The organism is Neorhizobium sp. BT27B (genome assembly GCF_050455485.1).
Taxonomy (GTDB): domain Bacteria; phylum Pseudomonadota; class Alphaproteobacteria; order Rhizobiales; family Rhizobiaceae; genus Neorhizobium.
Genome location: NZ_JBCIYT010000003.1, coordinates 223,320 through 280,048, shown reverse-complemented (window position 1 = coordinate 280,048; position 56,729 = coordinate 223,320). Strand labels below are relative to the sequence as shown.

Here is a 56,729-nt window from a genome sequence, read left to right as displayed (position 1 = left end):
ATGTTCGACCTCGGCATCCGAGACGAACGGACCATGCACACGCGAAATGCGTCCACCGCCGGCCATATGCAGCATGTCGCCCTGGCCGAGCAGGTTTTCCGCGCCCTGTTCGCCCAGAATGGTGCGGCTGTCGATCTTCGACGTCACCTGGAAGGAGATGCGCGTCGGGAAGTTTGCCTTGATCGTGCCGGTAATGACATCGACCGAGGGACGCTGCGTCGCCATGATCACATGGATACCGGCGGCACGCGCCATCTGCGCCAGACGCTGAACGGCACCTTCGATTTCCTTGCCAGCCACCATCATCAGGTCGGCCATCTCGTCGATGATGACAACGATATAAGGCATCGGCGCGAGGTCCATCTCCTGTTCCTCGTAGACGATCTCGCCATTGTGGCGGTCGAACCCGACCTGCACGTTGACCTTGATCACCTCGCCGGCCTCACGCGCCGCAGCGGCGCGCTGGTTGTAACCGTCGATATTGCGAACGGCGAGACGCGACATCTTGCGATAACGGTCTTCCATCTCGCGCACAGCCCATTTCAGCGCGAGAACTGCCTTCTTGGGGTCTGTGACGACCGGCGTCAGCAGGTGCGGGATGCCGTCATAAACCGACAGTTCCAGCATTTTGGGATCGATCATGATCAGGCGGCATTCTTCCGGGCGCAGCCGGTAGAGAAGCGACAGGATCATCGTGTTGATGGCAACGGACTTGCCCGAACCGGTCGTGCCGGCCACCAGCAGATGCGGCATCTTTGCGAGTTCGGCGATGACCGGCTCGCCACCGATCGTCTTGCCGAGGCAAAGCGCGAGGCGATGTTTGGTTTCCCAGTAATCCTCGCACTCGATCAGTTCGCGGAAGAACACGGTTTCGCGCACGGCATTCGGCAGTTCGATACCGATGACATTGCGGCCGGGCACGACGGCGACGCGAGCAGACAGTGCCGACATCGAACGGGCGATATCGTCTGCGAGGCCGATGACGCGGGAAGACTTCACACCCGGTGCCGGTTCGAATTCATAAAGCGTGACGACCGGACCGGGACGCACGTCGATGATCTCGCCCTTGACGCCAAAATCTTCGAGAATGCTTTCGAGAAGGCCGGCGCTCTGCTGCAGCGCGTCGGGCTGCATGGCCTGACCACGCTCGCCGCGCGGTTCCTGCAACAGGCTGATCGGCGGAAACTCGTATTCGGCAAGGCTCGGACGCACGGTCTGCGCACGGGCCGGCGTGGCGGCCGGAACGGTGATGGTCACATTGCTCGGCGTCGGAACCGGTGCAGCAACAGCCGCCTGAGCCGTTTCAACCGCAGCCTGGACTGCGGCAACCTCGGTCACCGTCTCCACCACCGGGGCAGCAGGCGTCGGCTCGGCAGCCGGAATGATCGGCGCCGCATAAGCCGGCACACCGAAAGCAGAACCGCCAAAAGCAGAACCGCCAAAAGCATGCGCACCGAAGGAAGGGCCGCCAAACGAAGGTCCACCGAAAGCAGGTGCCGCGCTGAAGGCCGTCACGGCGGGAGCGGCAACCGGTTCGGCGGCAACCGGCGCCGGCTGCACGAAAGCCGTCGTCCGGGTGAGCGGCGAATGCGTTGCCACCGGCGTTGCGACGGCGGAAACCATCGGCTGCAGCATGGCTGCGGCCTGCATAGCACCGGCGCGCATCATCGGATGCGCATTGGCAACAATCGGCGCCACAGGCACGGCCTGCTGGTTGGCGGGCACGGGCATGGGCATCGCTGGCGCAGGTGTGGCCTGCACGGTCGGCTGCGTCGCATGGCTTACCGGGCCTTCGATCGCCGCCTGCAGAAGCGGCGGCAGCGACTGCAGTTCGGCAGCAACTTCGGCGTGCCTGGCAGTCGCCACTTCGTGGTAGAGCGCAACGACCGAACCCGCAGGTGCATAAAAACGCTTGGAGTTCAGCAGCATCAGCATTTCCGGCGCCATCACGGGCTTTGCCGGCTGTGGTGTCTGCACGATCACCGGCAGCGGTGCCGCAGCAACCGGCTTTTCCACCGGCGTGGCGATCTGGTGGCCATGCAACGCATCCGACATCGGCGGGATTTCGGCGACATCGAACGGCATCATTTCCCAGAAGGCGAAATCGGAAACGGCAACTGGCGCCGCCGTCTGTTCCGTTGCAGCTTCAGCCTGCGGTACCGTTACGGCAGCAACGGGCGCGACAGCCATCGGCGCCACATCGTTTGCCACCAGCGAACCGGCCGGGGTCGGCATGCTCTGCACGAGGCCGCGACGCATGGCGGCGGCCAGCTGCTGCAATCCGGCAATCGTATCGACCGAACCGCTGGACGAGAATTTCGGATGCATCGCAGGCGTCTGCGGCGCTACTGCGACATATCCATCAAAACCATCCGGCATCAGGATCGAGGGCGCGGCGACGGGCGCAGTGGTGGCGACCATCTGCTGCACATCGGCCTGCGCCGGACCCTGAGCCGGGACCTGCTGGGACGCAGGGATCTGGGAAACGGGACCACTGATCGGCGTCATCGGCACCGGCGTCGTGACAGCCGCAGCAACGGGACCGGAGACCGCGGGCACACGCCGCGGCACGATCAGCGGTGAACCCGTTCTGGGCAGAGAATTGCGAAACGCTTCCGCCGCGGCAGCCTTTGCGGCCACCTCGGCAGCCAGCCGTTCAGCTTCGCCGTCCACGACCGGAGCGGCAGCGACCTTGCGGGCAGCGTGTTCGCCTGCACCTTCGATCGAAAGCTGGGCATAGGCATCCGGCATCACGGCCGCCGCCGGCTCATGCGCATCGGCATGGCGCAGCGACAGAGCCGTTTCCGGGGTACGGGTAAACCGCACATTCGGCGCCAGACGAAACGCCTGCTGCCAGGCCTCATCCTCCTTGGCGCGTGCGGCATCGGCAGAAGCCGTCGCTGCAGCAGCAGCGGCCTGCCGCGCCTGTGCGGAGAGCTGAACCGGCGCCTGCATGCGGGCCAGAAGATCTTTGCGCGCCTGGGCTGCCGCATAGACCGCCTCCCGCTCCGCCAAGGACGTTGCGGTTTCCACGGGCTGCGATCCGCCGTCCTCGGCGATGTCTTTTTCGTTTTTCTGGGATGGATTTGTACGAGAAAACTGCATGGGCACCGAACGAAGGACAGGAGGGGCACGAACGGATAAGAGATAGAAAATAAAGGTTAACAGGTCCTTTCGGACACCCCTCGTCGTGCCATCCCGGCACCCCTCAAAGCATGAGGAAATCTACCCTATTCGTCACGCATGCATCTGATTTCGTTGACACAAAACAGGTCAAAAAATCATTTTACGAAACTCGGTCAGGTAAACGCCGCCCTCAGCGCTCGGCGTAGTCGGAGCGCACGATGCCATAGCGCTGCAGCTTGTCGTAAAACGTCTTTCGCGGGATCTTCAGGGCCGCAATCGTCTGCTGCACATTGCCGCCGAAAGAGGTCAGCGTGTCGCGGATGATCTCCGCCTCGTGCGCGTCGACCCGTTCGGGCAAGGACATAATTGTGCCCCCTCCCCTCTCCGAACTGGCACCGCCCGAGAGCGGTACCGGCTCCAGCCCCAGCGTGATGCGTTCGGCAAAATGCGAAAGCTCGCGCACATTGCCCGGCCAATGGTGATCGGCAAGATAGCGCGTGACGGCGTCGGACATGGCCGGCACATCGCGCGAAAAGCGCCGCGCCGCTTTCTCGGCAAAATAGTGAAACAGCAGGACGATATCCTCACGCCGCTCCCGCAGCGGCGGGATAGACAAGGACACCACGTTCAGCCGGTAATAAAGATCCTCGCGAAAGCTCGCCCGCTGCCCCGGATCACCGAGATCCACCTTGGCCGCCGCCACCACGCGCAGATCGACCGGCCTTATATCGTTGGTGCCGAGTGGCGCCACCTCGCGCATTTCCAGCACACGCAGCATGCGCACCTGCGTCGACATCGGCATGCTCTCGATCTCGTCGAGGAACAGCGTGCCGCCATCGGCATGCTCGATGCGTCCGACGCGCTTCTTCTGCGCCCCGGTAAAGGCACCCGGCTCGTGGCCAAAAAGCTCGCTCTCGATGATCTGTTCCGGCAAGGCGCCGCAGTTCAGCGCCACAAAATGCCCCTGCGCACGCCTGCCCCATTGATGCAGCAGGCTGGCGACCACTTCCTTGCCGCTGCCGGTTTCTCCCGTCACCAGCACGTCAACATCGGTATCGGCGATCTGCTTCAGCGTCTGGCGCAGCCGCACCATGACGGGCGTCTGGCCCAGCAGCTGCGGCCCCGCCCCACCTTCCGCCGCCACCTGTCGCAGATGGCGATTCTCCATCGTCAGCCGGCGTTTTTCAGCAGCCCGGCGAATACATTGTATCAACCGATCGGTGGCAAACGGTTTGGCGATAAAATCATAGACCCCGTCCTGAATGGCCTTCACCGCCATCGGGATATCACCGTGCCCGGTCATCAGGATCACCGGCAGTTCCGCATCCATATCCCGCACGCGCTCAAAGAGTTCCAGACCATCCAATCCCGGCATGCGGATATCCGAAACGATGACACCTTCGAACCCGGCATCAAGCCGCGACAGCGCGTCGGCAGCGGAGGTAAACAGCGCCGCCTCGAAACCCGCCAGCTCAAGCGTCTGTGCGGTGGCGCGCAACAGATCGGCGTCATCATCGATAAGGAAAACCTTCTCCGTCCTGCTCATGGTTTTTCCTCTTCAATCAAATCGTCCACCACCGCTCGCGCCAGAAACACGGTGAAACAGGTATGGCCCGGCGCGCTTTCCACCTCGATGCGGCCGCCATAATCGGAAACGATATCCTTGGAGATCACCAGCCCGAGCCCCAGACCGCGATCCTTGGAAGAATTGAACGGCTCGAACATCGCCGCCAGAATTTTTTCCGGCACACCCGGCCCATTGTCGGAGACGCGGATCGCCACACGCTCACCCGCGACTTCGGTGGTCACAGTGATATGGGCGTCACCCTGCCCTTCAACTGCTTCAAGCGCATTGAGGATGAGATTGATAAAAACCTGCTCCAGCCGCAGCCGGCTGCCCATCACTGCAAGACCTTGCGGCGGCGGAAAGATCGTCAACGTATCCAGTCGCCCGGTAAAACGACTGCGCACCAGCATCAGCGCACCATCAAAAACGTCCTGCAGCAGAACCGGAACCGCTTCCGAGCGCCCTTTTCGAGAAAGCGCCTTCAAGTCTTCGGTAATCGCACCGATCCGCTCCGTCAGCGCTGCAATCAGGCCAAGATTTTCCACCGCATTTTCAGTTTTCCCACGCGCTAGAAAAACCTTGGAATTGTCCGCATAGGCGCGGATGGTCGCCACTGGCTGGTTGATTTCATGCGCCACGCCAGCCGCCACCTGCCCCAGGATCGCCAGCCGGTTGGCTTGCACCAGATCCTGTTGCACCGCCTGCAATTTGCGATCGGTCGCCTCGTGGTCGGTGATCTCTGCCTGCAGCCGGTCGCGCGCCAGACTGAGATCGATGGTGCGCGCCGCCACCCGCTCTTCCAGCTCCTCGCGCGCCCGCTGTTCACGGGCAATCGTCATCACCGTCACCTGACGGCGCCGCAACAGCAGCCCCGCCAGCGCCACCAGCGCGACCCAGCCCAGAAGCGCCGTCAGCCGCGCCTCGCGCATGGCGTCGGCAAGCGGCAGCCGGATCGGCATCAGGTATTCAAACCGCCACGGCGTCGAGGCGATTGCCGCAGTGATGCGCAAAAAGTCCTGCGGGCCCGCCTCGCCCGGCATCACTGCCCACATGGTCGCGGCCGCGTCGCCCACCATCTTTTCGCGCGAGAATGGCAAAGGCAGAAGCGGCGCATCGCCGAATTGCAGGCTTTCCCTGATAGCGCCGAGATCTTCCGGATGCAGCGGCTGCGTCGTCATGAACCGCCAGGACGGCACGCTCGAAACCAGCACGACATGGTTGGTATCAACCACGTAGGAAGGCCGGCCGGAATTGCGCCACTCAGCCTCCAGCTGGTCGAACTCCATCTTGGCGACCACCACGCCGAGCGGCGCATCAACCGGCCCCACCCGCTGTGATATATAAAGCCCCGGCCGCTTGCTGACGCTGCCGAGTGCAAAATGTTCGGCGGAACCATCCTTCATCGCCCCGGAAAAATAGGCGCGAAACGCATAGTCGTTGCCGACAAAGCTGGTCGGTTCGCGCCAGTTGCTGGAAGCAATCGCAATACCGTCGAGCCCGACCACATAGATGACCGAGGCGTTGGTCTGCACCACCAGATCTTCCAGCTTGGCATCCAGCAACTCGCGCCGCTCCGTCGAACGTGATCCGTTCGGATCGGTCAGAGCATCGCGCACATCGCGGTCACCGGCCAGCAGCAGCGGCAGCGCCCGCGGCCGCTCCAGCGAGGCGCGCAGCAGCGCCACCTTCAGGTCCGCCTCGGTGCGCCCCTGACGCTCCAGACCGGCCAGCGCCGAAACCTTGCTGTAATGCTCGACGACTAGCCCCAACGCGAGACCGAAACACAGAGCGGAAACGGCAAAAATGGCCCATGCCCGGCGGAACTGTCGGCGCAACATGGTCTCGGTCTCGAAGCGGACTTGTTTTGACATGCCGCAAATGAGCATGAATTCGCACAGTCATCAACAGAAAGTGCGGATATCCGCACAAATTCGAGATAAAAAACTGACAGACCGCCATTTGATCACTATCATTTCAATAACTTAATCGATTGAAACGAAAACTGGCACGCCCCTTGCTGCTGTCCTTGCATTCTATCAACTGCTGCCCCGGGTAGGAACCGTGAGCGGGGCAACTGGAGGACATCATGGATATCCAAGCACCCACCGCCGGAAAGGCGGAGGCATTGCCATTCTATCGGCACCTGTATTTTCAGGTCGTCGTCGCCATCATCGCCGGCATGTTGCTCGGCCATTTTTACCCGGAATTCGGTGCCAGCCTGAAGCCTCTCGGTGACGCCTTCATCCGTCTGGTGAAGATGATCATCGCCCCCGTCATCTTCCTCACCGTCGCCACCGGCATTGCCGGCATGTCCGACCTGAAGAAGGTCGGTCGCGTCGCCGGCAAGGCGATGCTCTACTTCCTCTGCTTCTCGACGCTCGCCCTCATCGTCGGCCTGATCGTCGGCAACGTGCTGCAGCCCGGCGCCGGCATGAACATCGATCCGGCCTCGCTCGACGGCAAGGCAGTCGCATCTTACGCCACCAAGGCGCATGAAACGACGATCACCGGCTTCCTGATGAACATCATCCCGGAAACCATTGTCGGCGCGTTTGCACAGGGCGATATCCTGCAGGTCCTGTTCTTCTCGGTCCTGTTCGGTATTTCGCTCGGCATGGTCGGCGAAAAGGGCAAGCCGGTTCTGGACTTCCTGACCGCGCTCACCACCCCGATCTTCCGCCTCGTTGCCATTCTGATGAAGGCCGCCCCGATCGGTGCTTTTGGCGCCATGGCGTTCACCATCGGCAAATACGGCATCGGTTCGGTCGCCAACCTCGCCTACCTCATCCTAACCTTTTACATCACGGCCCTGCTCTTCGTGCTGGTCGTGCTGGGTGCGGTCGCCAAATATAACGGCTTCTCCATCCTGTCGCTGATCCGCTATATCAAGGAAGAGCTGCTGCTGGTTCTCGGCACCTCCTCTTCGGAAGCGGCCCTGCCCAACCTGATGCAGAAGATGGAACGCGCCGGCTGCAAGCGCTCGGTCGTCGGCCTGGTCATCCCGACCGGTTATTCCTTCAACCTCGACGGCACCAACATCTACATGACGCTGGCAGCCCTGTTCATCGCCCAGGCAACCGGCATCGACCTGTCGCTGACCGACCAGATCCTGCTTCTCTTGGTAGCGATGTTGTCGTCAAAGGGTGCCGCCGGCATCACCGGCGCCGGCTTCATCACGCTGGCTGCCACGCTGTCGGTCGTCCCGTCGGTCCCGGTCGCCGGCATGGCACTGATCCTCGGCATCGACCGTTTCATGTCGGAATGCCGCGCACTCACCAACCTCGTCGGCAACGCGGTCGCCACCATCGTGGTTGCCCGCTGGGAAGGCGAACTGGACAAGGACATGCTCGACAAGGCGATGTCCGGCCAGCTCTCCGGCGAACCGGCGCCTGCAGCATTGCAGCCCGCCGAATAATACGGTCCTCCCAAGACCCGCATGAGAAAAGCCCGGAGCAGCGATGCTTCGGGCTTTTCTTATGATTAGACATAGCGCTGCCATTGCCGATGCAGTGCTGTGCTGTTCCGTTCAATCGTTGAGATGCACGCTGTAATGCAGCGTCGTTCCGGCCACGGTGTAAGTCGCCGTGCCTGTGGACCCGGCAACATACGTCACCGATTCATCGCCATCATTTTCCTTGCCCGCGACGGCATGGACCTTGACGTTGACTGGGGCATTGTTGGGAACACCAAGCGTCCCAAGGTCGGGCGTCTCCCTGGTTTGATTGATCGGATAATTTCCGCTGTTCCAGTCAACCGTGAACCAGTGCCCCTTTCCATCACTCCAACGGATCTCGAAGTTCAGGACGAAGCCGGCATTATTGACGACATAGATTTTGGTTATTGGTTGGGCCATGAGGTGCTCTCCGCTTCAGTTATTGATTGTGTATGCGCACAACAAATAATCATAGGTTGCATAAAATATCAACAGCAACCTTAAGAAGAAAAACAGGATCAAACGACGACGAAACCACCTTGCACATCCCGCCTGCCGCCATGTAGCCTCATGCTGCACCGCCGAAGAGAGCGGGAAACAAGGACAGGCCGACCATACGGCCGACGGGAACCAGCCATGACCGAAACCATCACGCTCGACTTCGCGGAACTGTCGCCGCGCGACCGCTACAAGATCATGATCGGCACCATCGTGCCGCGCCCGATTGCCTGGGTCACCACGATCGGCACGGACGGCCGCGTCAACGCGGCACCGTTCAGCTTCTTCAATTGCCTGAGCTCCGATCCGCCGATCGTTGCGCTCGGCGTGGAATATCGTCAGACCGGCGCTTCCAAGGACACCGGCCGTAACATCCGCGACACCGGCATATTTTCCGTCAACATCGTTTCGCACACACTGATGGATGCGATGAACATCACCGCCGTGCCTTTTGATGAAACAGTGGATGAAGTGGCCGAAGCCGGCCTGACATTGCGGCCGGGCTCAAAAATAGCCTGCCCCAGCATTGCCGAGGCCCCGGCAGCCCTCGAATGCCGGCTGCATTCCTATCTCGATGTCGGCAATTCGCGGGAAATCATCGTCGGCGAAATCGTCGCGGCCCATCTGCGCGCCGACATGGTCAACGAGCGCCTGCATATCGATCCGGCCATTCTCGATGCGGTCGGCCGCATGGGCGGACACGGCTACGCCACGACGCGCGACGGTTTTGATCTGGAGACGATGGATGAGGCTCGTTATCGCGGCGCGGCGCATCTGCGGCCGCAGATGCCGCTGGCACCGGTCAGGGAAGCGGGCGAATAGCCCGTTACCCCACCAGCACCTTGGCGATCTCGCTCGCCAAATCTTCCTGCGAATACGGCTTTCCAAGCCGGCCGACATTGATGTCCATGCCATCCGGCAGATCGGTATAACCGCTCGCCAACAGGATCGGCAGGCCGGGAACGATCTGGCGAGCCTGTACGGCAAGTTCTGCGCCATTCATGCCGGGCATGGAAAAATCGGTGATCAACAGGTCGATGCGGTCGCCGCTATCGATGGCCTTGCCGAGCAGTTCAAGCGCCTCGCGGCCGGAATGCGCCTCGATCACCTTGTGACCGAGTTCCTCCAGCATATCGACGGATGTCATGGCGATCAGCACGTCGTCATCGACCATCAGAATCCGTCGTTGCGGCTGCAGGTCGCTCATATCCGATTACCCCCGGGGCTTATCTGTATTCTTTTGGTTATACCGCCCCGCAGTGCACACCGGGCATGAATTCGTAGCACAAGCACGCCACCCGCAGCCTGTCCAGCAGAACAGATAGCGTGGGGTATTATTACGACAAGATTGAGGACATTACAGAATTTTCTTCGTCCGATACCGCACACGGACCACAAAAAACAGACCCGGCAGCATCGCAACCGGGTCGTCATCTGATGGATAAGCCTGAACTCGATGCCGACCGCTATTTCTCGTCGGCGCCACTGCCGGGACGTGTGGCGGAAACCGGATCACTGGCCGGAAACGTGTCTTCCAGACCCTCGTCCAGTTCACTTTCGGGCTTGGTCCGGGCTTGCGCCTTCTTTTCGTCCTTCAGCGATTTCACCGCCGCGGACGGTGCCTCGTTGGAATTGCTGTGTTCCCTCGGCATGATGGCCTCCATTATTGTCTGTGACACGACAACGTTGGGAAAGGATCGTTGTTCCTCAGGCGAAACCGGCTACCAGAGGTCGGCGTGGCGGTTCACATCCTTGTAGAGCAGGTAACGGAAACGTCCCGGTCCGCCGGCATAACAGGCCTGCGGGCAATAGGCGCGCAGCCACATGAAATCGCCGGCTTCCACCTCGACCCAGTCGGAATTCAAACGGTAGACCGCCTTGCCCTCCAGCACGTAAAGTCCGTGCTCCATGATATGGGTTTCCATAAAGGGAATGGTGGCGCCCGGTTCGAAGGTGACGATGTTCAGATGCATGTCGTAACGTACATCGGACGGATCGATGAAGCGCGTCGTCGCCCAACGGCCTTCGGTATCCGGCATGGCGTGCATTTCGCAGTCGTCTTCGTGGGAGAAGATTGCCGGCGGCGCTTCCAGCCCCTCCACCACCTTGAACACCTTTCGCACCCAGTGGAACCGCACGGCCTCGGCACCGTCATTCCTGATCGTCCAGGCGGAACCGGCCGGCAGATAGGCGAACGAACCGGTCTTCAACACATGTCCCGCACCATCGAGCGTGATGGTCACACCGCCGTCCACGACAAAGATCGCAGCCTGCGCACGCGCGTCCGGCTCGGGACGAACACTGCCGCCGCCGGGCTCCACCTCGACGATATATTGCGAAAACGTCTCGGAAAATCCGGTCATCGGCCGCGCCAGAATCCACGCCCGTGTCTTTTCCCAATGCGGCAGAACGCTGGTGACGATGTCGCTCATCACCGTCTTCGGAATGACCGCATAGGCCGTGGTGAACACCGCCTTGCTGGACAGTGTCTGCGTCTGTGGCGGCAGGCCACCCACGGCGGAAAAATAGCTGGAAGATGTCATGCGCTGCACCCGTTATTATCGATGCTCAAGGTGTAAGCACCACATCCGGGTTCGGCAATGGGGAATTGAGCGCAGATCGCGGTTCAGCAGAGGTCCCAGATCGGGCCTTTGACCACGTGCTTGGGCACGTCGCGAGCCGTCTCGCGCGGCTTCGGCATATGGATATCGCCGGCACCGATCATCCTGTAGAACTGGTCGACGCGACGGCGCTGCAGGCTCTCGAGCTCGCTGACACGATAATGGTCGGCCGCAGAGATCAGAAACGTCGCAAATTCCGGCGTGCCGATCCCGTCCGCCTTGCGCATCAGCGCGATCAGCGGGTCATGGACGGCCTGGCATAGCGTAAGATCTCTGGACATCAGGGCAACTCCTATGGCCCGGCCTATACACATGTCATGCGACAGCTTTGTTGCAGTTTCCACATTTTTTCCGAGATGCCCGGATTGCCGGCGAAAACCGCACAAACGCGGTCGTATGACGGTTCCATGACGAAAATGGAAGGAAACTGGAAACCCCTGTAATTTGACTGACAAGCAAGCTCGTTAAGACGCCCCTCAACAGATGCGTGGCGCCATGAAGGCCGCCCGCCGGAATGTTGGAGTTTGCCCTATGAAAGTCATCCAGATCACCGATACGCACTTGAGCCCCATGAAGCCGCATTTCAACGGCAATTGGGCGCCTCTGCTGCAGTGGATCGAGGCGGAAGAGCCGGACCTGATCATCCATACGGGCGACCTTTCCGTCGATGGCGCGGACCACGCCAACGACCTCTCCTTCTCCATGGACCTGATGCGCGAAACCTCGGTTCCGATGCTGATCCTGCCCGGCAATCATGATGTCGGCCACCTGCCCGGCTCGCCGCAGCCCGTCAATGCCGAGCGTCTGAACCGCTGGCGCGACATGGTCGGCCGCGACTACTGGTTCCACGATGCCGACACCGACAATGGCAACTGGCGTTTCATCGGCCTCAATGCCCTCCTGTTCGGCCAGGGCGATGACGCCGACGGTGCGGAAGAAGAAGCCCAGTTCGTCTGGCTGAAGGAAGTGCTGGAAAGCCGTGGCGACCGCCGCGTTGCGATGTTCTCCCACAAGCCGCTATTCGTCGATGAACCGCAGGAAGGTGATACCGGCTACTGGGGCCTGCGCCCTGCCCAGCGCGGCCGCATGTATGACCTGATCGCAGCCCACGACGTTGCCCTCTTCGCCAGCGGCCACCTGCACTGGGCATGGGAAGGCAAGTTCGAAGACACCGCCATCGTCTGGGGTCCGGCCGCCGCCTTCATCATTGATACACTGGAGCGCGAAATGCCGGGCGAACGCCTGATCGGTGCCGTCGTCCACGAATTCGGCGCAACAGTCACCAGCACCATCGTCGCTGTTCCGGGCATGGTCGCGCATGTCATCGATGACGTGATCGAGGAGGTCTATCCGCAGAGCGCAAAGAAGGCCGCGACCCAGGAAACGAACGAGGCCGCCGAATGAGCGCGCTTTCCATCAAGAACGTCACCAAGTCCTTTGGTGAGAACCACATTCTGAAGGGCATCAGCCTGGAGGCGGAAGCCGGCGAGTTCATCGCGCTGGTCGGTCCCTCGGGCTGCGGCAAGAGCACGCTGCTGCGCATCGTCGCCGGTCTTGAAGGCGCCGACAGCGGTGAGATCGTTGCCGGCGGCCGCGACCTGACGCGCCTGGTCGCGGCCGAACGCAACGTCGCCATGGTGTTTCAGTCCTACGCTCTTTATCCGCATCTGACCGCCGGTCAGAACATCGCCGTGCCGCTCGCCATGCGCAACCTGACCTCAATGCAGCGCCTGCCGGTCATCGGCTCGATGCTGCCGGGCCAGCGGGAAATCCGCAAGGATATCATGCGCCAGGTCACCGACATGGCCCGTTCGCTGAAGATAGATCACCTGGTCGACCGCAAACCCGGCCAGATGTCCGGCGGCCAGCGTCAGCGCGTCGCCTTGGCGCGGGCAATGGTGCGCCAGCCCGGCCTGTTCTTGATGGACGAGCCGCTTTCCAACCTGGACGCCAACCTGCGCGTCCATGCCCGCGGCGAAATCGTCGATCTGCACCGCCGCGCCGGCGTACCGACGCTTTACGTTACCCACGATCAGGCGGAAGCCCTGTCGATGGCTGACCGCGTCGCTGTGATGATGTCCGGCAGCCTGCTGCAGCTCGCAGCGCCGGAAGTCATCTATGACGATCCGGCCCATATCGAAGTGGCAAAGTTTGTCGGCCAGCCGCGCATCAACACCATTGCCAGCCGCGTCGATGCCGATGGCGCCGTCACGCTCGGCACATGGCGTCTGCAGCCGCATGAAACGCTGGCGCCCGGTTCCGATATCACCGTCGCAATCCGCTCGGAATTCCTGTCGATCGCCGACATGGGAACGCCCGGCCTGCCGGCCCATATCGAGCGCCTCGAGTTCCTCGGTTCGGAAGTGATCGTCTACACCAAGCTCGACGCCATCGGCGAAAGCATGGTCGTGAAACTCGCGCCTTCGGAAGCCAAGGGCCTTGTCGCCGGCAAGCCGGTGACGATCGTGCCGCAGGGCGAACGCCTGATGGTATTCGGTGCCGATGGCGCCCGTCTGCGCGCCGATCTCAACTTCACCACCCTGCTGGAGCGGGCGCATGGCTGACATGACCGCCATCTCCCTGCCCGTGGAAAAATCACGGCCCATCGTCAACGTCAGCGAACGTCACGAAGCCCGCGTTGCCTGGATGCTGGCGGCGCCTGCGATGATCCTCATCATCCTGTTCATCGTCGCGCCGGTTATCGCCGTCATCACGCTCGGCTTTACCGATTTCGAACTCGGTTACAGCACCTTCAAGTTTGTCGGCTTTGAAAACTACGCCGAACTTTTTGGTGACCGCACGTTCCGCCAGTCGCTTTGGAACACGGCCATCTACACGGCCATCGTCGCCCCGGCCTCGATCCTGCTTGGCCTCGGCGTGGCCTTGCTGATCGAAAGCGAAACGGTCGGCCGTTCCTTCTTCCGCACGGCATACTTCCTGCCGGTCGCCTCGCTGCTGGTCGCCATGGCCACCGTCTGGCAATACCTGCTGCATCCCACCATCGGCCCGGTCAACAACCTGCTCAACCTGATCGGCCTGCCCGGCCCCAACTGGCTCGGCTCCGCCGGCACGGTTCTCTACAGCCTGTCGATGATCGGCGTGTGGCAGACGGTCGGTTTCAACATGATCCTGTTCCTCGCTGGCCTGACCGCCATCCCGCGCGACTTGTATTCCGCCGCCGAAATCGATGGCGCAAAGTCCTCCATCGACCGGTTTTTCCTCGTCACCCTGCCCATGCTCGGCCCCACCACCGTCTTCGTCACCACGATCAGCGTCATCAACGCGGTCAAGGTTTTCGAGACGGTCAAGACACTCACCGAAGGCGGCCCCAACAAGGCCTCCGAAGTCCTGCTCTTCACCATCTATCAGGAGGGCTTTGTCTACCTGCGCGTCGGTTACGCCTCGGCCATGACCGTGGTTTTCCTCGCCGTGCTGGTGGTGATGATGTTCGCGCAATATCGCCTCGTCGACCGGAAGGTACATTACTGATGACCCAGACCTTTACTCTCGGCCGGGCCATCCGCCTCACCCTCCTGTCGCTCGGCGCGCTCATTTTCCTCGCGCCCTACATCTTCATGATCTCCACCGCCGGCAAGGGCCAGAGCGAGATCTTCACCTCGTCGCTGTCGCTCATCCCGACGCAGTTCTTTTACCTGGAAAATTTTGCCAAGGCATTTGGCCGCGTGTCGATGGGCACGCTGCTGTGGAACGGTGTCGTCGTCTGCGGCCTGATCTTCGTCTTTCAGGTCGTGATCGCCATCCCTTGCGCCTATGCCATGGCCAAGCTGAAATTCGGCGCTGCCCGCTTGCTGATGGCGCTGGTCATGCTCGGCCTGCTGGTGCCGATCCACGCCACCTCGCTGCCGCTCTACGTCGCCTTCGACAGCGCCGCCCTGCTCAACAGCTACACGGCTCTCGTCGCACCATTCTCGATCTCTGTCTTCGCGATCTTCCTGTTCCTGCAGTTCTTTCGCGCCATGCCGGACGATCTCATCCATGCCGCCCGTCTGGACGGCATGTCGGAACTCGGCATCGTGATGCGCGTCATCGTGCCCAATGCTTGGCCGGCCATCACCGCCTTTGCGATCTTTTCCGTGGTTGCCCACTGGAACGACCTCTACTGGCCTCTGATCGTCGTCTCCAATCAGGCTTACGCCACACCGCCACTCGGCCTTCTGTTCTTCCGGGCAGCCGAAGCCGGCGACGACTACGGCGCGCTGATGGCCGCCACCTTGATCATCACCCTTCCCCTCGTTGCGGCCTTCCTTCTGGCTCAGAAACGCTTCGTCGAGGGCATCACCATGACCGGTCTGAAGGGATAGCCCGAACAACCGGTCGCCTCACCTCCCCCGCTTTATCCTCCCACGGAGAAATGCAATGAAGCATTTTGCAAAACTTCTCTCGGCCGCCGCCATCACCATGGCAGCCGCTTTCCCGGCACACGCCGAAACCACGCTGACGGTTCACTACCCGATGCCCGGATTCTTCAAGGACGTCATGGACAAGGTGTCCAAGAAGTTCATGGAAGAAAACCCGGACATCAAGATCGAGTTCGCAAACCCGTCGCCGACCTATGAGGAAGGCATCCAGACGATCATGCGCCAGGCAGGCACGTCCGAAATGCCGGACCTGACCTTCATCGGCCTCAACCGTCTGCGCATGGCCGACGAGCGTTCGATCCCGGTCGATCTCGCGCCGTTCATCGCCAAGGACAAGGCCTCGATGGCCGAACAGGGCTTTTCGGACACGATCCTGAAGCTCGCCCAGGTCAACGGCAAGCAGGTCGGTCTCGCTTTCGCAACGTCCAACCCGATCATGTACTACAATGCCGATCTGGTAAAAGCTGCCGGTGGCAATCCTGACCAGCCGCCGAAGACATGGGACGAAGTGATCGCCCTCGGCGCCAAGATCAAGGCGCTCGGCAACGGCGTCGACTCGGTCGATTTCCGTTGGCAGGGTGACGACTGGATGTTCTCGGCGCTGCTGTTCGGCGCTGGCGGCACCATGCTGTCGGAAGACGAAAGCAAGGTCGCTTTCAACGGTCCTGAAGGCCAGAAGGCTTTTGGCGTCCTGTCGCGCCTCGTCAAGGAAGCCGGCATGCCGGTCTTCACCAAGGCTGCCGGTGAGCAGGCCTTCGTTGCCGGCAAGGTCGGCTTTGCCTTCCAGACCACCGGTGCTCTTGCCAACACCATCAAGAACGTTGGCGGCAAGTTCGACCTGCGCACCGCCGAAATCCCGCTTCTCGACCCGGTCAACGGCAAGCTGCCGACCGGCGGCAACGCCGTCGTCATCCTGACCAAGGACGCCGCCAAGCAGGACGCCGCCTGGAAGTTCGCCAAGTTCGCAGCCGGCCCTTACGGCGCATCGGTTGTCGTTCCCGGCACCGGCTACGTTCCGAACAACGAACTGGCCGCCAAGTCGCCGGAATATCTGGGTGATTTCTACGCCAAGAACCCGCTGTTCCAGGCTGGCCTGAAGCAGATGCCGCGCATGGTTCCGTGGTACGCCTTCCCGGGTTCCAACGGCGTGCGCGTCACCCAGACGATCGTCGACAACTCTTCGCGCGTCGTCGACCAGTCGGCCAAGCCGGAAGAAGCTCTGGAAGATGCCGCCAAGGAAGTGAAGCGCCTGCTGCCACGCAGCTAAAACCGGTATCGTGACAAAAAGCCGCCGTGCAGGAGACTGTGCGGCGGTTTTTCTATGAAAGGTCAGATCGCCCGAACCGTTCCGCCCGGTCGCATCGTGAATGGGATATCGAGATGCCGCGCCGGCGCATGATTTTCGGCAATATCCAGCAGCAGCGACGCCGCCGCAGCCCCCATGCTGACATCCGGCATCTCGATCGTCGTCAGCACCGGATCGATCAATCGGCCGATGGCAATGCCATCAAAACCCGCAACCGACACATCACCCGGAACAGAAAGCCCCTCGCGCTTCAATGCGCCAATGACGCCGAGCGCCAAAAGATCGTTTGAAGCGATGATCGCCGTCGGACACTCCGCCCGCAACGCCTCGCTGAGATCCAGCCGGTCGTATTCGATAAATCCGATCTGCAGCGCGGCCTGCACCTCCAGCCCCGCCGCGTGCATGGCCGCCGCGTGACCCTCGTATCGATGCCGCGCTCGGTCGGATGCTGCAAAACTTCCGGACACGAACAGGATCCGGTGATGGCCATGCGCGATCAGATGGCTGGTGATCATCCGGCTTGCGGCAAAATTGTCGGCGGTGACGGCGGCGGCAAAATGCGGCGTCGGCCGATTGTGCATCAGCACTGTCGGCGGCATGTCTGTGACCGGTGGCCGGTAATTCGCCGCATCGCACAGCGTCAGGATCAAGCCCGTCGGCCGCTCGTTGAGAAGCGCCGTGATGGCATTGGCCTCCTGCGCCGGATCGTAATTCGACTGCGCGATCAGCACGCCATGACCTGCCACCAGCATGCGGTTCTGGATGATCGAAACGGACGTGGCAAAGACAGGATTGGTGATGCTGGGAATAAGCAGTCCCACGACAGGCCGTCGCGCTGCCCGGCCCGCCACAACGGTGGAGGTGCGATAACCCAACTCGGCCGCGGCCCGTAAAACCCGTCTTCGGGCAATCTCGCTGACCGCGCCCTTGTCGCTCAATGCACGGCTGGCCGTTGCCACCGAACAGCCGGCGCGTTTCGCGACGTCTTCCAATGTTGCCATGCTCGTCCGCTCCGTCCATCGCCTCAAGGCGCGTGAGGATTATGAAGATTATGCAACAGTTTTACGACAGCACCAAAAGGCTCACTCTTTCGGCATGATCGCATAAAGCCGGAAAAAACGCGCCGCCCGCCGCTTCTCATCGGGATCGCGCATCACGGAATCCCAGGCCATCAGTAGCGCCTCATGCAAGGCCAGGCCGACGAGATGCGCCACGGTACTGCGTTCATCGATGCTGCAAATTTCATCCCGGATCTTTTTCAGTCCGGCCACCACACCTTCGATATCCTGCATGTCAAAGCCCCCGATGTGTTCCCCACAAGCGCGAGATTACATACAATCCAAGGCTGCATTCGGTATAATTAGCTTTAAAGTAAAGCGTTAACGTGAGCATAAGAGAGATGCACCCACCCGCGCAAAGTGGGGATTGGAAATCCAAAAAATCAGCAAAGACAGATGGATAACGGCGCCTTCAAGGAACGCTCACGGTAGATCGTGTGGGTTACGCAGATCTGGGAAAGTCGTCGAAGAGGGTACAGAGCTAACGGGCCGCAGGCTGCGGCCCGTTAGCCGGAAAATCAGTTCTGGTCGATCGAAAGCGTCATCGTCACCGAGATCGAATAGGTGTTCTCGCCGGCGGCGACAGCAACGCCATCGGATTCGGCCTTCATCATCGCCATCCGCGGTGCAGGTGATGGCGGCATGAAACGATCGCCCCCCTCGCTGATATCGACCACCTTGCCAACCTTCACGCCGGCGGCTTCGGCAAGCGTACGGGCTTTCTCCATCGCCTCGGCCACAGCCTTTTTGCGTGCCTCGGTGCGAGCAGCCGACGGGTCATCATTGGTAAAAGTGATCTGGCCGCCCTGATTGACGCCAAGCTTTACCGACTGATCGATAATGCCGCCGAGCGCCTTCAGGTCGCGAATCTTGACGGTGACACCGTTCTGCACCTCGTAACCGATGATTTTTGGCGGATCGACGCGGCCGTTTTTCGGTTCGTTCTGCTGGTATTGCGGATAGATGGAAAAATTGCTGGTCTGCAGATCCTTGTCGGCGATACCCGCCGTTTTCAGCGCCGCCAGAACCTGATTCATGGCGCTGTTATTGTCGGCGAGTGCCTTTTCAGCGGTCTCGGCATTGCGCGCCACGGTGAGGTTGATGATCGCCATATCCGGAGCGATCGAAGCCTCGCCGGTGCCGGAAACACGGATGACCGGCTCGCGCGCTGGCCGCTCCTGCGCAGAAACGGAACTGGTGGCGAACGGCACGACAAACAATGTCGCGGCGGCGAACGCGAGGGAGAGACGGCGGCCTGTCGTTGAGGACATCGGGGCATCAGAAGGGTTGGCAAGTGCGCGCATAAAAACGGTCCTTTCCGGATAAGAAGTCATTGCCTGCAACTCAGTGACGATCGATTGTGAACCTATTGCGGCGATGGCTTGTGACGTGTGCGGAATTAAGTTAGAGCGATTGCCGCGGAAGGCGAACCATTGCGCCACCGCGAGCCGTCCTGACGGCTGGGCCTGTAGCTCAATGGTTAGAGCCGGCGGCTCATAACCGCTTGGTTGGGGGTTCGAGTCCCTCCGGGCCTACCAATTTCCAAAAAAATGCCGCTCTTCGCCAGTCAGGGAGACGGAAACGAAGAGCGGCTGCATTCCATCAACGGGCGACGGAGATGGAATTCTTGAAGACCATCCGGCCGATTGTTATCGGCGCACGACCGGGCAGCCACGCTCATTGGCGAAGACGATCCGGTCACGGCCGCCGCGGTCAAATCCCTCGACCACAACGACACGGCGTGAGGTATCGACAACCCGGGCGCGGCGCAGGCCCATGCGGCTTGCCTTTTCCTCGGCCAGCCACGAATCACAACGATCACGACGCGGAGGCGGGCCACCACGCCAGTCGCGCGGCGGAGGACCATCGCGCCAGTCACGCGGCGGCGGGCCGCGGTCGCGATCATGATACTGAACATAGACACCGTAATCCGGGCCTGCGGCGGCGGCACCCGTCAAGGTCGCGCCAAGCGAAGTCAAGGCGACCATGGCTGCAAGACCAGCCTTCACAAGAACATGGGTCACGTTTCTCTCCAAAAATTGAAAGGATCCGGTTATCCGGAGACGGTCTCAGATTATGAGCCGGGACCTGAACAGGTTCCGAAGGCAACGTTCATCTGGTGTTCAGGATAAAACTTAGGTCATGCCGACAGATGCAGCACCACATCGCGGCGATGCGGACGCTCGCGGTGTTCAAACAGATAAATGCCCTGCCATGTGCCAAGCGCAAGCCGGCCGCCAGAGACCGGGATACCGATCGATATCACCGTCAATGCCGCCTTGATATGGGCCGGCATATCATCCGCTCCCTCTGCCGTGTGGCGCATCCAGCGCATGGTGGGATCGCTGGACGGCGGCGCTATCCGATGGAAAAATTCCTTGAGGTCGTGCTGAACATCGGGATCGGCATTTTCCTGGATGAGCAGCGAGCAGGATGTGTGGCGAACGAAGACCGTCAACAGGCCAACGTCCACTCCACTGCTTGCGACAAAAGCTTCAACGTCACGGGTGAATTCGTAAAGCCCCTGCCCGCGTGTGGAAATGCTGATCGTCGTCTGTGGCATCCGTGCTCGTCTCCTGTTGTGGCTCCCAAATAGGCGAGCGCTGCCATCCGGGAAAGGATGAACGATGATTTGCTGTCGCCAATGTTACACGCTGGAGGAATCGCACAAAACCCGGCCGCAGAAACCTGCCGGCAGATGGCATTTCCAGAAGCGTCGGTGTATGTCGGGTGCCTTAATCTCCGGTTGCTGAACATGATCCTGTCGCCCCTGCGCTTTGCCTCCCTATTCACCCTCGGCCTGCTGACATCGGCGAGCCTTGTTGTCGGCGACGATGGCACAGTTTCGCATACACCGGCAAAACCGCTGCAGATTGCGGTCGCCAAGCCTGCGATTGCCCCGCAAGCGTCTTCGGCACCGCTCAAAGGCCCTTCGCTCGTCGAACCTCAATTGCATGTTGCCCGTTCCGGCGATCCCAAACGGCCGCGCATCGCACTGACTTTTGATGCCTGCATGGGAAAAACGGACGACCGCATCCTATCTGTTCTGGTGTCCGAACGGATACCGGCGACCATGTTCGTCACCGCCCGCTGGCTCAAGACAAACCCTCAGGCGCTGGCGATACTGAAACAACATCCCGACCTGTTCGAGATCGAAAACCACGGTCAGAATCATGTTCCGGCCGTCGATATGCCAGCCTCGATTTACGGCATTGCGGCAGCCGGTTCGAGTGATGCGGTGGATCAGGAAATCGCCGGCGGCGCCGATGCCATACGAGCGGCCGGCCTAACGCAACCACAATGGTTTCGAGGCGCCACCGCCAAATACGACATATCCGCCATCCGTCAGATACGCGGCATGGGCTACAGGATCGCCGGCTACTCGCTGAATGGCGACGGCGGCTCGCTGCTGGGCGCCGCCATGGCTGAGAAGAAGATCGCTGCGGCCAGGGATGGCGATGTGGTGATCGCTCATATCAACCAGCCGACACACGCCGCCGGTGAAGGCGTGGCGCGGGCAATCCTCACCTTGAAGACGCGCGGTGTCGAGTTCGTGCGCCTGCAGGATGTCGATACCAGCGGCGATCATCAATCGACGCGATAGCAGCGCGGCTCAAAACGGTGACGGAAGGCGACGCTTTTTCCATTCGTTTTTTGGAATGGCCGCCCCGACATCATAGGCAAACGAAACAACCTTCATCGCATCCTTGTCGACCTCGCAGCGAAAGCTCACGTCGTACCATTGCGAGCGCGTGCTGAAAGCCGTTTGCACGTCGATAACATTGCCCGTCCTGAGGTGCGGTTTCGGCAAACGGCTTGCGAGATAACGCGGAGCACCGTGTGCCAGCTGCGCACCCAGTTCCGAGTTACAAAGCTCTCCAGCGCGTTCGCCGCGTGACATGGTTCCCAAAGCGATCGTTGCCATCGGATTGTCGGTGACGCTTGTTGAAAAAAGCTTTTTCGCCTTCCGCAATTGAGGCTTGGCGTCGCTGACAGCAGCCTCGGCACCTCCCGAAACCCCACCACCTGCCTTGTCCGTGTCGTTGGGCTTGGCTGGCGCCATATCGGCCTTCACAGCGTCATCAACCACGCTCGCCAGCTTGGGCATTCCCTCCGTCTCGGATGCGGGAAGACCAAGGCCCACATCGGGCAATGCGATATCCTCCGGCACCGGCGGACCGGCAGTTTTTTCCGTCGCCTCTACGTCCGCCTTCTGCTCCGTATCAGGCGGCGACGGAGATGGCTTTTGCTCGGCGAGATCAGGCACACCGCCACTTTTCGTGTCGGACGCGACATCCGCCTCGGCCTGCTCCGATGTCGTATCCTCCGTTGCGGCCTCTTCCTTCGCAGCGGAGCCTTCGACTGATTGTTTCGGCCCTGAATCCTTTTCGCCGAATTGAAAGACCGGTCGAAAATTATCCAGCGGCGGACTGGCTTCCGGCGCCTGTGATGTATCGGCGGCTTCCTGCGGCGGCGCGGGTTGCTCTTCGGCTTTCTGCTGCGGCTCTTCGGCCGCTGGCGGCGGCGGTGGTGGTGGTGGTGGTGGCTCTCCCTGCTCCGCTGGCTTTTCGGGCGGAGGCGCTGCCGCCTTTTCCTGCTCCGGTGCCGGCGGCGTTTCGGCGGGCTTGGGCGCTTCCGCCTCTTGCTCTTCCGGCGGCGGTACGATCTCGACGCTTACCGTCTCCTCGGCTTCCGGTCTGGGCAGATCGAGCGGCAGGCCGACCAGTATGACAAAGGCGATTGCGGCGTGGACGAGGAAGGAGGCGAATATGCCCCAGCCCCACATGCCTTGCCGCTTCTGCTGATTTTCCGTCATGTCACCGATGTAGGATGGAAACCTGGCCCGATCGAGTCCCGGTCTGATCAAAAGCCGATGAGTGTGGCAGTTTTCCAGCAAAGAACGAAAAACGGACGAAGCCGCAATAACTTATACGGATAGGATTTCCAGCAGACACGCGGCAGCTTGATAACAAACCGACCATACGGTATGTTTTCAGAATGTCAAAAGCTCACAGACGCGAAAAACAGCCGGATGCGGTACGCCGCTCCCTTCTCGATCAGGCGGCCCGCCATGCCGCCGAAGACGGTCTCGCCGCGATCACGCTGCAATCCGTCGCCGATGCCGCGCACGTCACCAAGGGTGGCCTGCTGCATCATTTCCCCAACAAGCAGGCTCTGATCGAGGCCGTTTTCGAAGATCTGCTCGGCACGCTCGATGAGGAGATCGATCGCTTGATGGCAGCCGATCCCATCTCCCATGGAAGCTTCACCCGCGCCTATATCGATGCGTTTTTCCAGGTGGCGCGTCAGGGCGACAATGGCCCATGGGCGGCACTTTCCATTTCCTGCATGACCGATACGAAACTGCGCACTCTCTGGTCGAAATGGATGCGGGAACGGCTGGTACGTCATGCGGCAACCGATGACGATCAGAAGCTTGCTCTCGCACGTTACGCCGCCGACGGCATCTGGCTGGCCAATCTGACGGAAATATCCGGTCTCCCGTCGGGCGAGCTCGACAAATTGCATTTTCAACTCAAGACGATGACGGTATCGCCATGAACCCCGCCCTTCTGACCTACGGATCGCTCGCAGTCGCCATAGCACTGGAGGTGGTTGGCACGACATTGCTGCAGCAAAGCCAGCAATTTACCCGCCTTTTGCCGACGCTCGGCATGGCGCTGTGCTACGGCGCCGCCTTCTATCTCCTGTCGATCGCGCTGCGGACAATTCCAGTCGGCATTGCCTATGGCATCTGGAGCGGGCTTGGCATCGTGCTGGTATCTGCCGTCGGTGTTTTTCTGTTCAAACAGACGCTGGATCTTGCAGCCATCATCGGCCTCGGCCTGATCATCGGCGGCGTCGTGGTCGTCAATGTGTTTTCAAACAGCGTTTCGCATTGATTGCGGGAAATCCCGGCTGGGCGTATGATCCGTTGCATGTGAACCCGGAGGGCCCAATGGCAGCCGTCTCTCTTGCAGAAGCCCAGGAAAAACTGGGAGAGTTGATCGACCGCGTCAGCAATGGCGAAACCGTCGAGATCTTGCGCGATGGCGAAACCGTTGCAAGATTGAGCCCGCCTGAGCGCGTAGTTGAACCGGCGCGCAAAAAGGAACCGATAGATTTCGAGCGGCTTGAAGCGCTTTGGAAAGACATGCCGAAGCAAACCGAAGATGCAGGCACCTTCGTGCGCCGAATGCGCGACGAAGATCGCTATTGACGCCCTATCTGGACACCTCCGTCATCGTAGCGCTGCTCACCGGCGAAACATCGGCGGCGAGGATAAGATTGTGGATGACCAACCGCACCTCCTCGACCATCATGATCAGCGATTGGTCGCTGACAGAAGTATCATCCGCCTTGTCACTGAAACAGCGCACAGGACAGATAACGGCGCAGGCAAGCGATGCTGCACGCAAACAGTTTCAAATATTCCTTGAAAGCTCATTCGAGATTCTGCCGGTTTCAGGGCAACACTTTTACAAAGCAGCTCGATATTGCGATCGACATGATCTCGGCCTGCGCGCCGGCGACGCCCTGCATCTGGCAATCGCCGTCGAAGCACATGCTGAACTGATCACCCTCGACAAACGCTTCGCCGCCGCCGCCCAGACATTTGGCGCCCGCTACACACTTCTCTGACCACCCCACGATTAGCCAAAGAAAAACCCGGCAACCTTTCGGCAGCCGGGTCTTTTGATGTTTTCGTTTAGTCAGCAGATCAGCTGTCGAGGAACGAGCGCAGCTTGCGCGAGCGGCTCGGGTGCTTCAGCTTGCGCAGCGCCTTGGCCTCGATCTGACGGATACGTTCGCGGGTAACCGAGAACTGCTGGCCGACTTCTTCGAGCGTATGGTCGGTGTTCATGCCGATGCCGAAACGCATGCGCAGAACGCGTTCTTCGCGCGGTGTCAGCGATGCCAGAACGCGGGTCGTCGTTTCGCGCAGGTTCGCCTGAATGGCGGCGTCGATCGGCAGAAGCGCGTTCTTGTCCTCGATGAAGTCACCCAGATGGCTATCCTCTTCGTCACCCACGGGGGTTTCGAGCGAGATCGGCTCCTTGGCGATCTTCAGGACCTTGCGGACCTTTTCGAGCGGCATGGCCAGCTTTTCGGCCAGCTCTTCCGGGGTCGGTTCGCGGCCGATCTCGTGCAGCATCTGGCGCGAGGTACGAACGATCTTGTTGATCGTTTCGATCATGTGCACCGGAATACGGATCGTGCGGGCCTGGTCGGCGATCGAACGGGTGATCGCCTGACGGATCCACCATGTCGCATAGGTCGAGAACTTGTAACCACGACGGTATTCGAACTTGTCGACCGCCTTCATCAGGCCGATATTGCCTTCCTGAATGAGGTCGAGGAACTGCAGGCCGCGGTTCGTGTACTTCTTGGCGATGGAGATGACGAGACGAAGGTTCGCTTCGACCATTTCCTTCTTGGCGATACGCGCTTCGCGCTCGCCCTTCTGCACCATCGACACGATGCGGCGGAATTCCGAGATCGAGATACCGGTTTCCGTCGCGAGATTCTGGATCTCCTGACGGATGTCACGGATCGTGTTGTTCTCAGCCTTCGCGAATTCCTTCCAGCCACGTGCCACAAGGTTGGCGATCGACTTCATCCAGTGCGGATCAAGCTCGGCACCCTGATACTGTTCCAGGAACGAGTCGCGCTTGACGCCGTAGGATTCGGCCAGACGCAGAAGACGACCTTCGTTCTGCATCAGGCGCTTCGAAATGTCGTAGAGCTGCTCGACAAGGCTGTCGACGCGGTTCTGGTTCAGCGACAGCGACTTGACGGCCGTGATCAGCTGATCCTTGAGTTCCTTGTAACGACGCTCCTGACCGCTCGAAAGCGTACCGGTGCAGGAAAGGCGTGCCTCAACCTGCTGGTCCTGCAGCTTGCGCAGCTTCTTGTAGGTGTCAGCGATGACGTCGAGGGTTTCCATGACCTGCGGGCGCAGTTCGGCTTCCATGGCGGCAAGGGACAGGCTCGACTCGTCGTCGTCCTCTTCCTCTTCTTCGCCCGGCATGTCGCCGCCGACATTGGTCACGTCGTCGTCATTGGCCGGATAACGCGCTTTGCGGGTCTTTTCCTTCTCTTCGGCAGCCTTGCGGTCGGCCTCGATCTTTTCCGGGCTCTGGAACTGCGGAGCAGCCTTGGCTTCGGGACCGGAATAGGTCGTTTCGAGGTCGATGATCTCGCGCAGCAGCGTCGTGCCTTCGTTGAGTTCATCGCGCCAGATGATCAGCGCCTGGAACGTCAACGGGCTCTCACAGAGACCGGAAATCATCGTCTCGCGGCCGGCTTCGATCCGCTTTGCGATGGCGATTTCGCCTTCGCGCGACAGAAGCTCTACCGAACCCATTTCGCGCAAATACATGCGCACCGGATCGTCCGTACGGTCGGTCGGCTCTTTTTTCTTCGCGGTCGCAACGGCAGTGCCGGCGGACGGAGCCAGTTCGCCGCCTTCGCTTTCGGCTTCATCGTCACCGTCGTCGTCCGCTTCCGCCTTCTCTTCGGCTTCCTCGTCCTCGACAACGTTGATGCCCATATCCGAGAGCATCGCCATGACGTCTTCGATCTGCTCGGACGTCACCTCCTCGGAGGGAAGCACCGAGTTGAGTTCGTCCATGGTCACATAGCCCCGCTTTTTCGCGGCCTTGATCATTTTCTTGACCGCGTCATCGGAAAGATCGAGAAGCGGACCATCCGTAGCGCCTTCGCGTTCGGTTTCTGCTTCTTCGTTTTCTTTGACTTTAGTTGCCATTTAATTCGTCGCTTTCCCTGGACGCCATTCCGTCGCGGTTTACGGGTAATGCCTGTTACGGGTGATTTGCCACCCGCCACCGCGAATCGCAATCACTCACCTAACCGACTGACCTTTAATTCGTGCTTAACCACGCCGTCGGCGTTCGCCAAAAAGGATCGAGTTGCCATCGGAGCCCCGCTTATGGTTCCTTGGCCTGTCCGATCCATCAACCTAATTCTGCCTGAGACGGTGATTCCCACAAATTTCCTTCCCGTCAAGCTCTTACAGGTAAATACCCACTGAAATCGGGCCTAAACCATAAAAAGTTGAGAGCGTTGGGTACGCGGGCTCAAGTCCCCCATCACTACGTCCGGCTGATATGTAGGCAGGCGATCATTAAAGACAAGCCTCCCCACCACACAAAACAACCAGCGCTTTTATTCACCCGTGGCCGACAGCCGCACCTTTGATACGACCTGACATGACACCAAAACCGTCGATGATGGCTTCCTGGTTCTCAAGGCGCAGAATTTCGTTGTGAACTTCCGACAATGCCCGCAGGAGCGCGTCACCACGTTCCGGCTCGTCACCGGGGGTTTCCGCAATCTCGCGCTCCAGCTCGATCTTCTGCCAGCGCAACTCCTTGTTGCGCAGATAAAGGGCCAGCGTCTGCATATAGGCCTGCAGTGCATCCTGCATGTCGGCCTCTTCAGTCGCCGTCCACAGGCGCGCATTGCGCACCTGCACGGTCATCGATTTCAGAAGATCGGCAAAACCGTTCTCTTCCAGCTGTTCACGCACATGCGCCGGCGTCGCCCGCGTACCGGCCTTGGTGATGATAGCAAGCACACAGGCCCAGAAACGCTGCAGGTCGCGGTTTTCGAACTCGACCGTCGAAACATCATCATACTGATCCAGCAAAAGCAGCGGATGATTGACGACGGTCAGCGCCAGAACAACTTCCCGCAAGGCCGGCAATTCCAGATGGCCGCGCACCATACCCGATTTTGCCAGCCGGTCGGAAACAGCCATGCTGCCACGAAACTCGCCGCGCCCCTGCTGCTGGCCGCCGCGAAAATTCTGGCGACCACCACCATTACCGCCCCTGCCCGGCTCGAAACCGCCACGACGTTCCGATCCACGAAACAGGGCGTTCAACTGCTCGCGCATGTGCTGCTGATAATAACGACGCACGTTTTCATCGGCGATCACAGACACGATCTGCTTCAGCTTCGCCTCCAATTCCGCCCGCCGCTCCGGCGTATCGAAAGTGGCGCCCACCGATTCGCGCTGCCAGATCATGGTGGCGAGCGGTTTTGCATCGGCCAGCACGCGGTCGAACGGCGCGCGTCCATCCTGCTTCACCAGATCGTCCGGATCCTTGCCATCCGGCAGCATGGCAAACCGCACCGAGCGGCCCGGTTTGATATGCGGCAGCGCCAGATCGGCGGCGCGGTTGGCGGCACGAATACCGGCCCCGTCACCATCGAAGCAGAGGATCGGCTGCGGCGTCATCCGCCACATCAATTCGAGCTGGCTTTCGGTCAGTGCCGTGCCCAGCGGCGCCACAGCATTTTCGACGCCGACCTGATGCAGCGCGATGACGTCCATATAGCCTTCGACGGCAATCACATCGCCTGGCTCGCCACGTCCCGCCTGACGGCCGGCCATCTGCGCAGACTGGCGCGCACGGGCCTGATTATAAAGCACATTGCCCTTGTGAAAGAGCTCGGTCTCCGGCGAGTTCATGTATTTTGCCGGCGCATCCGGCGCCATGGCGCGGCCACCGAAGGCAATCACCTTTTCCCGCACAGACAGGATCGGGAACATGATGCGATCGCGGAAATAATCGTAGGAAACCGAAATGCCTTCACCGTGGCGCACAAGGCCGCAGGCCTCGATCTGGTCTTTCGGCACGCCCTTGTTGGCGAGATGCTCCTTCAGGGCATTGCGGCTATCGGCGGCAAACCCCAAACGAAACGTCTCGATCGTTTTCGCCGTCAGGCCACGGTCGCGCAGATAGGCACGCGCTTTCGCACCGATCGGCGCATGCAGCTGCTCCTGAAAGAACAGCGTCGCCATTTCCATGACGTCCTGCAGACTGGTGCGCTGCTGTTCGCGCTTCTGCGCCTGCGGGTCCGGTGCCGGCATGGAAATGCCGGCCATGTCGGCCACCTGCTGCACGGCCTCGGGAAAGTTGAGACCTTCAAGCTCGGTCATGAAGCGGAAATGATCGCCGGAAACGCCGCAACCGAAGCAGTGATAACGGCCCTTGCGGTCCTCGCAGTGAAAGCTCGGGCTTTTTTCGCCATGAAACGGGCAGCAGGCCCAATAGTCGCCGCGCGACACATTGGTCTTCTTGCGATCCCACGTCACACGTCGTCCGATCACCGAAGAGATCGGCACGCGGTCACGGATTTCATCGAGAAAGGTATCGGAAAAGCGCATTGTCACCTCGGAGCCAGCTTCCATATAAGCGGCAGCACGGCGGAACGCTATTCTATAGCATGAGTCTGGGCAGACAGTGCCCGCTATTCACAGGCCCGATCTTTATTCCGATAGCCGAAGATCAGGCAAATTTGCGGCAACACCCGCCCGACGAAAATTATCTTTTTGTAATTTGAAAAACATCTCGCACGAGATCAATCTCCATTTCAGGTCAGGAAGCATCAGTGGCTCCGCAAAGCGCTGACGATGCACCGCGCAACCGGGTGCAAACTTCCTTCGCTCTTCGGGTGGACACGTTGTTATCAAGACGACGTTGCCGCCTACCTCGTCGGCGGCCAGTCCGCAGCCGGCCGGCGGGACGCATGAAGAGCAAAAAGGCCGGGATCCATGATCGGATCCCGGCCTTTTTCTTTATTATTCGAAGGCGTCGTCTCGTTTAGCCGAGCTGTGCCTTGATCGTGCCCGACGCCTTGCCGAAATCGATCTGGCCGGCATAACCCTCGCGCAAAGCCGCCATCACCTTGCCCATGTCCTTGATGCCGGCAGCACCGATTTCGGCGATGATGCCGGCGATGATTTCCGAAACCTTCTCGTCGGACAGCTGTTCCGGCATGAAGGTCTTGATGACGGCGATTTCCTCGCGCTCCTGCGTGGCAAGTTCGCCGCGGCCGGCATCGTCGTAGATCTTGGCGGATTCTTCGCGCTGCTTGACCAGCTTCTGCAGGATCTGCAGGATTTCGTCCTCGCTCGTCTCGTCCTTGCCCACGCCGCGATTGGCGATGTCACGATCCTTGATGGCGGCCTGGATCAGACGCACCGTCGAAAGACGACGCGTGTCCTTGGCCTTCATCGCTTCCTTCATGGCAGTGGAAAGCGTTTCGCGGATCATGATCTCACTCCTTAACGGCCGTTTTCGGCCTATTATAATAATGTAACGCGTACATAGACGACACGAACCGCCCATTCAATGAAATGATACAGGAATAAATGGCGGATCGGGCACTGCGGTCAGTTGACCGCAAGGCGCGGCTTCGATATTTTCCCGCACCTAGCACATAATTGAACGAAGGTTTTCGCGCGACCCATTCGCGTGCCTTCTCCTGCGACCACATTGATGGCCCTGCACTCTGCTAGAAAACTCTGGCGGACACGGGCGGAGACGAACCGAATGACCGCGACAGCCCCCTCTACCGCGCCCTGGACGACCAGCAAACCCACCGCTCTCCTCGTGCTTGCCGACGGCACCGTGATCGAGGGCACCGGCATCGGCGCCACCGGCAAGGTAACGGCGGAAGTCTGCTTCAACACGGCGCTGACCGGTTACGAGGAAATCCTCACCGACCCGTCCTATCTCGGCCAGATCGTCACCTTCACCTTCCCGCATATCGGCAATGTCGGCACCAATGAGGAAGACATCGAAGATCTGACGCCGGCAGCACGTCGCGGCGCCGTCGGCACCATCTTCAAGGCCGACATCACCGAGCCGTCGAACTACCGCGCCGCCAAACATCTCGACGCATGGCTGAAGGCTCGCGGCGTCATCGGCCTGTCGGGCATCGACACCCGCGCGCTCACCGCCTGGATCCGCGAGAACGGCGCACCCAATGCCGTCATCGCCCATGACCCGAACGGCGTCTTCGACATCGAAGCACTGAAGGCCGAAGCCAAGGCCTGGGGCGGCCTCGTCGGTCTCGACCTTGCCAAGGAAGCAACCTCGGGCCAGTCGTCGCAATGGACGCAGAAGCCCTGGGTTTGGAACGAAGAGTTCTCCGATCTCGACCCGGCAGACGCCAAGTACCACGTCGTCTGCGTCGATTACGGCGTCAAGCGCAACATCCTGCGCCTGTTTGCCGGCCTCGATTGCAAGGTCACGGTCGTTCCGGCCGACACGTCGAGCGAAACCATTCTGGGCCTCAACCCGGATGGCGTCTTCCTGTCCAACGGCCCGGGCGACCCGGCTGCGACAGGTGAATACGCCGTTCCGGTCATTCAGGACATCGTCAAGTCCGGCCTGCCGACCTTTGGCATCTGCCTCGGCCACCAGATGCTGGGCCTCGCGCTCGGCGCCACCACCGAAAAGATGCACCAGGGTCATCACGGCGGCAACCATCCGGTCAAGGATCACACCACCGGCAAGGTCGAGATCGTTTCGATGAACCACGGCTTTGCCGTTTCGTCGAAGTCTCTGCCGGAAGGCGTTGAAGAGACTCATATTTCCCTGTTCGACGGCTCGAACTGCGGCCTGCGTCTGGCCGGTAAGCCGGTCTTCTCCGTGCAGCACCATCCGGAAGCCTCGCCCGGCCCGCAGGACAGCCACTACCTCTTCCGCCGCTTCATCAACATGGTGCGCGAGAACAAGGGCGAAGCGGCACTCGCCGAGCGCTGAGGCAAGCCGACGGCATCCGAAAAATACGCTTGACCTCAACCATTGTTGAGGTTGCACAAATACCCCTGCTCAACAAAAGCGGGGGTATTTTCGTATGGACGAGATTGAAAAGCGGGTTATCCGCGTCAACAGGTTTTCGGTTCCAACAGACAGCCGCGACGCCTTCATGGCGTTCCTGAAGCGAACGCACGACATCATTCGTGCCCAGCCGGGCGTGATCGAAGAGATGATCATCGAGCGTCAGGTGACGGTCGATCATTTCAGCATGCTGGCGATCATCCAGTTCGAGAATGAAAACGTGCTGCAGCCGATCATCGCCGCCATTGCCGAGGCGGACCGCAATGACGGCATAGACCGGCAGGACGTGTCCCGCCGGCTCGGCATCGAAGCCGATACCGGCTTCTACCGTCACGCCCAGCCGGCGTGACGGTTCCACCATAGAGTCATACAGCAACCGTCGGCTTGTTGCGCACCAGCAGCCAGAAACGGCCGCACAGGAAGGCGGCAGCGGCAGCAAGCCCGAGCACGAAACCCAACCAGACGCCTTCCCCGCGCAGACCGAGCGGGAAAGCAAACACCCAGGCGCAGACAAAGCCGATCGGCCAATAGGCAACCAGCGCAAGGATCATCGGGATCGTCGTATCCTTGAGACCACGCAGAATGCCAGCGCCGACCGCCTGCAGGCCATCAACGAGCTGAAAGACGCCGGCGAGCATGATCAGCGGCGCTGCCAGACCCAGCACGGCTTCGGCATCCGGTTGCTTGATGTCGAGAAACAGTCCCCCGAAGAAACGCGGCAACCCCATGAAGAGGATGCTGCCGATGGCGGTGAACACCACACCGATGACCAGAGCCGCCACGGCTGCGCGGCGTACACCGATCGTATCGCGGCGACCATGCGCCAGCCCGACCCGGACAGTCGCGACCTGCGCCAGCCCAAGCGGGATCATGAAGGCGATCGAAGCCAGCTGAAGCGCGATGCCGTGGGCTGCCAGTTCCAGCTTGCCGATCATCCCCATCAACAGGGCCGCTGCCCCAAACAGGCTGGTTTCGGCCAGAATGGTGAAGCTGATCGGCAGGCCGAGCACGAAAACTTCCCTGATCATGCCCCAGTCAGGCCGCCAGAAACGCACGAAAATCTCGTAGGCGCGGGTATCGGGCAGGAATTGTATATAGGCGACGATGATGACGAAGCCGGTCAGGTTGGCACAAACGGCGGCAATCGCTGCGCCATGCAGACCAAGCTGCGGCGCCCCGAAATGACCAAAGATCAGCAGATAGGCTGCGATCAGGTTGATCGCGAACATGCCGAGCGTGACAAACAGAACCATCCCGCCCTTTTCGAGACCGGTCACGAAAGAGCGAAGCGCGAAGAAGCCGAGCGCCGGAAAGATGCCCCACATCGCGATGCGCAGATAACTCTGGGCCGTGGCGGCAACGTCAGGCTCCTGCCCCAGCTTCAGCAACAGCGGCTCGGAAAACCAGAGGATGGGGGAGACAAGCACGCAATAGGCCAGAACGACCCAGAGCCCCATGCGCACCGAACGGCGCACCCCGGTCGTGTCGCCATGGCCGAGGGCCTGCGCCACCATCGGCACGATGGCGCTGGTAAAACCGCTGCCGAAGATGAAGGTGATGAAATAGAGCTGCGTGGCAATGACCACGGAGGCAAGCTCCGTCGTCCCGAGCCAGCCAACCAGGATCACGTCGGTCGTATGGATCGCAACCTGCGCCAACTGCGCGCCGACCAGCGGCACACCGAGCACCAGCGTGGCGCGCATATGCGTGAGCCAGGAATTGTCGACCCCTTTTTCAAGGACCGTTTCAGGGCGCGCCACTGCGACTGACATTTTTGAACCTCCCAAAGGAAAAACGCCGCCTCCAAGTCTGGAGAGCGGCGATGTGCACCCGCCATAGACCAGCGGGCGCAGCACGGCAACCCTGAGCTACAATCGAGCAGGTTTTTTGAAGCGTGCTTCAATTATGGTGATCAATCGCGCGGCAGCGGCGCAACACACCTCGACAAGCGCCCAAGTTTCGTTTCACAAAACGCGAAACAGAACGGGGTGGGGAAAATGCTGGAACTGATTATCAAGGGCGCAGTGATCGGTTTTGGCGCCACCGCATTGATGGATATCTGGGCTTTTGCCCTGCACCTGCTTTTTGCCGAAGCAAAACCCAACTGGGCACCCGGTGGCCGCTGGTTTTACCATCTTGGAAGCGGCAGGATTTTTCACGAGGATATCGGCAAAGCTCAGCCATACGCGCATGAAAAAGCGCTTGGATGGACAGGTCACTACGCCGTCGGCATTCTCTACGGCATCATTCTGGCAGGCCTTGCCGGCCCACAATGGCTTGCCACCCCGACCTTCATTCCCGCCTGGATACTCGGCATCGTCACGATCGGCGCCGGCTGGTTCCTGATGCAACCCGGCATGGGTCTTGGATGGGCCGCATCGAAAACGGCCAATCCGAGAAAAGTCCGGCTGATGAATTTTGCCGCCAACACAGTGTTTGCAATCGGGCTTTACGGCACCGCGCTTCTGCTGGCCTGAAACTCAGACCTCGCCGGAAAACGTATCGCAGCTTTTGATATTGCCGCTGTCAAAACCCTGGCGAAACCATTTCATCCGCTGCGCCGACGTTCCATGATTAAAGCTGTCGGGAACGACATAACCCTGACTGCGCTTCTGCAGCGTATCGTCGCCGATCTGCTGGGCCGCATTCAGAGCCTCTTCCAGATCGCCGCGTTCCAGAACACCCTGCTGCTCGGTATATTTGCCCCACACACCGGCAAAACAATCGGCCTGCAACTCAACCCGCACCGACATGCGATTGGCTTCGACTTCGCTCATGCGCTGACGCGCCTGGTTGAATTTCGGAAGCACGCCAAGCAGGTTCTGCACATGGTGGCCAACTTCATGTGCCACGACATAAGCCTCGGCAAAATCACCGGACGCGCCGAAACGCTGGCCGAGTTCACGGAAAAAGTCGGTATCAAGATAAACCTTGCGGTCGCTCGGGCAATAGAACGGCCCGGTCGCGGATGAGGCAGTGCCACATGCGGAACTCGTTCCGCCACTGAACATCACCAGTGTCGGCGGTTGATAACGCTGCCCGGCCTGCTGGAAAATCTGCGTCCAGGTATCCTCCGTATCGGCAAGAACGGTGCGGACGAACTGGCTCATCTCGTCATCGGCCGGCGTGCGACGCTGGGCGCTCTGCTCATAACCGCCGCCACCTTCGCCGAGAATATCTCCGCCGGAAAGCAGCGTCAGCGGATTGATGCCGGTCAGCCAGCAAATGCCCAGAATAAGCACGAGGCCGCCGATGCCGATACCACCGCCCCCACGACCGCCACCGCCGATCGGGATACGGAAACCGCCGCCACCCGAAGATCCACCACCACGACGATCCTCGACATTATCCGACTGTCGCCGACCTCTCCACTGCATGACATGCTCTCCAACGCAACAGTTTCAGCGAAGCAATATAGGTCAGGTGGAAGGGAAATCCACGACTTCATTGAGAGCGTCCCGCGAAGACGGCTTCGCAACCAAAAATAACATTCAAAAATGCGATACACCGACAAACAAAAGACAACCATAACGACAAAATTTACGTACCTACACAACAAAAACGACTAACAACCATGAATAACTCAAATATACACACCTAGTCATATTTTAAATGATCTACCGATTCACGAAGTAATAACCATGAGAGGATATCTATTCCGCACGACGCATTACTGTTTCAAAAGGGAATATTCCAATGTCGTTTTTCGGTGGCAGACAAAGCGCAAACACCAGACAGATCGAAGAGCGCTTGGCTGCGGTAAGCGAACGCTCTGAACTGCTTGATGAAGCCTGTGGCATCGGCCTGTGGGAAGCCGTTCTTGTTGATGGCGATGCCATGCATCCGCAAAGCCGCTGGACATGGTCGGCGGAATTTCGCCGCATGGTCGGTTATGAGAACACCACGGATTTTCCGAATGTCGTGCAGTCATGGTCCGACAAGCTGCACCCTGACGATGTTCAGCCGACTTTTGCAGCCTTCGCAGGGCATCTGACCGACAAGACTGGCCGCGCTCGCTATCGCGTCAACTATCGCCTCAAGATGCGCGACGGCTCCTATCGCTGGTTCCGCGCCACAGGCGGCTGCCGCCATCAGCCGGACGGCAAGACGATCCGCGCCTGCGGATCCTTGACGGACGTCCACGATCAGATCCTGCTGGAGCAGAAGACGGCACGCGAGGCGGCCGAGGACAAGCTGGCAATCGACAACCTGCTGAAAGGACTGTCGGCGCTCGCCAATGGTGACCTGACCTATCGCGTCACCGCCGAGCTTTCGGAAAAGACCCGCCTGTTGAAAGACGATTACAACCGTGCCGTCCGTACGGTGCAGACCATGGTCGCTTCGGTCGCTCACGCCACGCAGAACATGCAGAACACCGCATCCGAAATCAGCCACGCCTCCGACGATCTCGCCTCGCGCACCGAACGTCAGGCCGCAGCACTCGAGGAAACCGCTTCCGCGATCGACCAGATCACCTCGACCGTCAGCAAGACGGCATCGGGCTCGAAACAGGCCGCATCGCTGACCCTTTCGGCGCGTCAGGTTGCGGAAAAATCCGCATCGGTCGTCGAAAGCACCGTCAATGCAATGTCTCAGATCGAGCAGTCCTCGCAGCAGGTCGGCAAGATCATCGGCGTCATTGACGAAATCGCCTTCCAGACCAACCTGCTGGCCCTCAATGCCGGCGTCGAGGCTGCCCGCGCCGGCGAAGCCGGACGTGGTTTTGCCGTCGTCGCCCAGGAAGTGCGGGAACTGGCACAGCGCTCCGCCAACGCGGCGAAGGAGATCAAGACACTGATCGACACGTCTTCAAGGCAGGTGACGGAGGGCGTCTCGCTCGTCGACCAGACCGGTGAAGTGCTGCGCAACATCTCCACCCAGATCAACGACATCAACACCGTCGTCAGCGACATCGCCTATTCCACCCAGGAACAGTCTACCGGCCTGCAGCAGATCAACACCGCCATCAACCAGATGGACCAGATGACCCAGCAGAACGCCGCGATGGTGGAAGAAACGACGGCAGCAAGCCACGGCCTTGTCAACGAGGCACAGGAACTGTCGCAGATGATCGCAAAATTCAACTTTGCAGACGAAGCGGTCGCCGCCTCGCATCGACCGACGCATCGCCGCGCTGCCTAACGCAAACAATAGAATCTCAACGATACCGGAAGCCCGCCGACAGGTGGGCTTCCGTCATTTTACCGCATGAGATGCCGACAAATGCCTCAGGCTACCCGAAGCGAGGCCTTGCCGGGCAGGAAAATCGTCAGCAGGCCAAGCGCCGGCAAGAAGGCGCAGATGGCATAAACAAAGGCAATACCATGGGCGTCGGCCAGAAGGCCAAGCACCGCCGCAGCAATACCGCCCATGCCGAAAGCAAAACCGAAAAACACACCGGCGATCATGCCGACACGTCCCGGCACCAGTTCCTGCGCCATGACGATGATGGCCGGGAAGGACGAGGCCATGATGAAGCCGACCATCGCCGACAAAAAGATCGTCAGCGGCAGATTGGCGAACGGCATGGCAAGCGTGAACGGCAGCACGCCGAGGATGGAGAACCAGATCACCACCTTGGAGCCGAACTTGTCACCGATCGGCCCGCCGACCACCGTCCCCAGCGCACTGGCACCGAGAAACACGAACAGCATCAGCTGCGACTGCTGCACCGTCACACCGAAACGCTCGATGACGAAGAACGTGTAATAGCTGCCGATGCTGGCCATGTAGATGTTTTTGGAAAACGTCAAAAGCGCCAGAATGACGAGCGCGACGACCACCGTGTTGCGTGGCAGCGAATGCGCATGCACGACTTTCTTCTTGCCGGCATTGGCGGCCATATGAGCCTTGTACCAGGACGCGACGCGGCTCAGCACAATGATGCCGATGATCGCCGCGATGCAGAACCAGGCGACGCTGCCCTGCCCGCGCGGCACGATGATGAAGGCGGCAAGCAATGGACCGATCGCTGTGCCGAGATTGCCGCCAACCTGAAACACCGATTGCGCAAAACCATATCGGCCGCCCGAGGCAAGTCGCGCCACGCGCGAGGATTCCGGATGGAAGATGGCAGAACCGATCCCGACCAGCGACGCTGCCAGAACCAGCATGTTGTAATCATGCGCGGTGGCCAGCAGAACAAGACCCAGCAGGGTCGAAGCCATGCCGACCGGCAGCGAATAGGGATAGGGTTTCTTGTCTGTAACGATGCCGACGAGCGGCTGCAGGAGCGACGCGGTGCACTGGAAGGCGAGCGTGAGAATACCGATCTGCCAGAAATCCAGCTGATAATCCGTCTTCAGCATCGGGTAGATGGCGGCGATCATCGATTGCATGATGTCGTTCAGCATATGACTGAAGCTGACGGCAAAAATGATCGGCAGCACGGTCGCCTCGGCAGCGATTGCCGCCACAGGCTTTGAAGTCGCATCGGCCATTCTGTTTCCTCCGCGCAAGCGGTCGTCGTCTTGGATGGCCGTTGCATTCATTATCGTTGATTTAGCAATTAATGGATTGAGATCAATTTTGTCCATGCCAGCCGCACGTCGATCGGTACGGTTCGCTGTTTTTTTGTCAGCAGTCGCATGACGAGAGCAGTGCACTTTGCAAGCTGTGAGGCCAAAGCTGCTTAGCGATGTGAAAATCCGGCTGCATCACCGCCATCCCGTGACGCGCCATACATTTCCTGTCGATATGCCCATTTATGGGGTTCTCATACCCGCCGCTTTTGCCTATAAGCCGCGTCTAGCCAGAAAAATCATGCGCACGCCACCCGACCGGAGCTATTCATGCCCCGAGCCGGCTTTTTGCGCAGAAAAAAGCGGATAGAGACCATGCCAAAGCGCCAAGATATCAAATCGATCCTCATCATCGGCGCGGGTCCGATCGTCATCGGCCAGGCATGCGAGTTCGACTATTCCGGCACCCAGGCTTGCAAGGCGCTGCGCGAAGAGGGTTACCGGGTCATTCTGGTCAACTCCAATCCGGCAACGATCATGACAGATCCAGGCCTTGCCGACGCCACCTACGTCGAGCCGATCACGCCTGAAGTCGTCGCAAAAATCATCGCCAAGGAACGCCCGGACGCACTTCTGCCGACCATGGGCGGCCAGACCGCCCTCAACACCGCGCTATCGCTGAAGCGCATGGGCGTGCTCGACCGCTACAATGTCGAGATGATCGGCGCCAAGCCCGCTGCGATCGACATGGCCGAAGACCGCGCGCTGTTCCGCGAAGCCATGTCGCGCATCGGCCTCGAAACCCCGAAGTCGATGCTGGCCAACGCCACCGACATCAAGGATGCCGATCGCAAGACGCACGAAGCCGAGCGCAACAAGCTCAAGGAAACGCTTTCGGGCGCCGACCTCGACAAGGCGCTCGACGCGCTGGAAAACACCTGGAACCTCGGCGAGACCGACCGCAAGCAGCGTTACATCAGCCACGCCATGGCGATTGCCGCACAGGCGATCGACGTTGTCGGCCTGCCCGCCATCATCCGCCCGTCCTTCACCATGGGCGGCACCGGCGGCGGCATCGCCTATAACCGCTCGGAGTTTTTTGAAATCATCGGCGGCGGCCTCGATGCCTCGCCGACCACCGAAGTGCTGATCGAAGAATCGGTGCTCGGCTGGAAGGAATACGAGATGGAAGTGGTCCGCGACACCGCGGACAACTGCATCATCATCTGCTCGATCGAAAACATCGACCCGATGGGCGTCCACACCGGCGACTCAATCACGGTTGCCCCTGCCCTGACGCTGACCGACAAAGAATACCAGATGATGCGCAACGCCTCGATCGCGGTCCTGCGCGAAATCGGCGTTGAGACCGGCGGCTCGAACGTTCAGTTCGCCGTCAACCCGAAGGACGGCCGCCTCGTCGTCATCGAAATGAACCCGCGCGTCTCGCGCTCCTCGGCTCTGGCGTCGAAGGCCACCGGCTTCCCGATCGCCAAGGTCGCCGCCAAGCTTGCCGTCGGTTACACACTCGACGAACTCGACAACGACATCACCGGCGGCGCGACGCCGGCCTCGTTCGAACCGTCGATCGACTATGTCGTCACCAAGATCCCGCGTTTCGCCTTTGAAAAATTCCCGGGCGCCTCACCGGTCCTGACCACCGCCATGAAGTCGGTCGGTGAAGTCATGGCGATCGGCCGCACCTTCGCCGAATCGCTGCAGAAGGCGCTGCGCGGTCTCGAAACCGGCCTGACCGGTCTCGACGAGATCGAAATCCCCGGCATGGAAGAGGGCGAAGGCTCCAAGAACGCCATCCGCGCCGCCATCGGCACGCCGACGCCGGACCGCCTGCGCCAGGTTGCCCAGGCGCTGCGTTTCGGCCTCACCGAAGAGGAAGTCCACGAAGCCTGCAAGATCGATCCATGGTTCATCGCCCAGTTCAAGGCGATCATCGACATGGAAGAGCGTGTTCGCGAGCACGGCCTGCCGACCGATGCCGAAAACCTGCGCAAGCTGAAGTCCATGGGCTTCTCCGACGCACGCCTTGCCAGCCTGTCGAAAAAGCGCCCGAAGGAAGTTGCCGAACTGCGCAACGCACTCAACGTGCGCCCCGTCTTCAAGCGCATCGATACCTGCGCTGCGGAATTCGCCTCGCCGACCGCATACATGTACTCGACCTATGAGACGCCTTTCGTTGGCGCGCTGCGCTCGGAAGCGGAAATCTCCGATCGCAAGAAGGTCGTCATTCTCGGCGGCGGCCCGAACCGTATCGGTCAGGGCATCGAGTTCGATTATTGCTGCTGCCACGCCGCCTTCGCACTGAAGGATGCCGGCTATGAAGCGATCATGATCAACTGCAACCCGGAAACGGTTTCCACCGACTACGACACCTCCGACCGCCTCTATTTTGAGCCGCTGACGGCTGAAGACGTCATCGAAATTCTCCGCGCGGAACAGGAAAAGGGCGAAGTCGTCGGCGTCATCGTGCAGTTCGGCGGCCAGACGCCGCTGAAGCTTGCCGAAGCCTTGGAGAAGAACGGCATCCCGATCCTTGGCACAGCGCCCGACATGATCGACCTTGCCGAAGACCGCGACCGCTTCCAGAAGCTTCTTATGAAGCTCGACCTGACGCAGCCGAACAACGGCATCGCCTACTCGGTCGAACAGGCACGCCTCGTCGCCTCCGAAATCGGCTTCCCGCTGGTCGTTCGCCCGTCCTACGTTCTCGGCGGCCGTGCCATGCAGATCCTGCATTCGGAAGGCCAGTTGCAGACCTATCTGCTCGACACCGTTCCGGAACTGGTTCCGGAAGACATCAAGCAGCGTTACCCGAACGACAAGACCGGCCAGATCAACACCCTGCTCGGCAAGAACCCGCTCCTGTTCGACAGCTACCTGTCCAACGCGATCGAAGTCGACGTCGACTGCCTCTGCGACGGCACCGACGTTTATGTCGCCGGCATCATGGAACATATCGAGGAAGCCGGCATTCACTCCGGCGACAGTGCCTGCTCGCTGCCGCCGCGCACGCTTTCGAACGAGATGATCGACGAACTGGAGCGTCAGGCCAAATCGATGGCCAAAGCCCTCAACGTCGTCGGCCTGATGAACGTGCAGTTCGCCATCAAGGACGGCACCGTCTACGTGCTGGAAGTCAACCCGCGCGCTTCGCGTACCGTTCCTTTCGTCGCAAAGACGATCGGCGCACCGATCGCCAAGATCGCTGCCCGCGCCATGGCCGGCGAAAAGCTGGACGCAACGTTTGCCGCCTATGGCTCCAAACCGGATCCGCGCAACCTGAAGCACATCGCCGTCAAGGAAGCCGTATTCCCGTTCGCCCGCTTCCCCGGCGTCGACACCCTGCTTGGCCCGGAAATGCGCTCGACCGGTGAAGTCATCGGCCTCGACACCGATTTTGCGCTCGCCTTTGCCAAGAGCCAGCTCGGCGCCAGCGTCGAACTGCCGCGTGACGGCTCGGTCTTTGTATCTGTCCGCGACAGCGACAAGGAACGCGTCCTGCCGGCGATCCGCCTTCTGGTCGAGATCGGCTTCAAGGTTATCGCCACCGGCGGCACCGCCCGTTTCCTTGCCGAACACGGCATCGAAGCCACCAAGATCAACAAGGTTTTGGAAGGCCGTCCGCATATCGAGGATGCCATCCGCAACCGTCAGGTCCAGCTGGTCATCAACACGACGGACTCGAACAAGGCGATCTCGGATTCGAAGTCGCTGCGCCGCGCCACGCTGATGCAGAAGGTGCCTTACTACACGACGATGGCCGGCGCCGAAGCCGCCGCCATGGCCATCAAGGCCCTCAAGGCCGGCAATCTCGAAGTACGCCCGCTGCAGAGCTATTTCTGAGCTGTCTGAGATCAAATCATGCGACGCGCCGTGCACCCATATGGGCACGGCGCGTTTTTTCTTTTCCGCTTATACGGTATCCCGTCTCAGACGATCCGCGCTTCCATGAATTTCGCGGTTTCCTTGATACCCCATTGATCCTGGAAGGCAGGCCTCGGCCGATCGACAAGCACCAGCTTGCCATCCTGCTTGATACGCGTCGGCAGTGACTGACGGTCGATCGCGCCTTCCAAAGTCATAGCCAGATCGCGTGCGAACACCCGGTTACCGATATACCAGGAATGGGTCCATGAGACCCCTCCGAAGGCAGGATCGGGGGGAAGTTTCTCGAAATACGGCCCACAATCGACATCAACCGCCTTGCGAGGCGCGTCGTCCGGCAACCCCACACGGCCGGCACGCGGAGCAACCCCCAGACGTTTTGCATTGGAGACGGCCAATGCTGCATCGAAGGGATTGGAATAGTTGGTCAGTCGCATGATGCGATCAAACATGGGCCTGCACCAGTCACTGCTGCTGGAAAGGCTTGCAGCCGAAACATCCCCGGCGATGAAGGCAACCTGACCGACACGCCAGGGGCTATTGCGCAAGGGGCCGTCCTTTTCCGCCTGCACGAACGCTTCCATCGTCACATAGGCGCCTGCCGAGTGGGCCAGCAGATGGACATTGGTCAAACAGCCTTTTTTCTGCCCTTCGCTCAACAGGCGGATTGCCTTGGTCACCAGATCGATAGCGACCTGTGCTCCATCCCGGCGATCCTCAAGATAGTTCAGGGTCTGGTTGGCGCTTGGCCAATCGAAGGCAACGATCTGACCACGCCAGCCCTCCGCCCGTAAATCCAAAGTCAGTTGCCGTGTACGGCGCAACACGTCTGCCATTGCATTGTTATAGCCATGAACAAAGACCAGAACATCGCCCACCGGGCCAATGGAGTTCGGGTTCTCATCGCCGTCGGCAAGGCCCTGAACTTCTGCAGCCCATTCTTTCGGGCTTCCAACGATATGACTTGCGTCATAGGCGACATCAGCGCCCGGTACCTTGAGATATCGAATTGGTCCGGGTTCTGCCGTGAATTCGTTTCCCACACGCCGGCGGGCACACATGATGTATGTATCAGTCATATCGTCCCCCACTCTTCTTCATTCAAAACATGATTTAGTATTGGTATTTTTACAACAAATATTGCGCATGTCTCGATGAATACTGACGGAGATCGTGCATCAGACAGCCCATCGGCCGAGCTGGCGTATCTCCTCCCTGAACCGTGCCAACTCCTCAGCCCGCCTGCCTTCATCCGGAATGCGCAGCAGATAGGACGGATGCACAGTCACAAATAACGTCCGCTCGTTATCCATCACGATCGGGCGTCCGCGAACATCCTCCAGCCGATCCTTGGCGTCAGTCAGTGAAAACAATGCCGTAGCCCCCATGGCGACAATCAGCTTCGGCTTCACCAGATCGATCTCCCGCGTCAGCCACCAGCGGCATTGCTGGACCTCGCCCATATTGGGACGCTGATGGATACGGCGTTTTCCACGCGGCTCATATTTAAAATGTTTGACGGCATTGGTGACATAGAGCCGCTGGCGATCGATACCGGCGAGCATCAGCGCCTCGTCGAACACCCTGCCGGCAGGCCCCACAAACGGACGTCCGGCAAGATCCTCCTGATCGCCCGGCTGTTCGCCAACGATCATGATACGGGCATCAACCGCACCCTCGCCAAAAACCGTCTGCGTGGCACGACAATGCAGGTCACAACGGCTGCAATGACGAGCCTCCTGTCGCAACGCTTCGATCGTGCCGACTTCGGCGGCAGGCGCGTCCGGCGGCAAATGAGCGGCGGCCTCCTGAAGACGGTGGTGAAACGGCAGCGGCTCGCTTGCCTGCCGTCGCCCCATATCCAGCACCCTGGCTTCCGCGCCGGCGATAAGGCCGGGGATGAGATCCGCTTCGGGAAGGTTTTTCCAGTATTTCTTCGGCATCTCCGTCATCATCATCTTCACCTTCAGCCGCGCCGGATTGAAGATGGAAGCGTAATAGGTGCGCCAGAGTTCGTCGGTCTCATCGCGGATATCAGGCTTGTCAGCCGGCTCCGTCGTCGTGCGCAATGTCTCGCCGTCCCACGAGGCCGAACCGCGTGGTGTTGCGATGATCCAGTCCATGTCGTTGAAACGGCGCTGGAAAAATGGCGCCACACGAGCGACGATAAAATGATCTGGCTCGAACCACGCAATAAACCGCCGCCTGCCGGCAACACCTTGCGGCAACGGCATTTCCTTGAAACGGACGAAGGCAGTCATCTTGTGATAGTCGCGCCCGACCGACTTGTGCATGCGGTGTGCCGCCACGACATCCGCGTCGGATTTCACCTCCAGCAGATGCCGTTCCTCCCTCAGCCGAAAGAGAAGGCGGTAAAGAAGCGCAAAACGTCCAGGGTCGGCATGGCAGACAACAGCTTCGGCAAGGTGCAGGAAAGCAGGCGGAACACTGATCGGGCGTGCCACCTGCTCGTTTTCACCATGCCCACGCGGAGAATCGCCGGCATCCACACCGCGTGCACCGAACAGCCCCTGCTCCTCGTCACACAAGCGCCAATCTATTTCCCCCGGCTTCACGCCCGCTAGCAGAAAACGTCGCGCAGCATCCCGCCACTCCCCGACGTCCCCGCGCCCTTCAAGGAAACATGTCTGCGTCATAACAGTTGCAGCTGCTCGGGCTTCGGCATGAACATCGATCGCAGATCGGCGCGATCCACCAGCCGGTGCGGCGTCCACCCCTCGGCCGTGATGAAGGTCTGCACCTTCTTGAGCGATACACCGAGGCGACCGACATCCTCCAGCCGCAGCCGGCGAAAACGACGGGCAGACAGAATGGATTTCACAGTCTTCGTGCCGAAACCGGGCACCCGCAAAAGCGCCTCCTTGTCAGCACGGTTCACGTCAACGGGAAACCGATCGCGGTGTCCAAGCGCCCAGGCGAGTTTGGGATCAAGGTCGAGATCGAGCATGCCGTCGGCACGCGATGAAGTGATCTCACCGATATCGAAACCATAAAAGCGATAAAGCCAGTCGGCCTGATAAAGCCGGTGCTCGCGCATCAGCGGAGGCTTTATCAGCGGCAGGTTCTTGGATGAATCGGGGATCGGGCTGAACGCCGAATAATAAACGCGCTTCAGACCGTAGCTGCCGTAAAGCCGCGCGCTGGTGCCAAGAATGGTCGCGTCATCGGCGGCATCGGCCCCCACGATCATCTGCGTGCTCTGCCCCGCCGGCGCAAATTTCCGGCGACGTTTGGTCTGCAGGGTCGGCTCCGCCATCTCTTCGATTTTCAGGCGCAGATTGCCCATCGAACTACGGATATTGTCGGGCCGTTTTTCCGGCGCGAATTTGCCGATGCCCGCATCCGTCGGCAGCTCGATATTGATCGACAAACGGTCGGCGTAAAGCCCTGCTTCCTCGATCAGCGCGGCTGACGCTTCGGGAATGGATTTCAGATGGATATAGCCGCGAAAATTATGGGTGGTGCGAAGCTCGCGGGCAATGCGCACCATTTCTTCCATCGTATGATCGGAGGACCGAATGATGCCCGAGGACAGAAACAGCCCCTCGATATAATTGCGCCGATAAAATTCCAGCGTCAGCCAGATCACCTCCTCCACCGAAAACCGCGCCCGCTCGACGTTGCTGGAGGAGCGATTGATGCAATAGGCGCAGTCATAGATGCAGAAATTCGTCATCAGAATCTTGAGAAGCGAAATGCATCGCCCGTCCGGCGCATAGGCATGGCAGATGCCGGAACCTTCCGTCGAACCCAATCCGCCGGAGGCTGACGAATCTCGTTTCACCGTACCGCTCGATGCGCAGGACGCATCATATTTGGCGGCATCGGAAAGGATGGCGAGGCGTTCTTTGAGCGACTTCTTCATTAGCGCGTTCACTATATGTTCTGCGCCGTAATGTCAAGAAACCTTGCAAAACCAATTCCCCCCCTGTGAAATCGCCCGCACCTGCACTATCTCTGTTTTTATTGGAATTTGCTGTCAGAATTCTGTTATACTGGCGCAAATAGTGATTTTCGGACGGTTCCGGAGTTTATGCTCCGGGACCTGTTTCTTTTTGTGTCCGGACATGCCGGGCACGGGGTCGAGGACTTAGGAAATGGTTGAAAAGGTACCGATGACGCCAGGCGGTTTCACGAAGCTTCAGGAAGAGCTTCGCTGGCGTCAGCAGGAAGAGCGTCCGCGCATCATCGAGGCGATCGCTGAAGCACGCGCCCATGGTGACTTGTCCGAAAACGCCGAATATCATGCTGCCAAGGAAGCCCAGAGCCACAATGAAGGCCGGGTATCCGAGCTTGAAGATCTGACGGCTCGCGCCGAGATCATCGACCTGTCGAAAATGTCGGGTTCGACGATCAAGTTTGGCGCCACCGTCAAGCTGGTCGATGAGGACACCGAGGAAGAGAAGATCTACCAGATCGTTGGCGACCAGGAAGCCGACGTGAAGCAGGGCCGGATCTCGATTTCGTCGCCGATCGCACGTGCGCTGATCGGCAAGGAAGCCGGCGATTCCATCGAAGTCGTCGCGCCGGGCGGTTCGAAAGCCTACGAAATCCTCGCCGTTACCTGGGGCTGATCAGCCCCGAATATCCCGCCGGAGACAGACGTGCCGCTTGCAGACATTCGCAAGGTTCAGGTGATCGCGCCGAACTTCAAGCGGCGCCTTTCCGGCGTGACGTCGACCATCATCCAGCTCCTGCCGGTTCAGAGCCGGCAGGGCCAGCACATAGCCTCGCTCGGCCCCGGCCTGCCAGGCACCCTGCCCTTCATCCGTTTTCGTGATCTTGTGCATCTCTGGTCGGCGCCCGCCGCATGGCCGGTGCGCGTCTGGCATGCCCGCCGCAACATCGAGATGCTGCCGGCGATCTTCATGCGCGATGTGCTGCGGATGAAAATCCGCATCGTCTTCACCTCCGCCTCGCAGCGAAAACATTCCAGCTGGACCAGGTGGCTGGTGTCGAAAATGGATGCGGTCATCGCAACCAGCGCCAAAACCTCCGCCTATCTGGAAGTGCCGAACACGGTCGTGCTGCACGGCATCGACACCCAGCGTTTTTCCCCGCCTGAGGAAAAAACCGCGGCGAAGCGCGCTTGCGGGCTGGATGATACGAAAAAGATCGTCGGCTGCTTCGGTCGCGTGCGCCATCAGAAAGGCACCGACCTTTTCGTCGACGCCATGATCCGGCTATTGCCATCGCGCCCTGACTGGGTCGCGATCATCGCCGGTCGCGCCACGGCACAACACGTTGCATTCGAAAACGAGCTGAAAGCGCGGGTAGCTGCTGCCGGCCTCGTCGATCGCATCCTGTTCGTCGGCGAGCACACCAATATCAACGATTGGTATCGCGCACTCGATCTTTTCGTCGCACCGCAGCGCTGGGAAGGTTTTGGCCTCACCCCGCTCGAAGCCATGGCGACGGCTGTGCCAGTGGTGGCGACAGATGTCGGTGCATTCCCGGAACTGGTGGTGACAGGAGAACATGAAACGGGCGAAATCATCGCCCGTGATGATCTCGATGCCATGGTATCGGCCACAGCCCGTTTCATGGACGATGAACCGCGACGTCTTGCTGCCGCAAAGCGCGCGCTCGCTCACGCCGGGCAGAATTTCAATATCGAGGGCGAAGCGGAAACTCTGGGCCGCATCTATGCGGCCACCGCTTCATAAACGGCTTACCGCTCGATACGATCCTCGATCGGATGTTTTTTCAGTGCATTGCGCTGGTAGATCTTGGCCTGCGTCAGGAACGAATAGGACGCCCCCGTCATCGCCTGAATGAGGCCCGGCACACCACAGCGCCACAAACCGTTGAAGAAATACAGCCGAAGAAAATAGACGGTTGGCGAAAATAGTAATTTCTTCAGCTTCGACTTCTTGCCTTCAGCCAACTTTTGATCGGCTTTCAGGGTGGAGTACTTGTTTTCCTTGAGAATCTGCTCGTCGAGAAGAAGCGGCCTGAAATGCAGAAGGCTGCCGGTTGGCGTGTCCTTCACCCGCCCTTCAGGCGTGATCCCCTCGTGAACCTTCTGGCTGAGGTCGTATTGCCCCTTGCCGCTGCGGATCATGCGCAGGTTCTGGCGTTCACGCACGTTTTCGGGCGTGTAACCATAACCGATCAGATAGGGACGGCGCGCAATCCGCCATCCGACCACATCCGCGGGCGCTTCCACCAGTTTGGGCAGCAGCCCAAGAAACTGATCGTCCAGCCGTTCGTCCGCATCGATATTGAAGCACCATGGCTGGCTGCACTGCTCAAGCGCAAACTGCTTCTGGCCCGCATAACCGCGCCATGGCTCATACATGAACCGGATCGGCCAGCCCTTGTCGATGTAGGATTGAACGAGTTCTGAGGTCTTGTCGGTTGAGCCAGAATCGACGATGACAATCTCGGCAAAACCTTTGAGACTTTCGATACAGCGCCCTAGATAGTTCTCTTCATTGAGGCAGATGATGAAGCCCGATATAGGCAGAAGGCCGGTCATGTCTCGTATCCGTCGACAACAATGTCTCAGGCGCGGAAGACGACTGAGTTTCGGCAGCATCTATACGAGCGACGAGAGGAAAGGTAGCGGGTCATGAAGATTTTCGTCATCAATCTGGCGCGTAATCCCGAACGCCTGGAGCGCATGGAGAGACTTCTTGGTGCGCAAGGGCTGGAATTCGAGCGGCTTGACGCCGTCGATGGCAAGAAGCTGAGTGACGAAGACGTTGCTCGCTGGTCGCAAAGAAAGCCGGATGGCAGCCTCTGTCTGTCTCCAAGCGAGGTCGGCTGCATGCTCAGCCACCGGCACGCCTGGGAAAAGATCGCGGCGATGCCAAGCGGTCACGCGGTTATTCTGGAAGACGACATTCATTTTTCGGCAGAAGCTTCGACATTTCTCAAGTCGGGCGACTGGGTTCCGGCCGACGCCGAAATCGTAAAGATCGAGACGGTGAGGAAATGGAAGACAGCGGTCTCGAAAACACGCGTTCCGCTGGAGCACGGGCACAGCCTGGCAAAACTGCTCGGCCAACATTTTGGCATGGCCGGCTATATTTTGACGCCGAATAGCGCAAGCAGGTTGCTGAACGAAATGGGTAGCGTGCATATGGCCATCGACCAGATTCTGTTCGATCCCGCGTCTTCTCTGTTCAGCCGCATGTCGATCTATCAAATGATGCCTGCACTCTGCATACAAGACCAGTTCATAGGGGAAACGGCAGAGGCATTGTCCAGCGACATTACACGGGCTTGGGAGGTCAACCGCAAACGCAAGACGCTTGGCCAGAAAGTTGCGCGTGAGGCCCGCCGATTTTGGGGCCAATTCAACAGGGCCGTATCGGGAAGCAGGCTTAATCCGTTTTCCTGTCAGGTGAATGTTCGCGTCGATTTTACAAGGCAATCCGACAGACACCGATGACACCGGAACGGCGGAAGTGATTTCTCGGAGCTTTGAATGAAAACTCTTATCTACCAATTCTGGAAAGGGCCGGTTCCGGCCTATGCCGGCTTAAGCGCACGACTATTCAAAGCCTATGCGCAGCGCCATGGCGCAGACTATCGCTTCGATGAAAATCCTGACTTTTTCAAAGGCAAATATTCTGAATATTATCATGCGCTCCGCCCGATCTATGACGACAGCTTTCTGGCATATGACAGGGTCATCTACATCGACGCGGATGTTTATCCGAAGCAGGCGGCGCCTGCCGATATCCTGACCTGCGACGTCGATCATATCGGCATGGTCGAGGAACTGGCAGCCGAAATTCGCGAGGATCGTCCCCGCTGGCTGAACGATCGGAATGACAATCGTTGGGCGATGGTTTGCGGTGGCGTTTTCAGGGCCAGCCCTCCACGCCTGCCAGACGGAAAGACACGCGCCTTCAATTCCGGCGTCATTGTCTACAGCCGCGAGGGGCTTGTCGCAGCGCGCCGGAACTTTCCCAATATCACGGCCTATTCTGCCGCAATGCGTCTGGCATTTCTGCCGCGCTTCTATCGCCTGGACCAGAACTACCTTGGCATGGCGTGCTTCAGACAGGGGATGCAGTTCACCATACTGGAACAGCGTTGGAACCATATTGTAAAGGCTGCGGCACTGGACGAGAACCGTCTCGTTAAAGCGGCACCGGGCGACACGGCATTCGTGCATTGGCAGGTGCGAAACCGAAAAGATTATTCCGAACAGGAAATCATGGATCTGGTCGAGAGCGCATAACAAAGCGGAAGCGCTTTGCCTGCGCGCCCCTCACACCTCCACCAGCCCCGTCTTCTTCACCTGCCGGATCGTCAGCATGGTCCTCACCGTGTCGACATGTTCGTTGGCTGTCAGCACCTCGATGACAAAGTCCTGAAAGCGCGTCAGGTTTTCCGACACACAGTGCAGTAGAAAATCGCTGTCGCCCGACACCATCCAGGCCTGACGCACCATCGGCCATTTTTCGGTCGCGGCGGCGAAGGCTTTGAGGTTGGCTTCGGACTGGTGCTTCAAGCCAACCACGCAGAAGGCGACAAGGTCGAAGCCGAGTTTCGGGCCGCTCAGCATCGCATGATAGCCCTCGATAATGCCGCTTTCTTCAAGCTTGCGCACACGCCGAAGACAGGGCGGCGCCGATATGCCGACTCGCTCCGCCAGTTCGACATTGGTCATACGGCCGTCCGCCTGCAGTTCCCGCAGAATTTTCAGATCGATACTGTCGAGTTCTACGCGGATCACGGCACGGCCTTTCTGTCGGTTTCACGCAAGCATCCTCTATCGAAATCGGCAGATTCCGCAACAAAGTTCCGTCATCGCGACGGATTGTTGCACAGAAGGCTCAAGACCTGTTGGAAACGCATGGCTGCCCTTGAATATCCGCATGGAACAATCATAAATGAACGTTCGCCGGCGGTGGAATGCGGTTTGATACCCATATAGGTATGCGGTTTCCAATCATCACAGGCTTTCCGCCGCGGCACTGAATAAGGATCGTCCCATGTCTGCCCGTCACACTCAGGTTCTCATCATCGGCTCCGGCCCGGCCGGTTACACCGCCGCCATCTATGCGGCGCGCGCAATGCTGAAACCGGTCCTGATCGCTGGCATGGAACAGGGCGGCCAGCTGATGATCACCACCGATGTCGAAAACTATCCGGGTTTTGCCGATCCGATCCAGGGCCCTTGGCTGATGGAACAGATGCTGGGTCAGGCAAAACATGTCGGCGCCGAGATCGTCAATGACCTCGTGACCGAAGTCGACACCAGCAGCCGCCCCTTCACCGTCAGGACGGATAGCGGACAGGTCTGGACCGCGGACACGCTGATCATCGCCACCGGCGCCAAGGCCAAATGGCTCGGCATCGAGAGCGAACAGGTGTTTCAGGGGTTTGGCGTTTCTGCCTGCGCCACCTGCGACGGCTTCTTCTATCGCAACAAGGACGTTATCGTCGTTGGCGGCGGAAATTCCGCCGTCGAGGAAGCGCTCTATCTCTCCAACATCGCCAGGACGGTCACCGTCGTGCATCGCCGCGACAGCTTCCGTTCGGAAAAGATTCTGCAGGAACGCCTGTTCCAGCGCGAGAACGTCAAGATCCTTTGGAACACCGAGATCGCCGAAATTACTGGCACACCGGCAAAGCCGCCGATGCCGCCGTCGGTTTCCGGCGTGCGCCTGCGCGACACCCGCACAGGTGTCGTCAGCGACAGCACGATCGATGGCGTGTTCGTAGCAATCGGCCATGCACCGGCTGTCGAACTGTTCAAGGACAAGCTGAAACTTAAATCCAACGGTTATCTGTGGACGGCTCCGGATTCGACCGCGACCAATGTGCCCGGCATCTTTGCTGCCGGCGATGTTACCGACGACACATTCCGTCAGGCAATTACCGCTGCTGGCATGGGCTGCATGGCAGCCCTTGAAGCAGAACGCTTTATCGCCGGCATCCTGCCGGTCGCAGAAGCTGCCGAATAACAACGAAGAGGACTAAGGCATGGTGGTGCCTCTCGATTGGGACAAACTGCGCATCTTTCACGCTGCGGCGGAGGCTGGGTCCTTCACCCATGCGGCAGACAAGCTGCATCTGTCCCAGTCGGCGATCAGCCGTCAGGTCAGCGCGCTCGAGCAGGATGTCGGCGTAAAACTGTTTCACCGCCATGCCCGTGGCCTCATCCTCACCGAACAGGGCGAGTTGCTGTACCGCACTGCCCATGACGTGCTTCTGAAGCTCGAAACGGTGAAGATGCAGCTGACGGAGACGACCGACAAACCGTCCGGCAAGCTGCGCGTCACCACCACGGTCGGCCTTGGCCAGGGCTGGCTCACCGACAAGGTGCAGGAATTCCTGCAGCTCTATCCGGAAATGTCGATCCAGCTGATCCTCGACAACGAGGAAGTCGACGTCAACATGCGTCACGCCGATTGCGCCATCCGCCTTCGCCAGCCGCAGCAGTCCGACCTCATTCAGCGCAAGCTGTTTACCGTGCACATGCACGTCTATGCGGCGCCCTCCTACATCAACCGGTTCGGCGAGCCGCAGACGGTCGAGGATCTCGACAACCACAGAATCATCAGCTTTGGCCAGCCGGCCCCCAACTATCTGCTGGACGTGAACTGGCTGGAAGACGCCGGTCGATCGTCGGACAACCCGCGCACCCCTCACCTGCAGATCAACAGCCAGACGTCGATCAAGCGCGCCTGCCTGTTGGGAATCGGTATTGCCGTGCTGCCGGATTATATCGTCGGCCGCGATCCGGGCCTGATCCAGCTGGCCATAAATGCCGACATCCCCTCTTTCGACACCTATTTCTGCTATCCCGATGAAATCAAGAACGCGGCAAAGCTCAAAGTTTTCCGTGACTTCATCGTCGCCAAGGCGCGCAACTGGAACTTCTGACCCGGATGACACGAGATGGAGCATTTTCATGCTCCATCCGTCGCGTTTTGCGCAACCTTTGCAAATATGACAGCCACGCGACGGAAGCCTTGCACTCAAGGCATAGCTGGATTGCACAATAAAGCGTTGTGACCTGCACAAAAAACGCCCATATCGCACTCAGTTGATGCACACGGTGGCTTTCCTCCCAGTTCCACCGCATCAGCTGTTCCCCTCTGGAGGTTTTTTGACCTTCATACCTAAAGGGCCCTGGAGCAATCCGGTGGCCCTCTTTTTTTGCCTGGATCCAAGTGGTGAAGGGCAGCGGAACAGATTTTCTGCCGCCTCAACAAAAATGTTTTTTAGCGGCAAACAGCCCTTGCCATCCCGGTTCCGACACCCCATCTCATTGCTTAGCCGGCCCCGTTGGCGACACCCCTCGTCGTCATTGCCGGCTGTTCCCCTCTGGAGGTTTTGAAACCTTCATACCTACGGGCCGCGGTTCTTCCGTCGGCCCATTTTTTTGCCCGCGATTCAGAAAAATCCGGCACCGCCCCTTAAAATCGTATTTTACCGATTTATATATCGGCAATGACCGATATGAACAAAACGCAGATTGAGCCGACGGAAAAGGCAGAGATCCTCAAGGCTCTCTCCCATCCGAAGCGCGTCGAGTTCCTCGAATGGATGCGCGAGCCGGAAAATCATTTCTGCAGCCAGGCGCATCCGGTCGAAATGGGCATTTGCGCCGGCCAGTTCGAAAAGTGCTGCGGCCTGTCGCAGTCTACCGTTTCCCAACATCTTTCCGTGCTGGAAAAGGCAGGCCTGATCACGCTCAAGCGCGTCGGCCAGTGGTCGTTCTACCAGCGCAACGAGGACCGTATCGCAGCCTTCATCGAGGAGCTGCGCAACACTCTCTGATACCCGAAATTCCAAAGGCAGCTAAAAGGAGCCCTCATGGCCAGCCTGTTCGATCCTATCACCGTCGGCTATATCGCCCTTGAAAACCGCGTCGCCATGGCGCCCCTGACCCGCAACCGCTCGCCGCAGGCGATCCCCAACAATCTCAACGCCGTTTATTACGAACAGCGCGCCACCGCAGGCCTGATCATCACAGAAGGCACGCCGGTCACCCAGCAGGGCCAGGGTTACGCCGACGTTCCCGGTCTCTACCTGCCGCAGGCCATCGAGGGCTGGAAGAAGGTGACGGATGCCGTGCACCAGCGCGGCGGCAAGATCGTCACGCAGATGTGGCATGTCGGCCGCATCTCGCACACCTCACTGCAGCCGAATGGCGGCGCGCCGGTTGCGCCGTCTGCCCTGCCGGCCAATGGCAAGACCTATATCGTCAACCCGGATGGCAGCGGCGCCTTCGTCGAAACCTCCGACCCGCGTGCACTCGACCTGTCCGAGATCGCCGGCATCGTCGATGATTTCCGCAAAGGCGCACGCGCAGCCATCGACGCCGGCTTTGATGGTGTCGAAATCCACGGCGCCAACGGCTACCTGATCGACCAGTTCCTGAAGACCGGCGCCAACCAGCGCACCGATGACTATGGTGGCTCGATCGAAAACCGCGCCCGCTTCCTCATTGAAGTCGTCGAAGCCGTGTCTGCCGAAATCGGCGGCGGCCGCACCGGCCTGCGCCTGTCGCCGGTCACGCCTGCCAATAACATCACCGAGGAAGATCCGCAGACCCTGTTCGACTATGTCGCCAAGGAACTCGGCAAGCGCGATCTCGCCTTCATCCATGTCATCGAAGGCGCAACGGGTGGCCCGCGTGATTTCACGCAAGGTGGCAAGCCGTTCGACTACCACGCCCTGAAGGCCGCCTATCGTGATGCCGGTGGCAAGGGCGCCTGGATGGTCAACAACGGTTATGACGGCGAAAGCGCCAAGGCCGCCATCGAAAGCGGTTACGCCGATGTCGTCGCCTTCGGTCGCGCCTTCATCGCCAACCCGGATCTGGTCGAGCGCCTGAAGACCGGTGCGCCGCTCAACGCCCCGGAAGTGGCCACCTTCTACGGTGGCGGTGCCAAGGGCTACACCGACTATCCGTCGCTGGAAGCCGTTGCGGCCGAATAAGGCACGCTACGAACTGATTGGGGGCTCGCCATTGGCGGGCCCTTTTTCCTTAAGACCTGCAGAAACCTGCCTACGCTCGACGCGCCTCGTCATCATCCACGACCTCGGCCTCCGGGCGGTCGCCGCCATCGCTGTATTCGGTGTGCCAGACGCCTTTGGAATCCTGCCAGCTGATCTCTTCCGGTTCGCCGCCGACCTGCTGTTCGGCCGCCACGATGCGGGCTGCAGCGAGCGCATCCTCATGTGTCGGAAAGGCTTCGGAATAGGCTCCATCCAGGCGATACGCCCAGCCGCCATCATGCCTGACGACCTGATAGACAACCTTGGTCATGCTTTCCCTCCTTGCTTTTGGCCTGTCTTTTGGCGCGCAGCCAGCATCAGCCAATAAAAATCCAGCCGGCATTCGCGTGCAGGAGAGAAGCGTCGAGAAGGCCCGAAGTTCCCACCCGTCTGACGTTACTATGGCACCAATACCGCCAAGGCGCAAAATGCGCCCTTGATGGCTGCCATGTCGGCATTAGATCCCAAGGCTTTGACACATGTCTTTGATGGGAATCATGGCGAATATCGCGGCACTACCGAAACAGGAAAAATCGCTCGTTCTGGCAGCAATCGTCGCCATCGCCTGCATCTTTGTGGAACATAGCCTGATCGGCGCCGGCAAAACGGTGTCGCTGATTGCCGCCGCCGTGCTGATCGGTGTGATCGTGCTCGCCTCCACCCGCGTTGCCCACCATGCCGAACTGCTGGCCCACAAGGTCGGCGATCCCTATGGCACGATGATCCTGACGCTGTCAGCCGTGGCCGTCGAGGTGATGATCCTTGCGATCATGCTCGGCAGCAGCACCTCGCCGACCCTGGTGCGCGACACGATCTATTCGGCCGTCATGCTCGACATCAACGGCATTCTGGGCCTCGCCGCGCTGCTCGGCGGCCTGCGTCATGGCGAACAGCCCTATAACGACAATTCGGGCAAAACCTATGGCGTGATGATCCTCACCGCCATGGGCATTTCGATGATCGTGCCGGAATTCGTGCCCGACGATCGCTGGCATTATTATTCCGGCTTCACCATCATTGCGATGATCGCGCTTTACGCCCTGTTCCTGAAAATGCAGGTCGGGCCGCACAGCTATTTCTTCAGCTACAGCTATACGAAAGCACGACCGGCGACTGCGGCCGCGAGCGTCGGCGGCTCGCAACCCTTGTCGCCACAGCCGGCCACCACACCGGCACCGACCAGCGCCCCGGAAGAAGAGACCAGCGCCGCCGTCTCCATCGGCGTCATCCTTTTCGGTGTCGTCGTCATCGGTTTTCTCGCAGAGTTCATGGCCGCCTTCCTCGACACAGGTCTTGAGAGCACATCCGCCCCGCCTGCCCTGATGGCCGTCATCGTCGCGTCGATCTCAGCCGCACCGGAAATCCTCACGGCCCTGCGCGCTGCCCTTCGCAACCGCATGCAATCGGTCATCAACATCGCCATGGGTGCCTCGCTGTCCACCGTCATCCTCACCGTGCCGGTGATGGAGGCGATCGCGCTTTACACCGGCCAGCCTTTTGTCATGGCGATGACACCGGTGCAGACGGTGATGGTTGTCATCACTCTCATCGTCGCCGCCATCAACCTCAATGACGGGGAAACAAACGCCATCGAAGGCATGACGCATTTCGTGCTGTTTGCCACTTTCATCATGCTGACCTTGCTGGGTTTGTGATTGCTAATAAGCCGCCACAAACACGCACTTGCGGCGACAAGCGGATTCAACATCGCAAGTGA

The 56,729-nt window shown here is 59.8% G+C and carries 52 protein-coding genes and 1 tRNA gene (1 of these 53 only partly in view); 27 read left to right on the top strand and 26 right to left on the bottom strand.

Translation table 11 applies throughout. The features are described from left to right. The 3 genes from AAIH70_RS10060 to AAIH70_RS10050 form a co-directional block, all read right to left on the bottom strand. Positions 1-3,033 carry the 5' portion of a DNA translocase FtsK gene (locus tag AAIH70_RS10060; protein ID WP_348639707.1) on the bottom strand. Its footprint begins 354 nt before the window's first position, so only the first 3,033 of its 3,387 coding nucleotides appear in the window; its start codon is at positions 3,031-3,033; its stop codon lies off the left edge, out of view. Between the two features lie 283 nt (positions 3,034-3,316). Beyond that, positions 3,317-4,672: a sigma-54-dependent transcriptional regulator gene (locus tag AAIH70_RS10055; RefSeq protein WP_132272107.1), complete on the bottom strand. Its 1,356-nt coding sequence runs from the start codon at positions 4,670-4,672 to the stop codon at positions 3,317-3,319. Beyond that, the gene (locus AAIH70_RS10050; protein WP_207908215.1) at positions 4,669-6,564 is read right to left on the bottom strand and encodes a sensor histidine kinase; all 1,896 of its coding nucleotides are present in this window, start codon (positions 6,562-6,564) and stop codon (positions 4,669-4,671) included. The genes AAIH70_RS10055 and AAIH70_RS10050 overlap by 4 nt, the downstream gene beginning before the upstream one ends. Before the next feature lie 215 nt (positions 6,565-6,779). On the opposite strand from AAIH70_RS10050, the gene AAIH70_RS10045 reads away from it, so the two are divergent. Continuing rightward, positions 6,780-8,108, top strand: coding sequence for a dicarboxylate/amino acid:cation symporter (locus tag AAIH70_RS10045; protein WP_430033959.1), 1,329 nt, complete (start codon positions 6,780-6,782; stop codon positions 8,106-8,108). Between the two features lie 111 nt (positions 8,109-8,219). Here the strand turns inward: AAIH70_RS10045 and AAIH70_RS10040 are convergent, their stop codons facing one another. Then, positions 8,220-8,546 (bottom strand): hypothetical protein, encoded by a 327-nt coding sequence (locus AAIH70_RS10040; RefSeq protein WP_430033957.1) that lies wholly within the window; start codon positions 8,544-8,546, stop codon positions 8,220-8,222. Between the two features lie 216 nt (positions 8,547-8,762). On the opposite strand from AAIH70_RS10040, the gene AAIH70_RS10035 reads away from it, so the two are divergent. Continuing rightward, entirely contained in the window at positions 8,763-9,446 is a 684-nt protein-coding gene (locus AAIH70_RS10035; protein WP_132272103.1) for a flavin reductase family protein, read from the top strand. A gap of 4 nt (positions 9,447-9,450) precedes the next feature. Here AAIH70_RS10035 and AAIH70_RS10030 read toward each other — a convergent pair whose 3' ends face one another. The 4 genes from AAIH70_RS10030 to AAIH70_RS10015 form a co-directional block, all read right to left on the bottom strand. Beyond that, entirely contained in the window at positions 9,451-9,831 is a 381-nt protein-coding gene (locus tag AAIH70_RS10030) for a response regulator (protein ID WP_132272102.1), read from the bottom strand. 259 nt (positions 9,832-10,090) lie between these two features. Next, complete coding sequence (locus AAIH70_RS10025) at positions 10,091-10,276, bottom strand: hypothetical protein (RefSeq protein WP_132272101.1); 186 nt, start codon at positions 10,274-10,276, stop codon at positions 10,091-10,093. A 69-nt stretch (positions 10,277-10,345) separates the two neighbouring features. Continuing rightward, positions 10,346-11,167, bottom strand: coding sequence for a bifunctional allantoicase/(S)-ureidoglycine aminohydrolase (locus tag AAIH70_RS10020; RefSeq protein WP_132272100.1), 822 nt, complete (start codon positions 11,165-11,167; stop codon positions 10,346-10,348). Positions 11,168-11,250: 83 nt separating this feature from the next. Next, positions 11,251-11,526 carry a hypothetical protein gene (locus AAIH70_RS10015; protein ID WP_132272099.1) on the bottom strand — a complete coding sequence of 92 codons (276 nt, stop codon included), beginning with the start codon at positions 11,524-11,526 and terminating at the stop codon, positions 11,251-11,253. A 250-nt stretch (positions 11,527-11,776) separates the two neighbouring features. Here AAIH70_RS10015 and AAIH70_RS10010 point away from each other — a divergent pair, with 250 nt between their 5' ends. The 5 genes from AAIH70_RS10010 to AAIH70_RS09990 are packed head-to-tail and all read left to right on the top strand — an operon-like array spanning position 11,777 to position 16,891. Continuing rightward, positions 11,777-12,649, top strand: coding sequence for a metallophosphoesterase family protein (locus AAIH70_RS10010; protein WP_132272098.1), 873 nt, complete (start codon positions 11,777-11,779; stop codon positions 12,647-12,649). Beyond that, positions 12,646-13,809: an ABC transporter ATP-binding protein gene (locus AAIH70_RS10005; protein WP_430033953.1), complete on the top strand. Its 1,164-nt coding sequence runs from the start codon at positions 12,646-12,648 to the stop codon at positions 13,807-13,809. Before AAIH70_RS10010 ends, AAIH70_RS10005 begins: the two co-directional genes overlap by 4 nt. Then, complete coding sequence (locus AAIH70_RS10000) at positions 13,802-14,734, top strand: carbohydrate ABC transporter permease (protein WP_132272096.1); 933 nt, start codon at positions 13,802-13,804, stop codon at positions 14,732-14,734. The genes AAIH70_RS10005 and AAIH70_RS10000 overlap by 8 nt, the downstream gene beginning before the upstream one ends. Further along, complete coding sequence (locus AAIH70_RS09995; protein WP_132272095.1) at positions 14,734-15,567, top strand: carbohydrate ABC transporter permease; 834 nt, start codon at positions 14,734-14,736, stop codon at positions 15,565-15,567. The genes AAIH70_RS10000 and AAIH70_RS09995 overlap by 1 nt, the downstream gene beginning before the upstream one ends. A 55-nt stretch (positions 15,568-15,622) precedes the next feature. Next, positions 15,623-16,891, top strand: coding sequence for an ABC transporter substrate-binding protein (locus AAIH70_RS09990; protein WP_132272094.1), 1,269 nt, complete (start codon positions 15,623-15,625; stop codon positions 16,889-16,891). A 62-nt stretch (positions 16,892-16,953) separates the two neighbouring features. Here the strand turns inward: AAIH70_RS09990 and AAIH70_RS09985 are convergent, their stop codons facing one another. The 3 genes from AAIH70_RS09985 to AAIH70_RS09975 all read right to left on the bottom strand — a co-directional run bounded on the left by AAIH70_RS09985 (position 16,954) and on the right by AAIH70_RS09975 (position 19,259). Further along, complete coding sequence (locus AAIH70_RS09985; RefSeq protein ID WP_132272093.1) at positions 16,954-17,931, bottom strand: substrate-binding domain-containing protein; 978 nt, start codon at positions 17,929-17,931, stop codon at positions 16,954-16,956. Positions 17,932-18,012: 81 nt separating this feature from the next. Then, the gene (locus AAIH70_RS09980) at positions 18,013-18,222 is read right to left on the bottom strand and encodes a hypothetical protein (RefSeq protein WP_132272092.1); all 210 of its coding nucleotides are present in this window, start codon (positions 18,220-18,222) and stop codon (positions 18,013-18,015) included. Positions 18,223-18,506: 284 nt separating this feature from the next. Continuing rightward, positions 18,507-19,259 carry an SIMPL domain-containing protein gene (locus AAIH70_RS09975; RefSeq protein ID WP_165931933.1) on the bottom strand — a complete coding sequence of 251 codons (753 nt, stop codon included), beginning with the start codon at positions 19,257-19,259 and terminating at the stop codon, positions 18,507-18,509. A gap of 191 nt (positions 19,260-19,450) precedes the next feature. Here AAIH70_RS09975 and AAIH70_RS09970 point away from each other — a divergent pair. Then, positions 19,451-19,526, top strand: a tRNA-Ile gene (locus tag AAIH70_RS09970). Positions 19,527-19,637: 111 nt separating this feature from the next. Here AAIH70_RS09970 and AAIH70_RS09965 read toward each other — a convergent pair. Further along, complete coding sequence (locus AAIH70_RS09965) at positions 19,638-20,012, bottom strand: hypothetical protein (RefSeq protein WP_430033950.1); 375 nt, start codon at positions 20,010-20,012, stop codon at positions 19,638-19,640. Positions 20,013-20,128: 116 nt separating this feature from the next. Further along, the gene (locus AAIH70_RS09960) at positions 20,129-20,551 is read right to left on the bottom strand and encodes a secondary thiamine-phosphate synthase enzyme YjbQ (protein WP_132272090.1); all 423 of its coding nucleotides are present in this window, start codon (positions 20,549-20,551) and stop codon (positions 20,129-20,131) included. A gap of 198 nt (positions 20,552-20,749) precedes the next feature. Between AAIH70_RS09960 and AAIH70_RS09955 the strand changes: the two genes are divergently transcribed. Continuing rightward, a complete protein-coding gene (locus AAIH70_RS09955; protein ID WP_430034204.1) occupies positions 20,750-21,592 on the top strand; it encodes a polysaccharide deacetylase family protein in 843 nt (280 codons plus the stop codon). A 9-nt stretch (positions 21,593-21,601) separates the two neighbouring features. Here the strand turns inward: AAIH70_RS09955 and AAIH70_RS09950 are convergent, their stop codons facing one another. Beyond that, positions 21,602-22,804, bottom strand: a complete 1,203-nt coding sequence (locus AAIH70_RS09950; RefSeq protein ID WP_132272088.1) for a DUF930 domain-containing protein — start codon at positions 22,802-22,804, stop codon at positions 21,602-21,604. Positions 22,805-22,986: 182 nt separating this feature from the next. On the opposite strand from AAIH70_RS09950, the gene AAIH70_RS09945 reads away from it, so the two are divergent. From AAIH70_RS09945 to AAIH70_RS09930, 4 genes are read left to right on the top strand one after another with little or no spacing between them, the layout of a single operon-like run. Next, the gene (locus AAIH70_RS09945) at positions 22,987-23,550 is read left to right on the top strand and encodes a TetR/AcrR family transcriptional regulator (RefSeq protein WP_132272087.1); all 564 of its coding nucleotides are present in this window, start codon (positions 22,987-22,989) and stop codon (positions 23,548-23,550) included. Then, entirely contained in the window at positions 23,547-23,891 is a 345-nt protein-coding gene (locus AAIH70_RS09940) for a DMT family transporter (RefSeq protein WP_132272086.1), read from the top strand. The genes AAIH70_RS09945 and AAIH70_RS09940 overlap by 4 nt, the downstream gene beginning before the upstream one ends. Then, positions 23,888-24,208, top strand: a complete 321-nt coding sequence (locus tag AAIH70_RS09935; protein ID WP_430033947.1) for a type II toxin-antitoxin system Phd/YefM family antitoxin — start codon at positions 23,888-23,890, stop codon at positions 24,206-24,208. Before AAIH70_RS09940 ends, AAIH70_RS09935 begins: the two co-directional genes overlap by 4 nt. Then, positions 24,133-24,630 carry a type II toxin-antitoxin system VapC family toxin gene (locus AAIH70_RS09930; protein WP_430033945.1) on the top strand — a complete coding sequence of 166 codons (498 nt, stop codon included), beginning with the start codon at positions 24,133-24,135 and terminating at the stop codon, positions 24,628-24,630. The genes AAIH70_RS09935 and AAIH70_RS09930 overlap by 76 nt, the downstream gene beginning before the upstream one ends. Before the next feature lie 79 nt (positions 24,631-24,709). On the opposite strand, the gene rpoD is transcribed toward AAIH70_RS09930, so the two are convergent. From rpoD to AAIH70_RS09915, 3 genes are all read right to left on the bottom strand, one after another. Continuing rightward, the gene (rpoD, locus tag AAIH70_RS09925; protein ID WP_132272084.1) at positions 24,710-26,758 is read right to left on the bottom strand and encodes an RNA polymerase sigma factor RpoD; all 2,049 of its coding nucleotides are present in this window, start codon (positions 26,756-26,758) and stop codon (positions 24,710-24,712) included. Positions 26,759-27,181: 423 nt separating this feature from the next. Then, the gene (gene dnaG / locus AAIH70_RS09920; protein WP_132272083.1) at positions 27,182-29,188 is read right to left on the bottom strand and encodes a DNA primase; all 2,007 of its coding nucleotides are present in this window, start codon (positions 29,186-29,188) and stop codon (positions 27,182-27,184) included. A gap of 436 nt (positions 29,189-29,624) precedes the next feature. Next, positions 29,625-30,077, bottom strand: a complete 453-nt coding sequence (locus AAIH70_RS09915) for a GatB/YqeY domain-containing protein (protein WP_132272082.1) — start codon at positions 30,075-30,077, stop codon at positions 29,625-29,627. Between the two features lie 279 nt (positions 30,078-30,356). On the opposite strand from AAIH70_RS09915, the gene carA reads away from it, so the two are divergent. Further along, positions 30,357-31,574, top strand: coding sequence for a glutamine-hydrolyzing carbamoyl-phosphate synthase small subunit (carA, locus tag AAIH70_RS09910; protein ID WP_132272081.1), 1,218 nt, complete (start codon positions 30,357-30,359; stop codon positions 31,572-31,574). 94 nt (positions 31,575-31,668) lie between these two features. Next, entirely contained in the window at positions 31,669-32,001 is a 333-nt protein-coding gene (locus AAIH70_RS09905) for a hypothetical protein (RefSeq protein WP_430033942.1), read from the top strand. Between the two features lie 16 nt (positions 32,002-32,017). Here the strand turns inward: AAIH70_RS09905 and AAIH70_RS09900 are convergent, their stop codons facing one another. Beyond that, positions 32,018-33,424 (bottom strand): MATE family efflux transporter, encoded by a 1,407-nt coding sequence (locus AAIH70_RS09900; RefSeq protein ID WP_132272079.1) that lies wholly within the window; start codon positions 33,422-33,424, stop codon positions 32,018-32,020. Positions 33,425-33,649: 225 nt separating this feature from the next. Here AAIH70_RS09900 and AAIH70_RS09895 point away from each other — a divergent pair, with 225 nt between their 5' ends. Next, positions 33,650-34,129 (top strand): DUF2938 domain-containing protein, encoded by a 480-nt coding sequence (locus tag AAIH70_RS09895; protein WP_430033940.1) that lies wholly within the window; start codon positions 33,650-33,652, stop codon positions 34,127-34,129. 3 nt (positions 34,130-34,132) lie between these two features. Here AAIH70_RS09895 and ypfJ read toward each other — a convergent pair whose 3' ends face one another. Then, on the bottom strand, positions 34,133-35,029 hold the full coding sequence (gene ypfJ / locus AAIH70_RS09890) for a KPN_02809 family neutral zinc metallopeptidase (protein ID WP_132272078.1): 897 nt from the start codon (positions 35,027-35,029) through the stop codon (positions 34,133-34,135). A 319-nt stretch (positions 35,030-35,348) separates the two neighbouring features. Between ypfJ and AAIH70_RS09885 the strand changes: the two genes are divergently transcribed. Continuing rightward, complete coding sequence (locus AAIH70_RS09885; protein ID WP_207908214.1) at positions 35,349-36,794, top strand: methyl-accepting chemotaxis protein; 1,446 nt, start codon at positions 35,349-35,351, stop codon at positions 36,792-36,794. Positions 36,795-36,880: 86 nt separating this feature from the next. On the opposite strand, the gene AAIH70_RS09880 is transcribed toward AAIH70_RS09885, so the two are convergent. Then, positions 36,881-38,092 (bottom strand): MFS transporter, encoded by a 1,212-nt coding sequence (locus tag AAIH70_RS09880; RefSeq protein WP_132272077.1) that lies wholly within the window; start codon positions 38,090-38,092, stop codon positions 36,881-36,883. A gap of 396 nt (positions 38,093-38,488) precedes the next feature. On the opposite strand from AAIH70_RS09880, the gene carB reads away from it, so the two are divergent. After that, the gene (carB, locus tag AAIH70_RS09875) at positions 38,489-41,974 is read left to right on the top strand and encodes a carbamoyl-phosphate synthase large subunit (protein WP_430033937.1); all 3,486 of its coding nucleotides are present in this window, start codon (positions 38,489-38,491) and stop codon (positions 41,972-41,974) included. 86 nt (positions 41,975-42,060) lie between these two features. Here carB and AAIH70_RS09870 read toward each other — a convergent pair whose 3' ends face one another. The 3 genes from AAIH70_RS09870 to AAIH70_RS09860 form a co-directional block, all read right to left on the bottom strand. Continuing rightward, positions 42,061-43,095: an alpha/beta fold hydrolase gene (locus AAIH70_RS09870; protein WP_132272075.1), complete on the bottom strand. Its 1,035-nt coding sequence runs from the start codon at positions 43,093-43,095 to the stop codon at positions 42,061-42,063. A 99-nt stretch (positions 43,096-43,194) separates the two neighbouring features. Then, positions 43,195-44,673, bottom strand: coding sequence for a UdgX family uracil-DNA binding protein (locus AAIH70_RS09865; RefSeq protein WP_132272074.1), 1,479 nt, complete (start codon positions 44,671-44,673; stop codon positions 43,195-43,197). Further along, positions 44,670-45,902 carry a putative DNA modification/repair radical SAM protein gene (locus tag AAIH70_RS09860; protein WP_132272073.1) on the bottom strand — a complete coding sequence of 411 codons (1,233 nt, stop codon included), beginning with the start codon at positions 45,900-45,902 and terminating at the stop codon, positions 44,670-44,672. Before AAIH70_RS09860 ends, AAIH70_RS09865 begins: the two co-directional genes overlap by 4 nt. A gap of 232 nt (positions 45,903-46,134) precedes the next feature. On the opposite strand from AAIH70_RS09860, the gene greA reads away from it, so the two are divergent. Next, positions 46,135-46,611 carry a transcription elongation factor GreA gene (gene greA, locus AAIH70_RS09855; protein ID WP_132272072.1) on the top strand — a complete coding sequence of 159 codons (477 nt, stop codon included), beginning with the start codon at positions 46,135-46,137 and terminating at the stop codon, positions 46,609-46,611. 30 nt (positions 46,612-46,641) lie between these two features. Next, positions 46,642-47,703 (top strand): glycosyltransferase family 4 protein, encoded by a 1,062-nt coding sequence (locus AAIH70_RS09850; protein ID WP_132272071.1) that lies wholly within the window; start codon positions 46,642-46,644, stop codon positions 47,701-47,703. A 5-nt stretch (positions 47,704-47,708) separates the two neighbouring features. Here AAIH70_RS09850 and AAIH70_RS09845 read toward each other — a convergent pair whose 3' ends face one another. Next, complete coding sequence (locus AAIH70_RS09845) at positions 47,709-48,518, bottom strand: glycosyltransferase family 2 protein (RefSeq protein WP_132272070.1); 810 nt, start codon at positions 48,516-48,518, stop codon at positions 47,709-47,711. 93 nt (positions 48,519-48,611) lie between these two features. Between AAIH70_RS09845 and AAIH70_RS09840 the strand changes: the two genes are divergently transcribed. Then, positions 48,612-49,436, top strand: a complete 825-nt coding sequence (locus AAIH70_RS09840) for a glycosyltransferase family 25 protein (RefSeq protein WP_132272069.1) — start codon at positions 48,612-48,614, stop codon at positions 49,434-49,436. A 36-nt stretch (positions 49,437-49,472) separates the two neighbouring features. Then, positions 49,473-50,234 carry a glycosyltransferase gene (locus AAIH70_RS09835; RefSeq protein WP_132272068.1) on the top strand — a complete coding sequence of 254 codons (762 nt, stop codon included), beginning with the start codon at positions 49,473-49,475 and terminating at the stop codon, positions 50,232-50,234. 30 nt (positions 50,235-50,264) lie between these two features. Here AAIH70_RS09835 and AAIH70_RS09830 read toward each other — a convergent pair whose 3' ends face one another. Further along, a complete protein-coding gene (locus AAIH70_RS09830) occupies positions 50,265-50,732 on the bottom strand; it encodes an Lrp/AsnC family transcriptional regulator (protein ID WP_132272067.1) in 468 nt (155 codons plus the stop codon). Positions 50,733-50,991: 259 nt separating this feature from the next. On the opposite strand from AAIH70_RS09830, the gene trxB reads away from it, so the two are divergent. The 4 genes from trxB to AAIH70_RS09810 all read left to right on the top strand — a co-directional run bounded on the left by trxB (position 50,992) and on the right by AAIH70_RS09810 (position 54,952). Beyond that, the gene (gene trxB, locus AAIH70_RS09825) at positions 50,992-51,966 is read left to right on the top strand and encodes a thioredoxin-disulfide reductase (protein ID WP_132272066.1); all 975 of its coding nucleotides are present in this window, start codon (positions 50,992-50,994) and stop codon (positions 51,964-51,966) included. Between the two features lie 25 nt (positions 51,967-51,991). Then, the gene (locus tag AAIH70_RS09820; RefSeq protein ID WP_165931952.1) at positions 51,992-52,888 is read left to right on the top strand and encodes a LysR family transcriptional regulator VtlR; all 897 of its coding nucleotides are present in this window, start codon (positions 51,992-51,994) and stop codon (positions 52,886-52,888) included. A gap of 579 nt (positions 52,889-53,467) precedes the next feature. Next, positions 53,468-53,788 carry an ArsR/SmtB family transcription factor gene (locus AAIH70_RS09815; protein ID WP_132272064.1) on the top strand — a complete coding sequence of 107 codons (321 nt, stop codon included), beginning with the start codon at positions 53,468-53,470 and terminating at the stop codon, positions 53,786-53,788. A gap of 36 nt (positions 53,789-53,824) precedes the next feature. Beyond that, a complete protein-coding gene (locus AAIH70_RS09810; RefSeq protein WP_132272063.1) occupies positions 53,825-54,952 on the top strand; it encodes an alkene reductase in 1,128 nt (375 codons plus the stop codon). Positions 54,953-55,022: 70 nt separating this feature from the next. Here the strand turns inward: AAIH70_RS09810 and AAIH70_RS09805 are convergent, their stop codons facing one another. After that, the gene (locus AAIH70_RS09805) at positions 55,023-55,283 is read right to left on the bottom strand and encodes a DUF2188 domain-containing protein (RefSeq protein ID WP_132272062.1); all 261 of its coding nucleotides are present in this window, start codon (positions 55,281-55,283) and stop codon (positions 55,023-55,025) included. A gap of 226 nt (positions 55,284-55,509) precedes the next feature. Here AAIH70_RS09805 and AAIH70_RS09800 point away from each other — a divergent pair, with 226 nt between their 5' ends. Beyond that, positions 55,510-56,667, top strand: a complete 1,158-nt coding sequence (locus tag AAIH70_RS09800; protein ID WP_430033930.1) for a calcium:proton antiporter — start codon at positions 55,510-55,512, stop codon at positions 56,665-56,667. The last annotated feature ends 62 nt before the right edge of the window (positions 56,668-56,729 follow it).

What these genes read in the sequence shown, in the direction of transcription:
- AAIH70_RS10055 (WP_132272107.1), bottom strand. Translation starts at nt 4,672, where the DNA reads ATGAGCAGGACGGAGAAGGTTTTCCTTATCGATGATGACGCCGATCTG.
- AAIH70_RS10050 (WP_207908215.1), bottom strand. Translation starts at nt 6,564, where the DNA reads ATGTCAAAACAAGTCCGCTTCGAGACCGAGACCATGTTGCGCCGACAG.
- AAIH70_RS10045 (WP_430033959.1), top strand. Translation starts at nt 6,780, where the DNA reads ATGGATATCCAAGCACCCACCGCCGGAAAGGCGGAGGCATTGCCATTC.
- AAIH70_RS10040 (WP_430033957.1), bottom strand. Translation starts at nt 8,546, where the DNA reads ATGGCCCAACCAATAACCAAAATCTATGTCGTCAATAATGCCGGCTTC.
- AAIH70_RS10035 (WP_132272103.1), top strand. Translation starts at nt 8,763, where the DNA reads ATGACCGAAACCATCACGCTCGACTTCGCGGAACTGTCGCCGCGCGAC.
- AAIH70_RS10030 (WP_132272102.1), bottom strand. Translation starts at nt 9,831, where the DNA reads ATGAGCGACCTGCAGCCGCAACGACGGATTCTGATGGTCGATGACGAC.
- AAIH70_RS10025 (WP_132272101.1), bottom strand. Translation starts at nt 10,276, where the DNA reads ATGCCGAGGGAACACAGCAATTCCAACGAGGCACCGTCCGCGGCGGTG.
- AAIH70_RS10020 (WP_132272100.1), bottom strand. Translation starts at nt 11,167, where the DNA reads ATGACATCTTCCAGCTATTTTTCCGCCGTGGGTGGCCTGCCGCCACAG.
- AAIH70_RS10015 (WP_132272099.1), bottom strand. Translation starts at nt 11,526, where the DNA reads ATGTCCAGAGATCTTACGCTATGCCAGGCCGTCCATGACCCGCTGATC.
- AAIH70_RS10010 (WP_132272098.1), top strand. Translation starts at nt 11,777, where the DNA reads ATGAAAGTCATCCAGATCACCGATACGCACTTGAGCCCCATGAAGCCG.
- AAIH70_RS10005 (WP_430033953.1), top strand. Translation starts at nt 12,646, where the DNA reads ATGAGCGCGCTTTCCATCAAGAACGTCACCAAGTCCTTTGGTGAGAAC.
- AAIH70_RS10000 (WP_132272096.1), top strand. Translation starts at nt 13,802, where the DNA reads ATGGCTGACATGACCGCCATCTCCCTGCCCGTGGAAAAATCACGGCCC.
- AAIH70_RS09995 (WP_132272095.1), top strand. Translation starts at nt 14,734, where the DNA reads ATGACCCAGACCTTTACTCTCGGCCGGGCCATCCGCCTCACCCTCCTG.
- AAIH70_RS09990 (WP_132272094.1), top strand. Translation starts at nt 15,623, where the DNA reads ATGAAGCATTTTGCAAAACTTCTCTCGGCCGCCGCCATCACCATGGCA.
- AAIH70_RS09985 (WP_132272093.1), bottom strand. Translation starts at nt 17,931, where the DNA reads ATGGCAACATTGGAAGACGTCGCGAAACGCGCCGGCTGTTCGGTGGCA.
- AAIH70_RS09980 (WP_132272092.1), bottom strand. Translation starts at nt 18,222, where the DNA reads ATGCAGGATATCGAAGGTGTGGTGGCCGGACTGAAAAAGATCCGGGAT.
- AAIH70_RS09975 (WP_165931933.1), bottom strand. Translation starts at nt 19,259, where the DNA reads ATGTCCTCAACGACAGGCCGCCGTCTCTCCCTCGCGTTCGCCGCCGCG.
- AAIH70_RS09960 (WP_132272090.1), bottom strand. Translation starts at nt 20,551, where the DNA reads ATGCCACAGACGACGATCAGCATTTCCACACGCGGGCAGGGGCTTTAC.
- AAIH70_RS09950 (WP_132272088.1), bottom strand. Translation starts at nt 22,804, where the DNA reads ATGACGGAAAATCAGCAGAAGCGGCAAGGCATGTGGGGCTGGGGCATA.
- AAIH70_RS09945 (WP_132272087.1), top strand. Translation starts at nt 22,987, where the DNA reads ATGTCAAAAGCTCACAGACGCGAAAAACAGCCGGATGCGGTACGCCGC.
- AAIH70_RS09940 (WP_132272086.1), top strand. Translation starts at nt 23,547, where the DNA reads ATGAACCCCGCCCTTCTGACCTACGGATCGCTCGCAGTCGCCATAGCA.
- rpoD (WP_132272084.1), bottom strand. Translation starts at nt 26,758, where the DNA reads ATGGCAACTAAAGTCAAAGAAAACGAAGAAGCAGAAACCGAACGCGAA.
- dnaG (WP_132272083.1), bottom strand. Translation starts at nt 29,188, where the DNA reads ATGCGCTTTTCCGATACCTTTCTCGATGAAATCCGTGACCGCGTGCCG.
- AAIH70_RS09915 (WP_132272082.1), bottom strand. Translation starts at nt 30,077, where the DNA reads ATGATCCGCGAAACGCTTTCCACTGCCATGAAGGAAGCGATGAAGGCC.
- carA (WP_132272081.1), top strand. Translation starts at nt 30,357, where the DNA reads ATGACCGCGACAGCCCCCTCTACCGCGCCCTGGACGACCAGCAAACCC.
- AAIH70_RS09905 (WP_430033942.1), top strand. Translation starts at nt 31,669, where the DNA reads ATGGACGAGATTGAAAAGCGGGTTATCCGCGTCAACAGGTTTTCGGTT.
- AAIH70_RS09900 (WP_132272079.1), bottom strand. Translation starts at nt 33,424, where the DNA reads ATGTCAGTCGCAGTGGCGCGCCCTGAAACGGTCCTTGAAAAAGGGGTC.
- AAIH70_RS09895 (WP_430033940.1), top strand. Translation starts at nt 33,650, where the DNA reads ATGCTGGAACTGATTATCAAGGGCGCAGTGATCGGTTTTGGCGCCACC.
- ypfJ (WP_132272078.1), bottom strand. Translation starts at nt 35,029, where the DNA reads ATGCAGTGGAGAGGTCGGCGACAGTCGGATAATGTCGAGGATCGTCGT.
- AAIH70_RS09885 (WP_207908214.1), top strand. Translation starts at nt 35,349, where the DNA reads ATGTCGTTTTTCGGTGGCAGACAAAGCGCAAACACCAGACAGATCGAA.
- AAIH70_RS09880 (WP_132272077.1), bottom strand. Translation starts at nt 38,092, where the DNA reads ATGGCCGATGCGACTTCAAAGCCTGTGGCGGCAATCGCTGCCGAGGCG.
- carB (WP_430033937.1), top strand. Translation starts at nt 38,489, where the DNA reads ATGCCAAAGCGCCAAGATATCAAATCGATCCTCATCATCGGCGCGGGT.
- AAIH70_RS09870 (WP_132272075.1), bottom strand. Translation starts at nt 43,095, where the DNA reads ATGACTGATACATACATCATGTGTGCCCGCCGGCGTGTGGGAAACGAA.
- AAIH70_RS09865 (WP_132272074.1), bottom strand. Translation starts at nt 44,673, where the DNA reads ATGACGCAGACATGTTTCCTTGAAGGGCGCGGGGACGTCGGGGAGTGG.
- AAIH70_RS09860 (WP_132272073.1), bottom strand. Translation starts at nt 45,902, where the DNA reads ATGAAGAAGTCGCTCAAAGAACGCCTCGCCATCCTTTCCGATGCCGCC.
- greA (WP_132272072.1), top strand. Translation starts at nt 46,135, where the DNA reads ATGGTTGAAAAGGTACCGATGACGCCAGGCGGTTTCACGAAGCTTCAG.
- AAIH70_RS09845 (WP_132272070.1), bottom strand. Translation starts at nt 48,518, where the DNA reads ATGACCGGCCTTCTGCCTATATCGGGCTTCATCATCTGCCTCAATGAA.
- AAIH70_RS09840 (WP_132272069.1), top strand. Translation starts at nt 48,612, where the DNA reads ATGAAGATTTTCGTCATCAATCTGGCGCGTAATCCCGAACGCCTGGAG.
- AAIH70_RS09835 (WP_132272068.1), top strand. Translation starts at nt 49,473, where the DNA reads ATGAAAACTCTTATCTACCAATTCTGGAAAGGGCCGGTTCCGGCCTAT.
- trxB (WP_132272066.1), top strand. Translation starts at nt 50,992, where the DNA reads ATGTCTGCCCGTCACACTCAGGTTCTCATCATCGGCTCCGGCCCGGCC.
- AAIH70_RS09815 (WP_132272064.1), top strand. Translation starts at nt 53,468, where the DNA reads ATGAACAAAACGCAGATTGAGCCGACGGAAAAGGCAGAGATCCTCAAG.
- AAIH70_RS09810 (WP_132272063.1), top strand. Translation starts at nt 53,825, where the DNA reads ATGGCCAGCCTGTTCGATCCTATCACCGTCGGCTATATCGCCCTTGAA.
- AAIH70_RS09805 (WP_132272062.1), bottom strand. Translation starts at nt 55,283, where the DNA reads ATGACCAAGGTTGTCTATCAGGTCGTCAGGCATGATGGCGGCTGGGCG.
- AAIH70_RS09800 (WP_430033930.1), top strand. Translation starts at nt 55,510, where the DNA reads ATGGCGAATATCGCGGCACTACCGAAACAGGAAAAATCGCTCGTTCTG.